Below are 54,346 nucleotides of genomic sequence, written 5' to 3' on the forward strand. Positions count from 1 at the left end.
ACCCCCAGGCCGGCGACGTACTGCGCCGCCTGACGGCTCCGTGCGACGGCGTCGGCTCCGGCGGTGGCGCGCCCGTCGGTGACCAGGACGAGCAGCGGCCGCAGCCGCGGATCGCGCAGGTGCTCGCGCTGGAGGACCCGGGCGGCCTCGAGGAGGCCTTCGGCGAGTGGCGTACGACCGCCGGCGGGAAGCTCGTCGAGGCGCGCAGCGGCGATCTCGACGGAGTGCGTCGGCGGGAGCGCGAGCTCGGCACTCTGGCCCCGGAACGTGATCAGTCCGACCTTGTCGCGGCGCCGGTAGGCGTCCATCAGCAGCGAGAGGACCGCGGTCTTGACCTGCGTCATCCGCTTGCGTGCCGCCATCGAGCCGGAGGCGTCGACGCAGAAGAGCACGAGGTTGGCCTCGCGGCCCTCACGGACCGCCACCCGCAGGTCCTCGCTCGCGAAGGCGACCCGGTCACCGGCCCGCTCGCGTACGCCCTGCTTCCCGGCGGCTGCGAGCAGCGTCTCCACCAGGTGAAGCGACCCGGTCGGCCCCTCGGGACGCCGCGCGCCCACCCGCCGCCCGGTGCTGGCGATCGCCCGGCTCCGACGCCCGGACTCCCCGGCCCCGAGGCCGTCGACCTTCAGCAGCCTGGGCCGGTACGGCGCCACGGCAGACGCGACAGTGGTCGAGGAAGACCCATCGGCGCCGTCGGTGGTCGAGTCAGGCGAGCTAGCGCCTGTATCGAGACCCCCCTCCCCATCACCGGTGGTCGAGGAAGACCCACCAGCGCCGTCGGTGGTCGAGTCAGGCGAGCTAGCGCCTGTATCGAGACCCCCCTCCCCGCCATCGGTGGTCGAGTAAGGCGCGCTAGCGCCTGTATCGAGACCCCCGTCGCCATCGTCCTCCCCACCCGTCGGCGGTTCGGGCGGCAGCTCCTCATCTCCCAGGATCCGGTCGAGCAGCTCCTCGTCTAGCCCCGGCGCGTCGAACGGGTTCCTCCGCCGGCGGTGCGGCAGCGCGAGCAGCGCGGCCCGCCGGATGTCGGCTCTGGTGACCGCCGTACGCCCCTCCCAGGCCGCATGCGCGACAGCGGTCCGCGCGGTGACGATGTCGGCGCGCAGGCCGTCGACCTCGAACGCGGCGCAGACCTCGGCGATCTTGAGCAGCGCGGCCTCGCCGAGCACGACGTCGGCGATCCGTACCCGCGCCTGGGCGACGCGCGTGCTGAGCTCGGTGTCGGCCGCCGAGAACCGCTCGACGAACGCACCGGGGTCGGCGTCGAAGGCCATCCGGCGGCGGACCACCTCCATCCGCGAGGCCGGGTCGCGGGGCGCGGCGACCTCGACGGCGAGCCCGAACCGGTCGAGCAACTGCGGTCGCAGCTCGCCCTCCTCCGGGTTCATCGTGCCGATCAGCACGAAGCGTGCGGCGTAGTCGACCGAGATGCCGTCGCGCTCGACGCTGACGCGGCCGGTGGCGGCGGCGTCGAGGAGCAGGTCGACGAGGTGGTCGTGCAGCAGGTTGACCTCATCGACGTAGAGCAGCCCGCGGTGGGCGCGGGCGAGCAGGCCGGGCTCGTACTCGACCTTGCCGTGCGAGAGCGCTCGCTCCAAGTGCAGCGAGCCGAGGACGCGGTCCTCGGTGGCTCCGACCGGCAGCTCGACGAGGCGTACGGGCCGCGTCTCGACGGCGGTCCCGGCGCCGAAGACCCCGTCCGGGGAGGCGGCCGCGTCATCGGCCGGATCGATGGAGAAGCGATCGCCCGCATACACGTCGACCGGCGGCAGCACGTTCGCCAGTGCCCGTACGGTCGTGGTCTTGGCCGTGCCCTTCTCGCCGCGGACGAGGACGCCGCCGATCTCGGGCGAGATCGCGGTCAGGATGAGGGCGAGGCCCATGTCGTGGAGGCCGTCCGGCGTGGCGAGATCGCAGCCGAGGACGGCGGAAAATGGGTAGTTCTGTGGCATCGGTGAGGCTCCCGCTCGGTTCGTCACGCGGACGGGCCTGTCCGCGTGATCTGGCGGGAGGCCGGTCTTCGGACTTACCTGGTCTCCGTCGTGCGTCGGAGCCGGGCTTACCGCAGCGGGCCTGTGCCGGAGTCTCACCGGCTTCCCAGATTCTCCCCGCCCGCCGTCGCCACCGTCTCCGATGGCTGGGCCGTTGGGGCACCTCTCGCCTTGCGCCAGTCACGATAGCGTCTGCTCGCGTGATCATCGTGGTGGGCATCGGTGCCGACGGCTGGGACGGGCTTCCGGACAGGATGCGTGAGGTCGTCGAGACGGCGCCGGTCGTGCTCGGCGCCCGGCGCCAGCTGGACCTGCTCCCGGAGTTCCGCGGCCAGCGCCGTGAGCTGTGGCCCTCGCCGCTGCGCGAGGCGCTGCCCGGTTTCCTGGCGTCATTGGGCGTACGGCAGCAGGTGGTGGCGCTGGCCTCGGGCGATCCGTACGTCTCGGGGATCGGGACGACGCTCACCGACCTGCTCGGGCCCGAGCAGGTCCAGGTGTTGCCGGCGGTCTCGTCGGTGGCGTTGGCGCGTGCCGAGATGGGCTGGTCGGCGGAGTCCTGCGCCGTGGTCACGCTGGTGGGGCGCTCCGTGGATCTCCTGCGGCGCGAGCTCGCGCCCGGTCGCCGGATCCTCGCACTCTCCTCGGACGAGGAGACGCCGCGTGCAGTCGCGGAGGTGCTCTACGAGCACGGGTACGGCGCCAGCGAGCTCGCCGTGCTCGGCAACCTCGGCGGCCCCGACCACACCACCCAGCGCTTCCCTCGCGCCGACACGATCACCCGGAGCGTCCTGCGGCACACGTTCCCGCGGCTCAACGTCGTGGCCATCGCGTGCGACGGCCCCACGCTCGGCGGCTGGGTCGCCGGCCTGCCCGACGACTGCTTCGAGCACGACGGCCAGCTCACCAAGCGCGACCTGCGCGCCTCGGCCCTGGCCCGCCTGGCCCCGAACCCCGGCGAGCACCTCTGGGACGTCGGCGCCGGCGCCGGCTCGGTGGGCATCGAGTGGATGCGGGCCCATCCCACCTGCGCCACCTCCGCGATCGAGTCCTCGCCCGAGCGCGCGGCGCGCATCGGCCGCAACGCCGCGCGCCTGGGCGTACCGGGGCTGACGGTCGTCGAGGGTCGCGCCCCCGACGCGCTGACCGGCCTGGCGGCCCCCGACGCGATCTTCGTCGGCGGCGGCGCCACCCGCGACGGCGTCATCGACGCCTGCCGGGACGCCCTGCGTCCCGGCGGGCGACTCGTGGTGCACGGCGTGACGCTGGAGACCGAGACGCTGCTGGCCCGGCTGTACCGGGAGCACGGCGGCGAGCTCACCCGCATCTCGGTCGAGACGACCGCCCCGGTCGGCACCTTCACCGGCTGGACCCCTGCCCGCGCCGTCACGCAGTGGGCGCTCACGCTCTGACCGATCCGCCCCGAGCATGAGGATCCGGCAGTCCGTCTCGCCGTGGCCCAGGCGGCCGCGAACCTCTGCCGGGTGACCCGCGCTGGGAGCGCACCGTCGAAGCACTGATCACGCTGTCCGCCGATGTCGACTCCACTGTGCGCGACTGGGCGTGCTTCGGGCTGGGACAGCTCGAAGCACGCTCGCCGGCCGTATGCGACGCGCTCGCTCTCCGGCTCGCCGATCCCGATGCGGACACTCGGTGCGAGGCACTGCGCGCCCTCGCTGAGTCCGGAGACGAGCGCATCCTTCTCGCGCTCACGGAACGTCTGAGAGACGACGACGGCGACCCGATCCACAAGTTGGAGCTGGAATCGGCGGCCGTCCTCGCCGACGCCGCCCTCCACCCGCTCCTGCAGCAGCTCGCGGCCACGTGGGAGGGCGACGAGGACGACCTCATGCCCGTCCTCGACCTCGCCCTGAGCCGCTGCGACCCCGGGCTCCGACCGAGGCCGCCGATGTCGAGCGGGCCCTCCTCGCCCGCGCCACCGAGCTCCTCGCCGCCAACCCACGCACCGCGGACCTGTCGTCGGCGCTCAGCGGCCGCTACCCGTGGACCAGACTCACCCTGACCAACGCGCCTACGCCCCAGGAACGTGCCTACGCCTTCGACATCTGGCAGGGGCCGTGGGCCGACACCTCCCCCGCCAACTACCCCGCGGAGCAAGCAGTCCAGACCGCGCTGCTGGCGTTGAAGAACAGCTGACGCTGCCGAACCGGTCGGGTCTGTTCGTGGCGGGTCACGTACGCGTCGACGCCACATTCCGCCGCTTCTGCTGCGATTCGCGAGCCCATGCCCAGGAGCGGGTGACGAGATTCGGGTCTTGATCGGCCCTAGACCATCGCGACTAAACCGTCCGTATCAGCACGCACTCGCGCAGGCGATGCAGGTGCGTGCGGCCGGTCGGGCCTCGAGTCTTCCATCGCCGATCACCGCGCCGCATCCTTCGCATGTTCCGTAGGTTCCGAGGTCCAACCTCGTCATCGCGGCGTCGATCTCCGCCAGGTGAAGTTGCGCTTGTCGGACGAGAGCTCCGATCTGGGAACGCTCGAACGCGATTGTTGCGCCTTCGGGATCGTGCTCATCGTCAGCGTTCGTGTCGCGCGAGGCCGCCACCACTCCGTCGTAGTCGTCCTTCAGGCTCGCCAGACGCCCGACTGCCTCGGCACGACCGACCTCAAGTCGACTCCGCGTTCGGTCCAGATCTCGATGGTGAACCACACACAAGTCTGTCACGTGCTGCGTAATGGCTACTCCAGCGAGAAGGAGCTGAGCGAGTCCATGATCCCGCCCCTGCTGATTGTCTCACCAGCCTGCATGGGGGATCGGACGTTCACGCCTGGGCCGCCCTTTCCCGGCCGCGATCCGCCCCCTGACGGAACTGCGTCATTGCGCCGCCATCGAGGGCACGGTGGCGTGACGCACCCGTCGCTCCACCGCGCGCAGGGCCCCGATCAGGTGCGCGAGCTCGTGCCATGGGGCTTCCGCATCCCACTCGTGACTGTTCCCCCGCGTTGCGATGTCGTCGCTCACGCCCATCGGAAGGCCGTCATCAAGGCCAGATGCCTTCAGCCACTCACGTTCGTTGGCTTCGACTCGGTCATGACGTCGCAACGCCCATGTAGCCGCGACGATCCCCGCCGCCACCAGCACACCACCGATCGCCATGCCCGCCACGCCGCCCTGGCGATGATGCAGCGCGTCGCCCGTGGCCGAGACTCCCGCAGCACCACCGAACAGAGCCGCGAACGCTCCGGCCGTCCCGATCAGGCGGAGGCGACGAAGGCGTCGGAACTGGCGTTTGCGCGGCACCCGCGGACTCTACGTCCATCTCGATCTGGCTCGACACCGTTGGGCAATCAGGGGCGCACAGATCTGCCGCAGACAGGGCACGATCGTTCCGCTTACATGTAGGCATGCCCGAGGACGACGTGGAGACGCTGCTCCTGCCGCTGTCGGGACTCCGTTACCAACGCCGGCACGACGGCTACTGGCGGTGCGTGTCGCCTGGCCAGTACGACGCCGAGCAGACCGGTGCCTTCGAGCCCGATCCCGACGAGTGGGTGCCGGGCGATCTACCCGTTGCGGACGGCGGTCGCGCCCAATGGGCCCCGGGCTCTCACGACGGAATGAGTTGGTGGCTGCTCTACGGGGACAACAGGACCGGGCGCGTGACTGTGACTCTTTCCGATGGTCAGCCCCAGCCCATCCGCATGTTCGGGCTACTGTGGATCTGTGAGTGGGTTAGCGAATGGCAGCCGGTCGTGGTGAGTATCGGAGACGAGTCACACAAGGCATTCCACCGCATCCCGGGCTACAGCCGGGCACGCGACAGGGACGACTGATCGGTGCCGCCAACGCACCGATCGGCGGCGACCTCCTTGGTCGGGAGATGCCTCACACCGTCGCCATCGGGTGATAGGCCCCCGGCGAGGGTCTGTACGCTACCGGCCACGGACGCCGAATGCGCTCAGCGGAACGTTGCTATGACACCGGCTCCCAAGAAGAGCGCACAAGCCCAGCTGCGCCAACGACCCAACCGATGCTCCAGGTCCATACCGCAGTTCGGCCGGCATAGCTGACCGCGCGTACGACTGGATGCCTGGACACGGCGACAGAATTGCACATCAGTGATCACACCGTCGCATAACGACCGAGACGGCTAGCTTCGGTTTCTGCGTGTGCGTGGCTTCAGGCCCGTCGCACCGAATCGAGCGTCTCACGCGGCTTCGGCTGAGCGCCGGGCCGAGTAGGCAGATCCGAGCACCGCCCAAGTCGCACGCGACCTCTCGTTCAGCTCGCCTCGCTCGCGCGTCTCACCAACGCGACGGCATCGATCAAACTGAGTGAGGGCACTCTTCGGCGCAGTTCTCGCACCGCCTCAACCTTCCGCGCAGGATCGAGTAGCTCTACGAAGGCGTCTTCGCTGAGGACCTGACGACCCTGGTCGATACCGTCAATATTGCTTCCAACGCTTCCGATGCGACCAAGCGTGCCCCACAGGGCGCGCACGACGTTGCTTCCTCGCGTTGCTACCACCCCACCATCGTTTCACGACGCACCGTTGGGAGGAGACCCAACGACGAACCCGATCGACACGGGCACCTCAGTTCACCATCGACATGCGTGTCACTGACACGATGTCTGCGTGTTCGGGCTAAGCAGGACGACCGATCTGGGCCCGTTGGTTAGATGCACGCTGACCTTCGTCGGCTTTGGCGAGTACCAGCTCCAACTCGGGTTCACCGGCGACGAAGACTGCTTCTTCTCCGTCGAAGGCGAATACTCCGTGGCGCGAAGCGGGCTCGCTCCAACGACATACCGCGAACCGGTGGCCGGCGCGCAGGCGCTGCTTCCGCTACTCGGCCACTAGATCGCCGCCGCCGCGGTCCCCAACGACGGAACAGTCCAACTCGCCTTCGACGACGGGTCAATGGTCGAAGTTCTCGATTCCGACTCCGAGCATGAGAGCTATTCAGTCCGCCTCGGCACGGTCCAACTGATCGTGTGAGCCAGCTGCACAGCGGCTCGGCCCGAGTGAACGGCTTGCCGCGAGGACGCTACGTACTCGGCAGAATTGCTGGGCGCAGCCGCAGGAATATCGCCGCCCGAGCACCTCGGCCGAACGACAACTGTCAGACCCCGCTGTTATGACTTTCCCGACCGCCGGATCTCGAGGAGGCACGTGCGACGTGAAGGGTCAACGCGCGAGGAGCAGGACGGGGCTTGCGTGCCCTACGCCTGACAAGAACAGATACCGATCACAGGAGAAGGCGGAACTCGCCGTCGACGAGTTGCAGGAGAAGTTCGGCAAGCAAGGCGTCAAGCGCCTCCACGCGTACCTCTGCGCCTGTGGTTACTGGCACTTGGGCCGGCGGCCGTACGCGTGGTGGGTACAGAAGGCCAAGAAGAGGCGAGACCTCACGCGGGCGTCAAAGTCAACACACCCCGCGGCTGCCTCTGACTGACCAGCAAGGTGGTCCTTACTGCCCGTGTTACGCCGCCGCCCAGCACGATGCTCGGCTCTCGCCGATAGGGCGAAGCCGCGCCAGCGAATGTCCAAACGACCGAGTCGTTGCCTTTCCCGCTTCCCGGTCCCGCTATCTGGAAGGATCGCCACCGTGACACGCCTCAGCGGACACTCTATGGTCCGTGCCCCACGGATCGCGGATGTTCCGGCCATCGCCCACGTCCACGTCGAAGGCTGGCGGCAGACCTACCGGGGCCTCATGAGCGACGAGATCCTCGACGACCCGACCTTCCACGGACGACGCGAGCGGATGTGGCAGGCGATCCTGGCCGATCCGCAGTACGCGGACCGGTCCGTCGCGGTCGCTGAGGTCGACGAGCGGATCGTCGGTGTCGCGATGGCGGGACCTCCGAGCGACGAAGATGCGACGTGGGAGCGCCAGTTGTACGTCCTCTACCTGCTCGACGATCACCACGGCAGCGGCGCCGGCATCGATCTCATGTCAGCCGCGATCCCCGAGGCGGCGTCCGCAGCTCTATGGGTCGCCGATCCGAATCCACGAGCGCAGGCCTTCTACCGCAAAGTCGGCTTCCTGCCCGACGGTGCAACCAAGGACGAGGACGGCGTCCGCGAGGTCCGCATGACCCGACGCAGCTCCTGAGCATCGCCGACTTCGGCCCCGGGTATGGAAGATGCCGATCGAGGACGGGCTCGGCCAGGCGTCGCTCAGCAGACGCGGATAGGTCTCACGAGCACGCTCACCGACGTCGTGTGAGTCCGCAACAGGGACTTCCAGTGCACCAGGAGCGAGCCGTCGTAGGTGACGGTCATGCCACTCCCCACCGTGTTCGCGGTGCACGACTGCGGCTTGTGCACGGTGAACAGCAGCCTGATGGTGCCGTTCGCGGGGATCGTTGCGGGGAACGAGCGCCAGGGAGTGGCGACTCCCGCGATGTTCCCGCCCGGGCGCAGGTGGTAGACGGACCACTGCACGTCGGACACGTTCGGCGGCGGTGTGATGGACGTGATCTGCACCGGATGCGATCCGCTGTTGGACAGCGAGGCGACAAGGGTGGCCGAGGCGCCCGGCGCCGACGCGAGGCGGTCGTAGGTCGTGCCCGAGACGAGCTCGTGGTCTGAGGCGGGTCGGCTGAAGGAGCCGCCGCCGATCGGTCCGTACCGGCCGTCGAGAGACCTCAACGTCATGCCGGCCGCCACGGCGACGACCACCAGGACCGCTGGCAGGACGACTGACAGGACCCTCATCGGGTGAACGCGTCTGCGCGCTGCACGCGGCGGCGTCTCGACCGACGGTCGTCGCCGAGCGGCGATCCGCGGCGACGGCCCGGCGACCACCTGACGCGGAGGACCTGGACGGTGGGAGGATCCCCAGCTCAACTTTTTCTCCAACCCAGCACGGGGCGGGCCCCAGCACGACCCGGGAAGCGTACGCGAAACCGGGCTCACCCGCCGACGTCGACCTGGCGACCGGTCCGAGCGCCCTCCCCCGTCGTCCCCCAGAATTGGGCATTTGCTGGCTGCGCACCGGTGTTGGCGTAGATATGGCCGAGCCCGCAGTCGCAGAATGAGGCGGCTATCGGAGGGACATGCCATGGCATTCGTACCGACTCACACCACCCACTGGACCGCTCCGCAGGCGGTAGCGTTCGTGAGGATCCTGGCGACCCAGCGAAGCGGCGACTGGCACCGCGCCTGCTTGAGCCTGTGCGCCCACGCGTACGGCTTCCTGGCCAGTGGGACACCCAACCTGGACGGCGACGAGTTCGTCGAGGCGCACGAGTACTGGGAGTCCTCCCAGCACCAGCACCCCGGCGACAAGCACCCGCCGGTGGGAGCGTTGGCCTGCTGGACCAAGGCTGGACGCGCCGGCCACATCGCCGTGGTCGTCCACAGCGACGACGGCGAGGTCAACATCGCCAGCAACGACATCGACGACGTCGTCGCGATCGTGCCCCTCGACTACATCGAGGCCCACTGGGGGCTCAGCTACCGGGGCTGGGCCGAGCCGGACTTCCCCCGGGGCGTCGGCAGGAATCCCGACCCACCGCCGCGCCCGGGCAAGCTGACCGACGTGTGGTGGCAGCGCCTCATCGTGGGCATGACCGACTCCGACAGCGTCCGAGCCCTGCAGAAGCGGCTCAATGTCACCGGGCACGCCGGCCTCACCGTGAGCGGCACGTACGACGAGGCGACCCGCGCCGCCGTGGCGGCCTTCCAACGCAGCCAGGGCTGGACCGGCGACAACGCCGACGGCCACATCTACGAGCCTGCCCGCGGCGACGGTGGCCGCCTGACCACCCGGATGCTGTTCCCCGAGACGCGCTTCGACATCCACTGGAGCAACCCCGGCCCGGCCGTGCCCGCCATCCCGCATCAGGGCACGTCGCCCGTCACCGAGCACTCCGGTAGTGGCACCGGCACCGCGGCTGGCGCCCACCCGCCCCAGCACCCCCGCAAGCGACCACGCACCCTGTCCGCGCCCGGCGCCCGGTTGATCGGCCAGTTCGAGGGGTTCCGCGCCCACCTCTACAACGATCCGGCCGGTCACGCCACGATCGGCTACGGCCACCTGGTCCACCGCGGCCCGATCAACGGCTCCGAGCCGGCCGAGTTCCGCCACGGCATCACCCAGGCCGCCGGCCGGCGGCTGTTGCGCGAGGACGCCCGCCCCGCCGGCGACGCGGTCAGCCTGCTCGTCACGGTGCCGCTGACGCAGCAGCAGTTCGACGCCTTGACCAGCTTCGTGTTCAACCTCGGATCAGCGAGCCTGGCCGGATCTCAGCTGCTCGCGCGGCTCAACGCTGGTGAGTACGCAGCGGTCCCCGACGAGATGGCCAAGTGGGTCCATGCCGGTGGCCAGGTGCTGCCGGGACTGGTCACGCGCCGCCACCTCGAAGGAGTCCTCTTCACCACCGGCGCCTACCCCTGGCAGGCCCAGCCGGTGTCCACCTGACGGCGCGCACGTACGTACGACGACCGACCAGCCGGGCCCAGAGGCCCACCGTGCTCTTCGCCGACCTGCGGTCCACCTACGGCCAGTAGGAACGAAGACGCTTTCTCTGCGCGCGCGTCGCGTCTTCCACGGGGTCGGATCGGGGTGGGCTGCGGCGTCATCGCCGCTCACGAGTCTGACGTTCATCGACCACCCGATCGCCGGTGCTGGGGCTAAGGTGACGACGCTGGTGCGACCACGGGCGGCGAGAGCCGCTCCGATCTCCCCCGAACACGAACGAGATGAGCAGATGGCGGACGAGACCCCTGCGACTCGCCCACGCGGCGTCACCCGGGTGGCGCTGCGGGCTGGGCGCGTGATCGGGTGGTCCTTCGTCACCTCCCTGCGCGTACTCTCCTCGATCTTCAGCACCGCAGGTGGTGGCGATGCTGCCACGCCGATGTCGACAGCCCTCTACACGAAGCGCGACGAGTACCGGCCCTAGGGCGACCAGCCGGGCCCACGCATGTGACACCAACACCGAAGGTGGCAGTTGCCGATGTACCGACTGACCGTGGTCTACGACGAGCCCGCCGACACGGAAGCGTTCGAGCGTCGCTACGCCGACGAGCACGTTCCGCTCGTCAAGGCCGTCCCCGGGCTGAGCCGTTTCCTGCTCAGTCACCCGCAGGGCGGCGCGCCGTACCTCGTCGCCGAGCTGTTCTGGTCCGACGAGGACGCCTTCAAGGCGTCGGCCGCGACACCGCAGATGGCCGAGGTCAGCAAGCACGCCGAGGGCAGCGGGACGACCTTCTCGGTCTACGCCGGAGACGTCGCCGAGGCCTGACCGTGGGCCGCGACGCACCCGTCGACCGAGCACGGGCTGCGCCGGATCTTCTCCGTCGAGGCGCGCCAGGATGACGGTCCGAGTTAAAACTCGACGAGTCTCGTCGGCTTTGTTCACTTCCTCGATCCGGATCCCGATAGTCCGATGTGCACGAGTTCGCCGCCCAGGACCGCGATGCCCTCGCGAGTGTTGCCGGCTGGATCGCCACCCGTCTCGGCGGTCCGCCCCAGGCACCGTCGCCGGGGCACGTCCACGGTGACACCGTGCTGCCCGATCTGACTCGTGAGGGCGTCGGAACGCTGGCTGCCTGGGCGAGCCTGCGCGACACGGTGCTCCCGACGTCGTTCCCCAGCGACCACCCCCGGTACCTGGCCTTCGTCGGCGGAGCACCGACCCCGACGGCCGTGCTCGCCGACGCAGCCCTCTCGGCTGCTTCGGTCTACGGCGGCAGCGAGCTCGAGGCCGGTGCCGTGGTCGCGGCCGAGCGGGCCGCGATCGCATGGCTGTGCCGCGTGCTGGGCTACCCCGAGGAGGCGCACGGCACCTTCGTCAGCGGTGGCTCGATGGCCAATCTCAGCGCCCTGGTCGTCGCGCGGCACGGTCGCTCCTCGAAGGACGGCCGGCCACCGAGCACGGTCGTGGTGGGTGCCTCGGCACACTCCTCGGTCTCCTCCGCGGCCGCCATCATGGGCTGCTCGGTCGTGGTCGCCGGTACGCCCGACGGCGTGCTGCGTGCCGCCGACCTCGAGGAGGTGCTCGTCGACCTCGACCCGGCGGACGTGGTCGCCGTCGTGGCCAGCGCCGGCGCCACCAACACCGGCGCCGTCGACGCGCTCGCCGAGATCAGCGAGTGCTGCGCCGCCCGCGGCATCTGGCTGCACGTGGATGCGGCCTACGGCGGGGCGGCGATGCTCGCCCCCGCCTACCGGGAGCTGTTCACCGGGATCGACCGGGCCGACTCGATCACCGTGGACCCCCACAAGTGGCTCTTCACGCCCTTCGACTGTGCCGCCGTCGTCTACCGCGATCCCGCCCGTGCCCGCGCCGCCCACCGCCAGCACGCCGCCTACCTCGACGCCGTCAACGACGACGAGGCGGACAACCCGGCCGACTACGCGGTCCACCTGACCCGTCGCGCCCGAGGCGTACCGCTGTGGACCTCCCTCCTCGCGCACGGCACCGACGCGTACGTCGATGCGGTCGAGCGCTGTCTCGCCCTGGCCGCCTACGCCGCCAAGCAGATCGGCGCCGACCCGGTGCTCGACCTCGCCCAGGAGCGCCAGCTGTCGGTGGTGCTGTTCCGGCGCATCGGCTGGGACGCCGCGGACTACGCCCGCTGGTCGCATCGGATCCGCCTGCGTGGCCTCGGGCTGGTCACGCCGTCGACCTTCGCCGGCGGTCCGGTCCTGCGGCTGTGCTTCGTCAACCCGCGTACGGCGCGCGCCGATGTCGACATACTGCTGGAGAGCCTCGCGGAAGGAGTCACCTGATCGTGATCGGAGCTGCGAACGCCACGGCAAGGACGCTCGGTCGGCTCCGTTCCTCCCCCTCAGCGCCGCTGCCCGGCTATGGTGCCGCTTCGGCACCGGCCATGGGTAAGGGGAACGCATGAGACGCAGTGGAGGCCGGCCCGGCGCCAAGTCCGGCGCCAGCGCCACCCCCGCCCGTCGGTTCTCAGACCCCGCGGTGCCCGCGCGCTCGCACACCTGGATCATCCAACGGGGCCTCGGGCGCCTGTCCTGGGCCGTCCTGCTCGGCGGCCTGGCCGCCAACCAGATCGCCGAGACCGGCTCGTACCGGACCGGGCAGGCGATCCTGCTGACCACCCTGACCGCCTTCTTCCCGCTGCTGGTGCTGCGCCTGGTGCTCGCGGCACGCATCTACCACCTGCGCCGGGTCCCCTTGCTGATCCTCGCGGGCACCGTCACGGTCTGGTCGCTCGGCTCGATGGTCGTCAACGCCGCCGGCCTGGAGGAGCAGCAGCACTTCCCCGCCCCGGGCGAGTGGCTGTTCCTCAGCTCGTACCTGGGCATGGTGGGCTATCTGGTCCTCGACGTGGACCGCCGACAGGAGCGGCCCGCGCGCAGCTGGCTCGACGTCGCCGTCATCTGCGGCGCCATGTCATGCCTGGCATCCCTGCTGCTGGTCACCCCGATCCGGCTGGCCTCGGGCGCCGTGGGCCTGCCCCTCCTCCTCGCGGTGATGTACCCCCTCGCCGACGTCGCGCTCGCCATGCTGGTGCTCGGACAGTCGCTGCTGCAGGCCCGCAGCGACCCCCGCAAGGCCTGGATGACCGGTGCCGCGTTCCTCCTGCTCGCCTGCGCCGACTCCAGCTTCGCACTGCAGGTCTCGACGCCGACGTACGACTTCGGCAACACCAGCAACGCGCTGTGGGGCGGAGCCTGGGCGCTGCTCGTCGCCGCGGCATGCCGGCCCGAGCAGCGGGTGATGCGGGCGATCCCGAAGGCGGCCGGCACCCGGCTGCTCGTCTCGGCCGGCATCGTCGCCCTCGCCGTGCTGACCGTACGGCCCGACAACACCCTGGCCCTCTACACGGTCCCGCCGGCCGTGGTCACCATGATCGCGGTGGGCGCGCGGATGGTGCTGGCGCTGCGCGACGCCAACCAGGCGACCGCCGCCTTCGCGCTCTCCCAGACCGACGATCTCACCAAGCTGCCCAACCGGCGTGCGGTACGGGCGCGGCTCAGCCAGTGCCTGACCGACGAACAGCCCCTCGCCCTCATGCTGCTCGACCTCGACGGCTTCAAGGAGATCAACGACGCCCTCGGCCACCACGCCGGTGACATCGTGCTCACCTTCGTCGCGGTCCGGATGCAGGAGGCCGTCGGCAACGGCGTCATGGTCGCCCGGCTCGGCGGCGACGAGTTCGCGATCCTGATCGAGTCCGTCGACGAGATCGAGTTGGTCGAGACCGCCAACCGGGTGCTCGACGAGCTCGCCGATCCGATCGTGGTCGACAACATCGAGATCTCGCCGTCCGGCTCGATCGGCATCACCGTCGTGACGGACACCGACACCGACAGCGGGGAGGTGCTGCGCCGGGCCGACGTGGCGATGTACCAGGCGAAGAGCTCACGCTCCGGCGCCGCGCTCTACGACGCCCACCTCGACGAGTTCTCCCGCTCGCGCCTGGAGCTGGCCGAGGACCTCCGCAAGGGCATCGCCGACCAGCAGATCGAGGTCTGGTACCAGCCGCAGGTGGACGCCTCGACGATGCGCATCCACGGCCTCGAGGCGCTGGTGCGCTGGCGGCACCCGACCCAGGGCCTGCTCAGCCCGATCGCGTTCCTACCGGCCGCGCGCCGGGTCGGCCTGATGGGTCTCCTGTCCGACACCATCGCCTGGAACGCGGTCCGGGACCTGGAGCGGTGGTTGAGCGCCGGCATCGATCTGCGCATCGCGATCAACTGCGCCCCGCCGGAGCTGTTGAGCCAGACGTTCCTCTCCCGGCTCTACACCTCGTTGGAGGAGTGGCAGGTGCCGGCCGACCGGCTGGTCCTGGAGGTCACCGAGGACTCCTTCCTGGCCGATCCCCAACGCGCACGCGACATCCTGCTCGAGGTGCGCGAACACGGGATCCAGGTCTCGATCGACGACTACGGCACCGGGTTCTCCTCGCTGACCTACCTGCGCAACCTGCCCGTCCAGGAGCTGAAGATCGACCGCTCGCTGGTGCGCGACGTCTCCAGCGACGAGCGCAGCCGGATGATCGTGGCCTCCACCATCCAGCTGGCCCACGCACTGGACATGCGGACCGTGGCGGAGGGCGTCGAGGACGCGGTCGACGTCGCCGAGCTCGTCGCCATGGGCATCGACAGCCTGCAGGGCTACCACGTCGGGAGGCCGATGCCGGGCTCCGAGGTCGAGCAGTGGGTCCGCGACTGGTCGCCCGTCGCCGCGAGCGCTGGCGAGGACGAGCCCCAGGACGACCGCCGCGACGGGCCCCCGGACAAGCCCCAGGACGAGCCCCGGGACGAGCCCCAGGACCAGCGCGGCGGCGGCATTCCTGATCACCGCGACGATTCGAGTAAATACTGAGGCTCGATCGACTAGTTTTGCGGAGCATCCATCCATGACGGGGGTTCTGATGAACGGCACGCCACTACGTTTCGTCCTCGACCCTGTTGGGGAGGAGCTGGACGCAGCCCTGGCCTGCGAGGCCGAGGTCTTCCTCGCCACGTACGGCAACACCGCCGAGGAGTTCGAGCTCGAGTACGGCCCCTATGCCGACCACACCGGCTTCATGACGGTGCTGGACGAGGACGGCGTCGCGCTGGCCACCACCCGCTTCATCGCCCCCGGTCCGGCCGGCCTCAAGACGCTCAACGACGTGGCCCGCGCACCGTGGCACGCCGACGGGATGCGCTCGGCGCGCGCCGCCGGCTTCGATCCCGAGCGCACCTGGGACGTCGCCACGATCGCCGTACGCCGCGCACCGGGTCGCGCCACGCTGTGCTCCGCGGCGCTCTACCACGGCATCGTCACCGCCGCCCAGGCCAACGGCATCGACTCGATCGTCATGATCATGGACGAGCGACCGCGCCGGCTGCTGTCGGCCTCCGGGCTGGTGCCCAACGTGCTCCCCGGCACCGGCGAGGGCGAGTACCTCGGCTCACCGAGCAGCATCCCGCTATGGGCCAACCTGCACCGGATGTTCGATCAGCAGCGACGGACGAACCCCGAGGCATACCGCCTGATCTACCAGGCCATCGGGCTCGACGGCATCACGCTGCCGACCGACTGGACCTGGCACCGGCGCTCCCTCCCGCCGGTCGTCCCCGCCCAGCGTGCGCCCCGTGCCGGGCGCGATGACTCCACGCCGCAGGTCCGGCTGCGCCCGATCGAGCGCTGAGCTGGTACGCCGACGCCGACGCCGGGCCGGTCAGGTGTCGCGGGTCAGGTGTCGCGGGGTCAGGTGTCGCGGGGCACGGCCTCGTGCCCTCGCCGACCGCGCGTGCGGCGCTCCTCCTTCATCTCCGCCTCGTAGAGATGACGCTTGCCGTCGGCCAGCCGGTCGCGCGCCACCTTCTCCAGCTGCTTGAACAGCGCGTAATAGGTGTCGTCGTAGGCCTCGACGATCTGGAAGGTCCAGTAGCCGGGGACGACGTTGTGCCCCACCAGCTCCGTGCCGATGCGCTCGGCGATCTCGTGGTGACCCGCCTCGCGCAGCATCCCCACCGCCTCTCCCAGCATCAGGTCGGCGGCCCCGGTGAGGCGGTGGAAGGCGTAGAGGTGACCCCGAGCGTCCTCCGCGGTCTCGAGCGCCTCGGACAGCTTGCCGAGGGCCTCCACCGTGGCATCGTCGAGCCCCTCGGGTCGACGGTGTGCCCTATCCGGCCCCCTGTCCGGCCCGTTCACTGCACGATCACGACCTTGATCATGGTGAGCGTTACCCCGGCGAGGGGTCCCGTACGCGTCGCCGGCGAGCCTACGGGTGGAGCACGATCTTCCCGGTGCGCCCGGGTGCGGCGTTGGCTCGGGCCGCATCGGCGATCTGTTCGAACGGGTAGACCGCCTCGACCGGGAGGGCGAGCGAGCCACTGGTGATGCGCTCGTACAGCTCGGTCATGAGCGCCGTCCTCTTCTCGGCGGCCATCTCGGCGCTGACCCGGCTCCCCCAGAAGCCCTTGATCCTCACGTCCTTGAAGATCACGTCGCCGGACGGGATCTGCATGGTCGGCGAGGCCATCGCACCGAAGACCACGAGCGTGCCCCGCTCCGCGAGCGCGGAGGACAGCTCGCCCGTCGCGCTGCCGCCGACGGAGTCCACGCCCACTCGTACGGGTGCGCCACCCGTGATCTCGCCAGCGCGTTCGCGCCAGTCCTCGGCGTCGGTCGCGACGACGTCGCCGATGCCCAGTGCCGCGAGCTCATCGACCCCGGCAGCCCGGCGGACGAGCCCGAGCACCTTGATGCCACGCGCCTGCGCCAGCTGAGCGACCAACCGGCCGACGGCGCCGTTCGCGGCGTTCTGGGCGAGCCAGTCCCCCGGCTGCAGGTCGAGGGTGTCGAGCAGGCTGATCGCGCTGAAGGGCATCGCCACCAGCTGCGCGGCCGTGTCGTCCGCGAGGCCGTCCGGCACCGGCATCAGCGCACCGGCCTTCGCCACGAAGTAGTCGGCCCAGACACCGAACGTCCCACCCGTCACCACTCGCTGGCCCACCGTGAGACCGGTGACGTCGTCGCCCAGTGCGTCGACCACACCGACGGCCTCGGTGCCGGCCCGGGCGGGCAGCTCCGGCTTGTAGCCGTAGCTGCCTCGGACCGTCCACAGGTCGTGGTTGTGGATCGGAGAGGCGAGCGTCCGGACCCGCACCTCGCGTGGCCCCGGCTCGGGGAGGGGGACGTCCTGGACGGCGAGGACCTCGGACGGGTCCCCGAACGACTCGTGCACGATGGCGCGCATCATCGGAGGCTCCTCACAGCCAGGGCGAGACGAGGTCGGTGAGCTTCGGTGTGAGCGCCATCATGAGCAGCGGCCCGAACGTGATGCGCTGGACACCGGCTGCCCGGAGCTCCTCGAGGGAGCCCGACATCGATCCGTCGATCGGGTGGGCGGTCACGTTGACGGGTCCGGAGAGCTCCTCGAGGACGGTGCGGAGCGAGGCGTTGTCCGGCACCCGCACCGGGTAGACGCAGCGGGCGCCGGCCTCCTCGCAGGCACGGAGCCGGCGTACGGCCTCGGCGAGCGGGTCCTCGAAGGTGACGTAGGTCCCCAGGTAGGCGTCGGTGCGGGCGTTGATGACCAGCTCGACGCCCGCTTCGTCGGCGGCAGCCCGGAGGGCTCCGATGTAGTCGGCGTGCTCCTGGACGTCGCGCAGGCGGCGCTGGCTGTGCACGGTGTCCTCGATGTTGATCCCGACGGCACCGGCCTCCAGCACGCGCTCCACCAGCTCGGCGGCGGGGGTGTCGTAGCCGGACTCCATGTCGGCGGTCACCGGGACGTCCACCGCGGCGGTGATGTGGCGGATGCCGTCGAGAGCGTCAGCGAGGGTCATCCCCTCGTTGTCCTCCTGCCCGCGGGACTCGGACAGCGGGTGGCTCCCGACGCTCAGTGCGGGGAAGCCCGCCTCGACCACGGTGCGGGCCGACCAGGCATCCCAGACCGTGGGAAGGACCAGCGTTCGGCCGGTGTGGTGAAGTCGCAGGAGCTCGCTCGCCTTGGCAGTCACATCGCTCATGTCACGAGCATGACACGCGCCCGATGGCCCGGCCCGTGCTGCTGAGCGCGATCGCCAGGCGGCCGCCGCCGTCGGCCGTACGCGCCGCACGGCATCATGGGAGCCTCATGACACCCACGCTGGTCTACCTCCACGGCATCGGCGCCGACCACGACGACGCGTGGCGCGACGTGCTGGCCGAGGCGTTGCGAGCCGCGGGCTTCCCGGGCCTGGACGGCGTCGCGTGTTGCGCCCCGAAGTACCCCAACACGTTGCGCTACCCCAGCGACGAGAACCACCCGCTGCCACCCCAGACCACGCCGCGCCTCACGCCCAGCGAACGCGACGAGCTGCGGTGGCGCGTCGAGCGGTCCACCGCGGACCTCGAACGCGCGCTCGGCCCGCATGCCGCGGGACGACCGACGCCCCTGGCGGCCGAGACGGTGCCGGCCGTGATGAGGGTCCTGCCGCAGGCGAGGCGCTACCTGGAGGACGACGCCACCCGTGCGAACACCCTCCACCGGGTGCTCGGCGCCCTTCCCGACTCCGGCCCGATCGTGCTCGTCGCCCACAGTCTCGGCAGCATCATCGCTGCCGACCTCATCACCCGGATCCCCGCAACGATCCAGGTGGTCGGCATGGTGACCATCGGCTCCCCGGCCGGCCACCTGGCGCTCCATCGCGGCAGCGATCGGCTCGACGTGCTCCGCGACCCGCCGGCCAATCTCGCCTGGTGGCTGAACGTCTGGGGCGGTGCGGATCCTGTCACCGGCATGCGCGGTATCTCGCACCGCTTCCCCTGGGTCCTCGACATCGCCCTGCCGGCGGCCCGGCACCCGATGGAGAACTACCTGGGCTCCACGATCGTGGCCGCGGCGGTCGGTCGCGCCCTCTTCGGCAGCCGCACCCGCGAGCTGGCCCCCGCCGAGGCGCTGCCAGAGTCTGCGATCGACGACGCCGAGCTGCACGCCTACCTCCTGCTCGCCTACGCCCACTTCCTGGCAGAGCATCTGCCCGAGAGCCAGCGGGAACGCTTCCGCGCCGCCCTGACCCGCACCCGCGCCGACCTCAGCGAGCGTCTCGGGCTGACCGACGAGCGCGAGCCTCCCGACCCGGCCCGGTTGCGTACCTTGTCGAAGTCGACGGCCCTGCTGCCGCTGTTGGCCCTGGCCACCACGAACCCGATCGCGCCGTACGAGGTCCGCATCCCCACCTCTGCTCGCCGACGGGCGCTGCACGACCTCGCGGTGTGGATCGGCCTCTACAGCGGGTACGGCGCCTCGCTGCAGCGCGCACTCGCCCGCGCGTCGATCGGTGTGGCTCCCACCTGGGCCGACCGTGCGTGGCTGCGACCACGCCGACCGAGGAACCCGACCCGGTTGGACCCCGTCGAGCTGAGCGCCATCCGACTCGTCGCGGCCGAGCTGGCGCGCCAGCGCGAGGGGCTCGACTCCGACCCCGAGGTCTTCCTCACCCTCACGCGCGTCGAGACCGAGGTGACGCGCCAGCACGCACGGCTAGCACCGTTCTCCGACCCCCGGGCGCCCGCGCTGCGGCTCCTGCTCCGCCAGCAGCACGCTCTCGTACGTGCGATCCGGATGTTGGAGAGGAGCCGGCTCGCGCCCGCCGGACCGGCCCCGGACGTCACCACGGCCGAAGGCGACGTCTGACCTCCGACGGACCGGACGTGCCTCGCCGACAGCACCGTCGGGCCCGCGACCTAGCATGGCCGGGTGCCGTTGCCTCCGTACACCTTCACGGCCGCCGTCGACTCCTGGACGTTCGATCCGGTGGTCGCCATCGGCATCGCCGTCCTCGCAGCGGTCTACCTCCTCGGGGCACGACGCGCCCGCCGCCACGGCGGCTGGCCGTGGTGGCGGGCGGCGAGCTTCCTCGTCCTCGGCCTCGGCGGGGTCGTCGTCTGCACGATGTCGTCGCTCGCCGTCTACAACCACACCCACCTCTGGGCCCTGGCCACGCAGCTCACCCTGCTGCTGGCCCTCGTGCCGGTGGCGTTGGCCCTCGGTGATCCGATCGGGCTCGCGCGCAGCTCGCTCGGCACGGGCGGCAGTCGGCGCCTGGACCGGGTCCTCGTCGGGCCGATGGTGCGGGTGCTGACCTTCCCCGTGGTCGCGGCCCTGATCGCGACGACCTTCATGGTGGTCGTGTTCTTCAGCGGCATCCTGCGGGCCGCGCTCCTGCACACCTCGATCATGGATGGCCTCTACCTGGCGGCCCTGGCCGTCGGATGCCTGGCGACGCTGCCGATGCTCGGCGCGGAGCTCCTGCCGGAGTGGTGCACCGAGCCCTTCCGGCTGCTCTTCGCCTTCGTCGACGGACTCTTCGACGCCCTTCCCGGAGTCCTGGTCATGACCACGGGCCATCGACTGGCCGGCGGCTGGTTCGCCGGACGCCCGGGCGACCCGAACTGGGACGTCCACACCGCCGGCGCGCTCATGCTCGCGCTGAGCGAGCTCGTCGCGCTGCCGCTCTTCTTCATCGTCTTCTTCCGCTGGGCGGCACGGGAGGGAGCCTTCGATCGTCGACCGGCCACAGCGCAGCCGCAGGCTCGATCGATCGGTCCCGACGTCGAGACTCCTGCCGCCGCGACCGCGGCCGAGCCCGAGCTGATGCGGCCGTGGTGGGAGACCGAGGGGTACGGCTCACGCAACCGGCCCTTCCGCAGCGAGTAGTCGCCCGCGCCGCGACCTACCGGGCCTCAGCGCTTGGCCTGCAGTGCTCGTACGACGAGGTAGACCAGACCCGCGACCGCGACGGTGATGAGTGTCCACAGCAGGGTCAGGAACCGGTCGTGCGGCTCCGCCTCGACGAGCGGCGCCACGCCGGCGACGATCACCGCGACCGAGACCACGAAGGCGAAGAACAGCCCGCGGGTGTCGCTGAGGACCTGTTGGGCCCGGTCCTCGAGCTGTCGCTCCTGCAGCGAGGCGATCCGCTCGAGCATGTCGAGCGTGTCGGAGGTCTGCTCGACCTCGAGCGCGAGGCTGTTCGGGGAGGCGCCGTCCCCATCGTCAGGCCCGTCGTCAGGCCCGTCGTCGTGCGTGGTCGAGACGGTGGGCGGTACGGGCGTGGTCGGCCCAGGCGAGCTCGGCACAGGCGCGGTCGGGCCGGGATCGCCGACCTTCTCCGGTTCGGGGGCTACGTCGGGCTCGAGCCCGGGCAGGCTCGCCCAGCCACGCTGCACCTGCTGGGCGAGACGCTCCTGCGTCCGGGCGTACGAACGTCGCATCTCCGGGTCGAGGTTGCCGGGACCACCGCGACGACTGCGCTCGATCGAGTTGCTGAGGACGGAGGCCGTCCCCCGGACGACCTCGCGCAGGGAAGCGTCGAACTGCGCCTGGTCGGCCGCGTCCAGGATCCCGTTGTCGGGCTTGGACAGGGCGCGAAGCGTGCGGAAGTCGAGGTGGCTGATCGCCTCGGGCGTGAGGTCCTCGGGAAGGTCGCCGCGCATCACGTGAGGATGCCGCGGGTGGTCGCGTGGAGGCATGAGGCCATCTTGCCGACATCGTCCGCCCCCGTCAGCGCGGAACCCGGGGCCCGAGCGCATCGACTCGCCGCGACCGCGTTGACCTGGACCATGGTCCAGCCCTGAGGCTGTCCGGCATGGACGAACACCTCCGCATCGGACAGCTGTCGGTCCCTCCGATGGCACTCGGGACCATGTACTTCGGGACCCGGGTCTCGGCCGGGGACGCGACCCGATGCCTGGATGTCGCCTTCGACAGCGGCGCACGGCTGTGGGACACGGCCAACAACTACGCGTTCTGGGCGGGCGGAACCGGCGACGAGTCCGAGCACACCATCGGGACATGGCTCGCTCGGCGCGGGGCGGGCGTACGGGACGACGTGGTCCTGGCGACGAAGGTCGGCGCTCGCCCGGCGTACGCGGATGGCGGACTGGATCGGGTCCAGGGCCTGTCCGCCGGCGCGATCCGGACCCAGGTCGAGGGCTCCCTGCGCCGCCTCGGCGTCGACAACCTGGACCTGCTCTACGCCCACATCGACGATCGGAGCGTGCCGATCTCGGAGACCCTCGGTGCCCTCGGCGCGCTCGTCGAGGAGGGCATCGTGCGAGAGATCGCGGCCAGCAACCTCACGCACGCCCGACTGCAGCAGGCGCTCGACACCGAGACGCCGCACCACTACCGGGCGCTCCAGCAGCGCTTCAGCTACCTGGTGCCGGCGCAGGACGCGGACCTGACGCCCCACGTACTGCTGGACGACGCGCTCGTCGCCCTGTGCCAGAGTCACGCCATGCCCACGCTCGGCTATTCCCCGCTGCTCTCCGGCGGCTACACCCGTCCCGACCGGTCCCTACCCGACGGCTATGGCGCGGCGCCGGCCACCACGACCGCGCTGTCCGCGTTGCGCCGGGTGGCCCACGACCACAGCCTGGACGCGGGTCAGACCGTCCTGGCCTGGATGGTCAACAGGCCGCAGCCGGTGATCCCCGTGGTCGGCGTGTCCCGCCCCGAGCACGTACACAGCGCCTGGTCCGCCGTCACCTCGACCCTCGCGCCACAGGCGGTCACGGAGCTGGAGACGGCACGCCGTGGCTGAGCCGACCCACGACGGCGAGTGGTCGATCGGACAGGTTGCCGAGCGCCTGGGCCTCGACCCTGACACGCTGCGGTACTACGAACGCCGCGGTGTGGTGCCCGGTCCACGCCGCGACACCGGCGGGCACCGGAGCTACCGGAGCTCCGACGTGCACCTCATCGAGGTCCTCATGCACCTGAAGGACACCGGGATGCCGCTCGCCCGGATCGCCGAGTTCACCCGCCTCGTGGCCACCGACCCCGACGGTGTGCCCGAGCGTCTCGCCCTGCTCGAGGACCACCGGCGCCACATCGAGCGGCAGCTCGATGCCTGGCGCACCTCGCTCCGCGTGATCGAGGGGAAGATCGACGACTACGCCCGCCGGAACGCTCAGTAGTCTCCACGGTGTGCAGATCAGCCGGCTCGAGACAGCGATCGCCCTGGCGAAGCACCGCACCGTCAACGCCACCGCGGCGGCCCTGGGGATCGCCCCGTCCTCGGTCTCGGACCGGATCCGACAGCTGGAGAGCGAGGTCGGCGTCGCGCTGTTCACCCGCTCGGCGCGAGGCACCCGCCCCACCCCGGGTGGTGCGCGGTTCCTGGCGCAGGTCGGACCGTTGATCGCATCGCTGCGTGCCGCGGTCGCCGAGCTGCGCGAAGCGACTCCGACGCTGGTGATCGGAGCGTTGCCGGCGCTGGCGACGGATGAGCTCGCCCCGCTGATGGCGACGTACGCCTCGCGGTTCCCCGACCGTTCCGTGGAGCTTCGCCCGAACGCCGATCGCGCGATCCTGCTCACGATGCTGAGCGAGGGAGAGGTCGACGCCGTGGTCCTCCTCGACACCGGCGACGCGCTCGGCGAGCTCGGCTTCGCGACGCCGCGCGACGACCTCGAGCACGTCGACCTCCGTGCGGTGCGGATGGTGACGGTCGCGGATCCGCAGAGCCCGCTTGCGCGCATGCGGGTGAGCATCGACACCCTCCGGAGCACGACCGTCCTCCTCGGCCAGGAACGGCGGTGCTCGTACTGGATGGCGACCCAGCACTGGCTCGGGGCTGACACGCCGCTCACCGCGGTCGGCGGCATCCCGCAGATCAAGGCGTGGGTCAAGGACGGGCGAGGTGTCGCCGTGCTGCCGGACTTCGCCGTCCACGAGGATCTCGCGACCGGCTCCCTGCGCGAGCTGAGCATCGCCACCCCGCCGCTCCAGATGCGTCTGGTGTGGCGACGCGGCGAGGACAGCCGTCGATCGCAGCTGCGCGACCTGCTGTACGCGATCTCGACGCGCTGACCTCACCGACCGCGCCGGCTCCACGCACCGATCGCGGCGAGGAGCGCGGTCGCCGCGGCCAGCAGCAACGCGGCCTCCGCGCCCCCTCCGGATGGCCGGGCAGCGAGGAGCGCCGCCGCGGCGGCAGCGCCGAGGGTGGCGCCCGCCTGCCGGGTGGCGTTGAGGAGCCCGGCGACCGCGCCGGCGGCGTCGACCGGAGCCTGCCCGACCACGTAGGCCACCAGAGCGGGCAGCGCCCACGAGATCCCGAGCCCGCACAGCAGGAGTCCGCATTCGAGCGCGGGGCTCACTCCCCCGCCGATCTCGACGGCGGTGACCGCGGCCCCCACGGCGAGGGAGAGCAGACCCATCCGGATCGGCAGCAACGGCCCCTTCGACGCGACGATCCGCCCGGTGAGCAGCGGGTTGAACGCGACCATCGCCGTCATCGGCAGCAGCACCAGGCCACATCCGACCGGGGTGGCATGGAGACTCAGCGGGATCGTGAAGATCAGGGTGGAGAGCGCGAGGTTGATCGCACCACCCCACGCGAACCCCAGCCACGCGCCACCGCTGCGGCGCAACGCCGACGGCACGATCGGGGCGGCCGACCGGCGTTCGCAACGCACCGTGCCTCCCCCGAGGAGCAGGGCCGCGACGGCCGCGATCGCGGCGAGCGTCAGCCGGCGCTGCCCGATCTCGGTCACTGCGACCGTCGCGAGGGCCAACGTGAGCGCCAGCATCAGGTGAGGCCGGGGATCGATCACCCGCCGCCGCACAGCGGTACCGATCGGCTGTCCACGCCGCAGGAACAGCACGACGAGCACGACCGGGAGATTGGCCGCGAAGACGGCACGCCACCCGAGGCCCATCACCAGGGCTCCCCCGACCAGCGGTCCGGCAGCCATGGCCGCTCCACTGATCGCGGCCCAGACCGCGATGGCGCGTGCCCTGCGCGCCGGTTCGCGATAGCCGCCGGCGATCAAGGCCATCGAGCTCGGGATGATGGCCGCGGCGCACAGGCCCAGCGCGCCGCGCGCGAGCACCAGGGCGAGGATGCTCGGGCTCGCGGCACACGCGAGGGACGTCGCACCGAAACCGACGACCCCCGCCACGAACATCGGCGTGGCACCGATCCGGTCCGCCAACGCACCGGCCAGGACCAGGAACGCCGCAAGGCAGATCGTGTAGCTCGTGGTGGCCCAGCCGACCCCGATCGCGTCCGTGTGCAGGCCGCGGATCAGGTCCGGCTCCACCACCGCGAGCACGGTGATGTCGAGCAGAACCATGAAGTAGGCCAGCGAGGTGGCCACCAGATCACGGGGGCCGAAGTGGCTCCTGGTGCTGGGCGGCGCGATGGTCGGGGCGGTCGACATCGGTGCCGACGAGCGTTCTTGGGTCACCTCGATCACGGTGCCGGACCTGCCGTACGGACGCGACCGCCGGCACCGGCGGCAGCATTCGGTCCGACCGAATGCTCGCCCTCGACCACCACCGCCCTCCCATGCGGGGTGAGCCGTTGTCGGCATGCGCGAGATCCGCGATCCTGGCTTCATGGTGACGGCACCGCCGTCGACCGCGAGCCCCTCCACCCCGAAGGAGACACGACATGGCGACCTTTCGCACCGTGCTGGAGCCGACCGGCGGCAACAACGTCGGCATCGTCGTACCGGAGGAGATGGTGCTGTCCTTCGACCGCGGCAAGCGCGTACCGGTCGTCGTCACGATCGACGGCGGCTACACGTACACGACGACGATCGGCGTGATGGGCGGTCGCTACCTCGTGTCGTTCAACGCGGAGACCCGCAAGCAGACCGGCCGCGCCGCGGGTGACGAGATCGAGGTCGAGCTCACCGCCGACCCGGAGCGCTGAGCCGGAGTGCTGGGCCGGAGTGCTGGGCCGTGGCGCCGCAGCGGCACGCGGACGTACGTTGTCGCCATGACGGATCGGGCCCATCCCGGCGTCGACGCCTACCTCGCCGCGCTGCCCACCTGGCAGCGCGAGCTCTGCACCGAGTTGCGTCACATCATCTGGGAGGCCGACCCCGCGATCGAGGAGACGATCAAGCGGACGGTGCAGCCGTACTTCGTGCTCCGGGGCAATGTCTGTGCGTTGCTCGCGACCCGCGACCACGTGAACCTGTTCCTGTACGACCCGACCGTGCCCGACCCGGGCGGCCTGATCAACCAGGGCCAGGGCAACGCGACGGCCCGCGCCATCCAGATCTACCGGGGCGACTCCGTCGACCACGACGCCCTCGTCACGTTGCTGCGCGCCATCGTGGCGAACAACCGCGCCGGCGGCTGGCGGCACCTGCGGTCCGCGGGCGAGTGACCCAGCCGCGTGACCCAGCTACCTGCAGCACGAAGCGGGGTGTGAGCCCTACTCCTTCCGCATCGAGCCGGCCTTGAAGCGGCGCACCTCCTGCGGCCAGCCGCACCCCTCGGCCACCCTCCCCGCCCACATGCGGGCGGACGCGTCGTCGGGAACGTCCACGATGGTGAGCCCGCCGAGCCACTCCTTGGTCTCCGCGAAGGGGCCGTCGGTGATGAGCACGTCACCGCTGGTGGCGTCGGCGCTCGCGGCCTCCTCGAGCTCCTCGACGAGGCCGCCGGCGTAGACCAGGACGCCCTGCTCCTGCATCTGCCGGATGACGGCTCGGGACGGTTCGACGCGGCCGTCGTACCAGGACTCGTCGTGCTCGCCGACCCACTGCTGGTTGAAGAAGATGAGGTACTCCGGCATCCCTGCTCCCTTCGTCGGGCACACCCGATGTCCGCCCCTACCTACGCTACGAACGGGAACGCCTCGATACGACACCCCGTGGTCAGGCAGCGGGGCGGGTACCTCGCCTGAGGAGGACACAGCACCCGGCTCAAGGAGGTCCCCATGACACCGGAGGAGATCGTGCGCGCCAACTTCGACGCGTACGTACGACAGGACCGCGCCGCGGCCGAGGCGCTGGTCGGCGAGAGCCTCATCTTCACCAGCCCGCAGGACGACCACATCGACCGCGCCGCTTTCTTCGAGCGATGCTTCCCCACCGCCGACCGCGTCGCCCGCCAGGAGCTGATCCACGTCACGCCGGCCGGCGGGGGCGACGTGTTCATCCTGTACGAGTACGACCTCAAGACCGGCGGCACCCATCGCAACACCGAGCTCATCACGGTGGTCGACGGACAGATCGTCGAGATCCAGGTCTTCTTCGGCGGGGCGGTGCGCTGACGGTCCACGACACACAGGATCGGAACAGCAGCGAAGATGGGCGCGTGCGTCGCTACCAGGTCCCCCTCCTCGCGCTGACGGTCGGCTTCGTCCTCGCCGACTCGGCGATCGTGACTCTCGCGCTGCCCGCGATCCTGCAGCGGCTGCACGGGACGGTGCAGGGGATCGCGTGGGTGCTGATCTCGTACAACCTCGTGCTGGCGCTGTGTGCGGTGCCGGCCGCGAAGATCTGTGAGCGGATCGACCAGCGCTGGTGCTGCGCGGCCGGGATCAGCCTGTTCGCGCTGGCGTCGGCGGCGTGCGCGCTGGCCGGGTCGATGGAGGTGCTGATCACCGCTCGCTCGGTGCAGGCCGTGGGTGGCGCCTTCGCGCTGGTCGGCTCCCTCGAGCTGTTGGTGAGCGCACGGGGCGAGCAGCGTGGCGTCGGGTGGTGGATAGCCGCGGGGGTGGTCGGCACCGCGGCCGGTCCCGTGGTCGGCGGCCTCCTCACCCAGGCGATCTCGTGGCAGTCGATCTTCGTGGTGCAGGTGCCGGTGGCCCTGATGGCCGTACCCGCCGCCCTGAGCATCCCTCCGATCCGGGCCACGACACCCGAGCGGCACCGTCCACGGCTCGCACCCAATCTCGCGCTCGCGCTCCTCTCCGCCGCGCTGACGGCGGCGCTGTTCCTCCTGGTCCTGCTGCTGGTCGAGGGGTGGCGCCGCTCCCCCGCCACCGCGGCCCTCACCGTGACGGTGATCCCGATCGCGGCGGCTGCGGCCCGGCCGCTGGTACGCGGCGTCGGGGCGAGTCCGCGGATGGAGGCGATCACCGGCAGCATCCTCGTCGCCGGCGGGCTGGTCGGACTGGCGCTGCTGCCCTCCGCCAACCTCGCCTGGACCATCGCCCCGCAGGCGCTCGTCGGTCTCGGGCTGGGCATGACGGTGGACCGGTTGACCGCCGCGGCGCTGCGCGATCGGCTGCCCCGAGCGGTGCATGGAGGCTGGACCATCGCCGCGCGGCACCTCGGCGTGGTCGCCGGGCTGCTCGTCCTGACCCCGGTGTTCACCGCGAGCCTCAACACCGCCCGGGGACCCGCGCAGGACGCGATCACCGCCTTGGTCCTCGATGCGCCGATGCCGACCAGCGACAAGGTCGCGATCGCCCAGGCGCTCTCCGCCCAGCTCGACGGCGAGACCGACCAGGTCCCGGACCTCCGTCCGGCCTTCCGCTCGCTCCCGATCGCGTCCTCCGACCGCGCAGCCGCCGACGAACTGGAACACGCCCTGATCGACCAGGTGCAGCGCGCCGCGACCCGTGCCTTCCGCGACTCGTTCCTGATCGCCGCGGCCCTCGCCCTGTTGGCGCTGGTGCCGCTCGCCGTCCGCCGGAGGGCGGCATGAGCGCGATGGCGCGCGTACGCCTCGTCGCGCTTCCGCTCGGCGCACTCGCCCTGGTGGCGGTCGTGTTGGCCGTGCAGGTCGCGAGCGGCGGCGGACAATACGCGCCGACAGCGCTGGCCGACCCCTGCGCCGCGCACTCCGCACCGACGAGCCCGCCGACCACGCTCGACGACCTCGGTCAGGATCTGGTCCTGCTCGGGCTCGACGGCGCGGCTTGCCGCCTCGGCACCTCACGGGAAGCGCTGGTCCTCGACCTCGCCCAGGGTCACACCGCCCCCACGGACGCCCAGGTCGACGCCCTCCGTGCCGGACTGCTCGACGCCGTCGAGCGGATGAAGCAGGACGGAACCCTGCCACCCGCAGCAGACCTGGTCGACCAGGCGCTGGACGCCTCCGACCTCAATGCCCTGGTCAAGCTCGCGATCAGAGCGCTCCCCGACACCCTGGTCAATCAGGCCCTGCCCACCGACGAGGTCATGCGGCAGGCGATCACCGACCTCGACGTCCGCGCGCTGCTCACGAATCTCGACGACACCGACCAGCTCAGCACCCTCGTGACCGAAGCGGTCACCCGGGCCGTCGAGCAGACGCTCTCCGAGCGGCTTCGCTCGCTCGTCTGAGGCCGCGACACCTGACGCTCGCGACTGCGCACCCGGGCGAGATCGCCTACCATCGTCGCGTGGACCCGAGCCACGAGACGCCCGAGGGCCGCGCACACGCCAGAGCTCACGCGATCCGCGAAGCCTCGGATCTCGTGGGACGCGATGCGCGCGGGCGCGACGTGCCCGAAGTGATGGAACGACTCAGTGCTTCGCTCGCCGAGCGCCATGTCTTCCTTCCTCCCAGCTTCGTCGAGATGCACGCCCGGGCGCTCGTTCGGCGTCGTTGGGACTTCCTGCACCCGCTTCGAGTCATGCGGGAGTTCAATGTTCTTCCGACTCCGGGCATCGACGACGAGTGGAATGCCGGGGAACGCGCCCTCGTGCGCGAACAGCGCGCCGCCATGGAGCGTCTCGATCACGTGATCCGCGGACCGAACGGACTCCGGGAGTGCTCAGTGGCCACGTCACGCACGGTGACCGGGCTGAGCTTCACCGTGAAGATCCGCCCGTACGACGAGGCGACGGCTCGAACAGTCGTCGAGGCGCTTGCCCCGGTACCGAGCACCGTGGGACCCATCACTCCGTGAGACATCAGCGGCCTGCTGCTCCCGCGCCGCACCGGCCTCCGCCAGGCAGATCGGCGAGGAACCGCGCCAGCGAGGCGGCGACCGCGGTCGGGCCGTCCTCGCCGGTGTAGAGCGTGTGGTCGGACGCGAGCGTCATGACCGGGGACCCGATCCACTCGGAGATGAGGTCGCGGCCCGGACGGCGATACGTGTCGTCGCCCCGGGCGGACACACGGGCGCGCACCACCGCGCACGAGACCGCAGGATCGGGGTCCGGCAGGAGGCGCACGACGGGACGCGGATCGGCGCGCAACGTGGCCACGATCCGCTCCGACGCCTCGGCGCCCGCCGCATGAGCATGTCCGGCACCGAGCGCGATCACGCCCGTCGGATGCTCCGAGAGCACCGCTGCCAGGTAGTCGGCCAGCAGGATCTCGTACTCGAGATAGGCCCGCTGCCGCCCGACCTCGCCGACCCGTTGCGAGAACGTGTCGCTCCCCCACCCGAGCCCCAGCAGCCAGGACGCCTGCTCGCGGTCGGCATCGTCGAAGCTCCACCCGTGCGTCTGCGCTACGAGGACTCCGGTCTCGGTCTTGCCGACGCAGGGTGGCCCACACAGCACGAGGCCCCTCGGACCCGCAGCCATCACGCCGCCACCGCGACGATGCCTCGGGCGCTCACGGGGCGTTCGGACCCGGCGATTCGGCGTCGGCTGATCCACTGATCTCGTCGGCCCACGCGCCGTGCTCGGCCCGTGCCCAGCGCGCCGAGACCCGGCCCGTACGCATCCCTCGGCGAGCCTCCGGGTCACGGAAGGCGAAGCCCAGGTGGCCGAGGGCCAACAGCCCGAGTGCGAGGGCTGACCAGTCGTGCACGAACGTCGCCCCGGAGCGCCACGAGAGCCGCACGAGCCCGGTCCAGTACATGAGCACCCCGGTGCCGAGCAGGACACCGGTGGCGCCGGCGACCAGCCACGCGTTGATCTTCTGGCCGGCGTTGAACTTCCCGACGGCGATGGTGCCGTCGCGACGATCCGAGCTGCGCAGCCAGCGCCAGTCCGACGGGGTGAACCGGTTCAGGTGGCGCAGGTCGAGGCGGTACGCCGCGGATGCGAGTCCGGCGAGCATCGGGACCGGCAGGGCGATGCCGCACCACACATGGATGGTCTCGACGAGGTGGCGGTGGCCGACGGCCAGCATGAGGGAGCCGTTGTAGAGGATCGCCGCGGTGACCAGGCAGGTGCCCAACAGCAGCGCGACCAGCCGGTGCACGACGCGTTCGACGCGCACGAACCGGTGGAGGTCCGGGGCGTCACTCACCGATGATCCCGTCCAACGGGTAGCCGCGAGCCTCCCAGTAGCCCGGCCGGTCGTCCGGGGTCACCTCGACCGTGGAGAGCCACTTCGTGCTCTTGTAGCCGTACATCGAGCCCGAGTAGATCCGCACGGGCCCGCCGTGGTCGTGGGTGACCGGCTTGCCGTACATCGTCAACGCGACGATGACGTCGTCGCGCCGGGCCTGCTCGAGGGTCATGTTGACGGAGTAGGTGCCGTCGAAGGAGCCGAAGCGGACGCCGACGGCGTCAGCGGTGGGCGCTGCCACGTCGAGCAGGTCCGCCACCCGGACGCCGGTCCACGGGACGTCGGGCACGCGCCAGCCGGTGACGCATTGGAACGTGTCGGTGAACGCGGTCTGCGGCAGCGCCCGGAGATCCGCCAGCGAGTAGCTCCCCGGGTGGGCGACGAGTCCCGATACCGCCAGCGAGTACGACGCGGCGTCGCGCGAGGCGACCGGCCCGGTGACGGAGTAGTAGCGCCAGGTGTCCCCCAGCGGAACCAGCCCCGAGATGCCGGTCGGGTCGTGCAGCTGCACGGGCGCCAGCGCATCGCTCAGCCAGGTCTGGATCCTGCTGCCGGTGACCACGCCGACCGCGCCCAGACCGAGGAGACCGAGCACGACGCGGCGGCCCACCGGCGCGCCCTCAGGGGTTCCGGCCACCGCGCCCCACCACCACGACGATCGACGGCTCTTCGGCCATGCGTCCATCGAACCACGCCGATGGTGGACACTGGCCCGGATGACCTTCACCACGGACGACGCCGACCCACAGACTCCGCGACGCGTGCGTGGGCCGTGGCCGGAGGGCGCCGGGAGGACGGACGTCGTGCTCGCCGGGTTCCTCGGCCTCTACGTCGTCTACTCGCTGGCGATGTGGCCGCTCGTACCGGCGCTGATCGGCGCGCACCCGCTGCTGCTGGAGATCATCGGTGGCTCGACCCTGGCCGAGGTGACGGTCGGGGCGCACAGCCGGCTCGGCGAGCTGCCGCTGTGGTTCGCGGTGGCGGCGGCCGTGCCGGGCTCGATGATGTTCGACTGGGTCTTCTGGTGGGCAGGACGGCGTTGGGGCGATCGTGCGCTGCACCTGGTGATGGGTCGCGCTCCGACGCAACGCGGCATGGCCAAGGGCGAAGCCAGGATCGCGCGCCTCGAGCGGATCGCCCGGCGGTTCGGCCCCGCAGCCGTCGTGCTCGCCTACTACCTGCCGGTGCCCGCCCTGATGATCTACGTGACGGCCGGGCTCTCCGGGATGCGCCTGCGGACCTTCCTGGCCCTGGACCTGGTCGCGACACTGCTGTGGGTCGGCCCGATGGTCGGGCTCGGGTACGCGATCGGCAAGCCGGCCGTCGACGTGGTCGACCAGGTCGAGCACTACTCGACGTATCTGGCGTTCGTGGTCGTCGTGCTCGTGCTCTTCGTGCAGACCCGGCGGCGTCGGGCGCTAGGCTGATCGCGTTCTGCACCAGAGCCACGGAGGAGCACAGCATGGGCGTGATCGTCGTCGGAGTCGACGGAAGCGAGCCGGCCGCACAGGCCGCCCTGGCCGCGGCGCGTCTGGCCGTTGCCCTCGACGCCGAGCTGCGGGTGGTGTGCGCGTACGGCAACTACGAGGTCGAGCGGGTCCAGGACGACCGCGACCTGGTGTTCACCACCGTCGAGCCGGCCACCGAGGTGGCCGAGCAGACGATCGGCCGGCTGCGCAACGTCTACCCGAACCTGTCCGTGCGCGCGCAGGCCGCCGGCGGCAAGCCTGCCGAAGCCCTCCTCGAGGTCGCCCAGAGCACGGACGCGGACATGATCGTGGTCGGCAACAAGCGGGTGCAGGGCGCCGCCCGCATCCTCGGCAGCATCGCCAGCGAGGTCGCCCGCAAGGCGCAGTGCGACCTGCACATCGTCTACACCCACGCTCGCGGCTGACCCAGCACTCCGCGCCTGAGAGCAAAGTCTTCGGCCGACACCCATCCGTTCCCGGACACCGCTCCGAACCTCCACTGATCGAACCATTCGGTACGACGGAGGAGAAGGCAATGAGCAAGTTCGGAAGTGGCAAGACCCGACTCGCGGCAGCTGCCGCGGTGATGGCTCTCGCCGGTGGCGTCGGAGCTGCGGTCGCAGCGTCGAGCCCGGCGATGGCGATGGGGCCGGGCCACGGCACCAACGAGTTCGGCATGACCAAGGCGTTCTACGACGGCAAGGCCTTGAGCTTCACCTACAGCAAGGGATTCTTCTGCGACACCTCGGTGTCGTCCTCGGCGAGCACCGGCTGTGAAGCCGGGGCGAAGTGGCACACGGCTCCCGCGAAGCACCACGACCCGCTCTTCATCACGGTCCCGCTCGGCTTCAAGGTCAAGATGGCCGCGATGGACTGCCCCGACGGCCTGGTCTGCGTCGACCACCCCGCCACGATCGACCTCACCCGGCTCGAGCCGGCACTGAAGCCGCTCTACCCGCAGCTGAGCGACGCCCAGCTGACCGACGCGCTGAAGAACTCGGCGACGCCCGGCCACAGCCACTTCATCACCGACCGCAACCACGGCAAGCCGGAGTGGTGGGACGTGAAGGTCGTCGGGGTGACCAGCAAGGCCGAGTACAAGAAGATCAACGCCCACCGCTCGGCCGCCTTCCTCAAGAAGGAGATCAAGGCCGGCAAGACCACGGCTGCGATCCCGACCAACCTGTTCCTGTACTTCTCCGTCAAGTGAGGTGCGCCTGGGGTGGGCGCGTGGCGGCGCGTCCACCCCAGCACCACCGGAGGTGAGCGTCATGAAGCAACACGCCCTGCACAGCCCCGATCGCGCGGCCGCGGTCCTCGGGCTCCTCGTCACCGCTGGCACGCACGTGCCCCTCGTCCGCGAGCACCTCGAGGAGGCGCCGTACGTCGGGTGGCTCTTCATCGCCCTGTCTGTGGCGGCGATCGTCCTGGCGCTCGCGCTGCTGGTCGCCGACACGCCCCTCGTCTGGGCGGTCACCGGCGTGGTCGCACTGGCCGCGGTGATCGCGTTCGTGCTCTCGCGCACGGTCGGACTGCCGCAGATCGGCGACGACGTGGGCAACTGGACCGAGCCGCTCGGCTTCCCTGCGTTGGCGGCGGAGGCGGTCGTCACCGTCGTGTCGGCGCTGACACTGCTCCGGCTGCGGCACCCGGCCGCGCTCGGCTCGCCGGCGCACTGAGCTGCTAGGCGATGCGGGGGCTGAGCCTGATCACCCGGGCCCCGGCGACCCAGGCCTGGTGGAGGTCGTCCGGGTCGGGCTCGCCGTTCGCGCCGAGCGTGATGTCGTTGAACTTCGCGAAGGTGGGGTTGGCGCGCGCCATCAGCGCATAGCCGGCCACCACCTCGGACTCGTCGGTGGAGACCTGGACGTCGGCGCTGCGGATCCTGCCCTTGAGCCGCACCTGGATCGGCTCGCCGGAGCGCAGGTTGCGGCCCCAGGCGAACGGGGTGCCGATCACGAGGTCGCCACCGTCGGCGAGGTAGGCGACCGGGATCGAGTAGCGGCGCTGCGACTTCCTGCCCACGACGTACAGCGTGACGAGCTTCGCGCCGACGACCCGCGACAGGCCGGGCGTACGCAGGAGGGTGCGGACGACGGCGTTCGCGAACCGCTGACCCGGCAGGGTGTGGGCGCGCTCGGCTGGTGCAGGGGACATGACAACTCCTACGTTGGTCGGACCAATGTTGGCGTGACCAATCTATCTGAGTGTTGGTGCGACCCACAAGCGGCTAGGGTGACGCCCATGCGCTCAGTCCCCCGTGACGACCCGTCCCCGTCCCGCGTCGCCCAGCGTGCGACCTGGATGGTGAACCGGCTGCACGCGCGCTCGTTCGGCATGCTCAACGCCGGGTTCGAGGCACACGACGGCGGCCTGCGCGGCTATCACTACCGGCTGCTCGCCGCCCTCGACGAGGGGGGACCGACCAGCCAGGCCGACCTGGGCCGCAGGACCGGGATCGACCGCAGCGACGTCACCAATGCGCTGAACGAGCTCGAGTCGCGCGGCCTGGTCGAGCGCACCGTCGATCCGGCGCACAAGCGGCGCAACATCGTGACGATGACGAGCGACGGACGCGCGACGCTCGCCGACCTCGACCGGGTCGTCGACGAGGTCCAGCACGACTTCCTGGCGCCCCTCACCGCCGCCGAGCAGGAGCAGCTGATGGCGCTGATGGCCCGCCTGCTCGCGTGAGTGCCTTCCGCCGTTCCGCGGCGGGAGCGGCGGAAGGCACCACGGGTCGTACGAAAGGCTCGCTCAGAGGCCGCCGAGCCCGGTGCTCGTCAGCAGATGACGCAGCGAGCCGAGCCGGTCACCGCGGCTCGACCCGACGGACGGAGCCAGACCGGAGGCCGTCGTGGCCGGTGTCGCGGCGGGCGGCGGGACGGGCGGGCACTGGACGTCGGAGCGGTTGTTGCCCGGCTTGCGCGGATCGAGCGTGCCGTGCAGCAGGTAGGCCGCGATCCGGTCATCGGTGCAGGAGACGCCCGACAGGGAACCGGCGTGCGTCGTGCCGCCGACCCCTTCGATCAGCCGTGCGCCGGGGAAGCGCTTGCGGACCTCGATGGCTCCGGGCCACGGGGTGGCCGCATCGTTGGTCTCCTCGATCAGCAGGATCGGCGGCACCTTCTTGCCGTCGACGCTCACCGGCGTGCTCGCCTTCGCCGGCCAGGTGTTGCACGGCGCGTTGAACCAGGTGTTGCCCCAGGTGAGGAACGGGGCGAACGACGCAATCCGATAGGCGTCGCTCTCCTGGGTCCGCCACGAGGGCCACGGTGCGTCCGTGCACGAGACGGCGAGATAGGAGGCGTACTCGTTGTCCGCGCCGGGGCCGGTCGGGTCGTCGTACCACGCCTTCGCGGGACCGAGGTCGCCGTGCGCGGCCGAGACGAGGATGTGCGCCAGGTCGTCCCAGTCGTAGACGTAGTAGGCGGCGTCCTGGAACGTGTCGGCCCAGTCGGCTGCCCCGAAGTTGGGGTCGCGATCCTCGCCCAGGCGGTCGAGCACCCGGTAGTACAGCGCCCGTACGGCGCGGCCGCTGGTGCCCAGCCCGTACGACGCGTTGTTGTCGGCGACCCAGTCGAAGTAGGTGTCGATGTTGCGGTCGAACTGCACGTTCTGGGCGAGGTTGGCCTTGTACCAGACGTCGCGCGGGTCGACGACGCCGTCGAAGACGAACCGACGGACTCGGTCGGGGTGCAGGGTCGCGTAGACCTGACCCAGGTAGGTGCCGTAGGAGAAGCCGTAGTAGTTGATCTTCTGCACGCCGAGGGCCTTGCGGATGCTCTCCATGTCGGCCACCCAGTCGGTGGTGTGGTCGTGCTGCAGCAGTGCCGCCGCGTCGGACTGCTTGCAGTCGTGGGAGTAGGCCGCCGTCTTGGCGAGCCAGTACCACTTGGTCCCGAACTCGGGCTCGTAGGCGGGCCGGCCGGGTGCGTTGTAGTCGCCGTCGCAGGTCAGCGACGGCACGCTGTCCCCGACGCCGCGCGGGTCGAAGCCGATCCAGTCGTACGGATCGCCGCCGCCGTCAGGAACAGCCGGGCCGAGTCGGGAGTACTCCAACCCCGATCCCCCGGGACCACCCGGGTTGACCAGCATCACGCCCTGGGCGTCCGCGTCGCTCGTCTTGTGCAGGACGCGCGAGACGGCGAGCTGGATCTTGGTGCCGTTCGGACGCGCGTAGTCGAGCGGGACGGTGACCATGCCGCACGATGCGCCCGCCTTCTGCAGGCTCGCGCTCGTGCATGGACCCCACTGGATCGGCGGCGGGGCGTAGCCGTGGGAGTGGGCGACCCTCGCGGCGTGCTGGTGGCTGCTGGGATGAGCGGGCGCGGCTTGCGCACCGGTTGTCGTGAAGCCGGCCCCGACCAAGGTCGCGACCGCGATGAGTCCTACGGATCTCCGCATCGAATACTCCCGAGTGGTGAAGTGGCCGATCGGCCTCTCCACACTCAACGCCTGAGTGGAAGCTGGCAGAATCCCCCGAATCGGGTACCCGCTCCGTCGACGCCCTCTACTCGTAGATCACCTGGCTGGACTTCAGCGTCTCGATCACCAGCGACGTCTCCATGCTCTGCACCTGGCCGGCCCAGGCGGAGGTCGTCATCAGATGCTGCAGCGCATCCAGGGTGGGGACGGCGACCTCGACGAGCAGCTGGAACTCCCCCAGCAGACCGCAGACGTAGCGCACGTACGGGGAACGGGCGAGCGCCTCACCCACCTCGGCCGTCCGCGCGGGCGGCGTGCGCAACCAGAGCAGGGCGTGGACCGGTAGCCCGAGGACCGCGGGGTCGACGACCGCTCGGATGTAGATGCGGCCGGAGGCGCGCAGCGCCTCCACCCGGCGACGGGTGGTGGTCTCCGAGACGCGGCTGGCGCGGGCGAGCTCGTCGAAGGTGAGCCGGCCGTCCTCGGCGAGTGCGCGCAGCAGCGCCTGGTCGGAGGCGTTGAGCGGTGCCTGCTCCTTGCCGACCGGGGTGGCCGGGAGACTGTGTGGGCGCAACGCGGTGACCTCGTCGGGAGACAGCAGATCGGGCTGCCAGTCGTGCACGGTCTTGTAGTAGTGCACGATCGGCGAGGCCGTGCACCACGTGACGCCCGGCGTGCCCGGCAGCTCGTCGACGACGAGGGTGTGCAGCCGCGTGGGCGGGCAGTGGATCTCGGCGACCGCGCCGGCGCCCCCGGTGAGCAGGTAGACGAACGTCGAGTCGGTCCGCGACGCCCAGGCCTGGGTGCCGACGCGGAGCATGCCCGGCGCGCTCTGCGCGCGGGCGATCACGCCGCTGCCCCGGACGAACGTCCCCACCACCCGCACGATCCGCTCCTCGATCAGGCGGTTCCCGCGCCGGGTGACGGTGCGCTCCGGCTCGCCGAGCGCCTCGGCGATGAGACGCCACGAGGCGCGCCCGTCGACCTGCAACGCGCCCACGATGCGCCGGTCGAGTCCGTCGAGCGGCGCCTGCGTGCGGCCGGAGTGAGCGAGCGTCGTCATGGGTGCGAGCGTACGTGATCTGCGCCACGTCGGTGGCGATATCCGCCACTTGTGTCGTGCTTCTTGTCGGGATCCGGCGTAGCGCCACAGGATGCCTCATCGATCCACCCTGGTCCGTTCCCTCCCGAGGAGACCCGATGAGCCCGTCCCGTCGTCACGGCGCACCGCGCGTGGCACTCCTGCTGATCCTGCCCGTCGTGGCGCTGCTGGGCAGCGTCTACCTACCGTTCGTGAACAGCCCCGGCCTGGTGCTGGGCCTGCCGCGACTCTTCCTGTGGACCTCGGCCTGGGTCATCGCGATCACGCCGCTGCTCCTGCTCGTCGAGCGCAGCGAGACCGACGCCGAGGACGACGCGGTGACGACGGAGGCGGTCCGATGATCCTCGCCGTCACCCTCTTCGGCTGCCTGCTCATCGCGCTGTGCGGCCTGATCGCCCGACGTCGTCCATCCGCCACGCTGGCCGAGTGGACCGTCGGCGGGCGCAGCTTCGGCGCCTACACCATGTGGTTCCTCCAGGCCGGCGAGGTCTTCACGACCTTCACCTTCCTCGCGGTGGCCGCCTACGCGTTCGGCGGCGGCGTCGCGGCCACGTACGCGATCCCGTACCTGCCCATCGCGTTCATCAGCAACTACTTCCTGGTGCCCCGCGCATGGGCACTCGGCAAGAGGCACGGCTACCTCACCCAGTCCGACTTCTTCGCCCACCGCTACCGCTCGAAGAGCTTCGGACGGTTCACCGCGATCGTGGCGGTCATCTTCCTGCTGCCCTACCTGCAGGTGCAGATCGCCGGACTCGGTTTCATCGTCGAGCTGGTCACCGGCAGCCACAGCGGCAGCGTGTGGAGCATGATCCTGGCCGGCGTCCTCATCGTGACCTTCGTGGTCTGGTCGGGCATTCGCGGCATCGCCAACACGGCCTACTTCAAGGACGTGCTGATGGTGGTGGCCATGATCGTGCTGGTCGTCTCCGTGCCGGCGCACTACGCGGGCGGGATCGGCCCGATGTTCCACCAGATCTCACAGTCGCACCCCGAGCTGCTCTCGGTGCCCGACAAGGGCGTGTTCACCCAGCTGTGGTGGGTCGCCGGCGTGCTCAGCAGCGCGATCGCGGTCGGCGGCCTGACCTCCGCCCACCAGTGGCCGGCCTACCTCGCCGCGGGCAGTCGCCGGTCCGCACGGCGCAACTACATCTGGATGCCGATCTACCAGGTCGTCATCATCCTGCCGGTCATCATCGGCTTCACCGGCGTCACCGCCGGCATCGACCCGGGACAGGGCGGCGGTAACAAGGTCCTGCTGATGCTGGCCGACGGCTCCCTGCCGGACTGGCTCACCGGCGTCATCGCGGTGGCGGCCGCGGCCTCCGCCATGGTCCCGGCCGGCGTGCTCTGCATGGCCATGTCCAGCCTGCTCGCCAACAACATCGTCGAGATCCGCAGCGAGCGCACCCGGCTCGCGGTCAACCACGCCGTCGTCGTCCTGGCCACCGCGGCGGCGCTCTACCTCGCGATCGAGAAGCCGACCCTGCTGGGCAACATGCTGCTGCTCACCTTCGCCGGCCTGACCCAGCTGGCCCCGGCCGTGCTGGCCGCCATCGGACGACGACGGCTGCTGTCGCTGGCCTCGGTGTGGACCGGCCTGCTGGTCGGGATCGTGGCCCTGGTGGTCCTCACCCAGCAGCAGCCCGACGTGCTCGGCACAGTGGGCGGGACCACCGCCGTCTCCATCTACGGATTGATCGCGCTGCTGCTCAACGTCGCTGTCACGCTCACCCTCGAGCTCGCCCTGCGCGCCGCCGGCCGTGTCGTCGCCGATACCGACGAGGACGGCATCGCGCGCGAGGTCGGCGTCGCCAGCACGCGCCCGGCCGTCGCCGAGGGGGTGGCGCGATGACCTCGCCCGCCGACCTGACCGCGACCGAGCAGGCCACCCTCCTGCGTACCGGAGGCCTGTCCGCCCGCGAGCTGCTGGCGGCCTGCCTGGAGCGCATCGCCGCGACCAACCCCGAGGTCAACGCGATCGTGACCCTCGACGTCGAGGGTGCCGAGAAGGCCGCCGCCGCGGCCGACGAGGCCCAGGCCACCGGTGCGTCCCTCGGTGCGCTGCACGGGCTGACCCTCGGGGTGAAGGACCTGCACGCCACCGCCGGGCTGCGTACGACCCACGGCTCGCCCGCCCACGCCGACGACGTCCCGGACGCCGACGAGCTGATCGTCGAGCGGATGCGCGCCGCCGGCGCGGTGATCGTCGGCAAGACCAATGTGCCCGAGTTCGGGGCCGGTTCGCACACCTTCAACCCGGTCTTCGGGCTCACCCGCAACCCGTACGACACCACCCGCTCGGCCGGCGGCTCCAGCGGCGGCTCCGCCGCGGCGCTCGCCGCCGGCATGGTGTCCCTGGCCGACGGGAGCGACATGGGCGGCTCGCTGCGCAACCCGGCGTCGTTCTGCAACGTCGTCGGGCACCGCCCCTCGCCCGGGCGGGTGCCGACCTGGCCCAACCGGGACCCGTGGGGCACCCTCGGCGTCCAGGGCCCGATGGGACGTACGGTCGCCGACACCGCCCTGCTGCTCTCCGCCCAGGCGGGTCCCGACCGGCGGTTGCCGATGTGTCTGCCCGATGCCGGTGGCGCCTTCGTCGTCCACCTGCGGCAACGCCTCGACGGACGCCGCATCGCCGTCTCCCCCGACCTCGGCGGAGCCGTCGCCGTCGACCCCGAGGTCGCGGCGATGGTGGAGGCGCAGGCCGAGACGCTGCGCAGCCTCGGCGCCCGGGTCGAGCACACCTCGCTCGACTTCACCGGTGCCGAGGAGGTCTTCCGCACCCTACGGGCGCTGAACTTCCTCACCGGCCTGGGCGAGCTCGTCGAGCGCTCGCCCGAGCTGGTCAAGCAGACCATCCACGGCAACGTCGCGGCGGGACGCGCCCTCACCGGTGAGGACGTCGCCCGGGCTTCGCGCCTGCGCGCCGCGCTCTTCGTGCGTGCCCAGGCGTTCTTCGAGGAGTACGACGCCCTGGTCCTCCCGGCCAGCCAGGCACTGCCGTTCGACGCGGCGCTGGAGTATCCCGCCTCCGTCGCCGGGGTGTCGATGCCCGACTACCTCGGCTGGATGCAGGCAGCCTGCATGGTCACCGCGACCGAGTGCCCCGCGACCGCGGTACCGGTCGGCTTCTCCACCGACGGCCTGCCGATCGGGGTGCAGGTCGTCACCGGGCACCACGACGACCTGGGCGCGCTCCAGATCGCCCATGCGCTGGAGCAGGTCACCCGTGCCTTCGAGCGCCGACCCTCCGTCGTCACCACCATCGAGCAGGGAGCAGCATGAGCACCGCAGCACCGATCCAGGGGCCCCTGTCCGGGCTCGTCGTCGTCGACCTCTCCCGCGCCCTCGCCGGGCCGCACGCCACCATGATGCTCGGCGACCTCGGCGCGCGGGTCATCAAGATCGAGGCGCCCGCCCGTGGCGACGACACCCGCGGCTGGGGACCGCCGTTCGTGGACCCGGTCGAGGGGGCGCGCGAGTCGACGTACTTCCTCTCGGCCAACCGGAACAAGGAGTCCGTCGCCCTCGACCTGAAGGACGACACCGACCGCGCGGTCCTGCTCGCGGCGATCGAGCGCGCCGACGTGCTCGTCGAGAACTTCCGCACCGGCGTGCTCGAGCGCCTCGGCCTCGGCATCGAGCGGCTCCAGGAGCTCAACCCCCGCCTGGTCGTGCTGTCCATCACCGGGTTCGGTCACGACGGCCCCGAGGGCGGCCGCTCGGGCTACGACCAGATCGCGCAGGGCGAGGCCGGACTGATGAGCATCACCGGCTCCGGCCCCGAGGACCCGCAACGGGTCGGCACGCCGATCGCGGACATCCTGGCCGGGATGTACGGCGCGTACGGCGTACTCGCGGCGCTGCACGAGCGCGAGCGCACAGGCCGTGGGACGGTCGTACGGACCTCGTTGCTCAGCGCTGTCGTCGGCGTGCACGGCTTCCAGGGCACCCGCTGGACGATCGCCGGCGAGGTCGGCCGGGCACAGGGCAACCACCACCCCTCGATCTCGCCGTACGGCCTGTTCCGCTGCGCCGACGGCGCCGTCCAGATCGCCGTCGGCAGCGAGGGTCTGTGGCGGCGGTTCTGCGCCGCCTTCGACGTCGATCCCGCGACCGAGGGCATGGCCACCAACCCCGAGCGGGCCGCACGCCGCGACGAGGTCCGTGCCCTGGTCGAGGACCGCTTCTCCACCTGGAAGGCCGAGGAGCTGCTCGCCCGCCTCGACGAGGCCGGCGTCCCCGCCGGGAAGGTGCGCACCCTCGACGAGGTCTACGCCTGGGAGCAGACCGCCAGCCAGGGGCTGCTCGTCGACGTCGAGCACGTCAGCCTCGGCACGCTGACGCTGCCCGGACCGCCACTGCGGTTCTTCGCCGCGGACGGCAGCGAGCGGACGCCGCGCGGCCACCGTGCGCCACCCACCTTGGACCAGCACGCCGCCGACGTCCGCTCCTGGCTGGAGCAGCCGTGACGACGAGTGCCCACGACGTGATCGAGGCGGTGCTCGACCCCGGCTCCTTCCAGAGCTGGGACGAGCCGCCGCAGCACGGGGGCGCCGATGCCGCGTACGCGCAGGCCCTGACCCGGGCGGCCGAGCGCTCCGGCGCCGACGAGGCGGTCATCACCGGCCGCGGCCGGGTGGGTGGGCGCGACGTGGTGGTGCTGGTCAGCGAGTTCGGCTTCCTCGGCGGCTCGATCGGCGAAGCGACGGCGGCCCGGATCGTCACCGCCGTACGACGCGCGAGCGCCGAGCGGCTGCCGATCCTGGCCGCGCCCGCGTCCGGGGGCACGCGCATGCAGGAGGGCACCGCCGCGTTCGTGAGGATGGCCGAGATCGCCCGGGTGCTGATGGCGCACCGGGCCGAGGGACTGCCCTACCTGGCGTACCTGCGTCATCCCACCACCGGCGGCGTCTTCGCCTCGTGGGGCTCGCTGGCCCAGCTGACCATCGCCGAGCCTGGAGCGCTGATCGGCTTCCTCGGGCCGAAGGTCTACCGGGCGCTCGCCGGTGGGGACTTCCCCGCGGGCGTGCAGAGCGCCGAGAACCTCGCCGAGCGCGGGGTCATCGACGCCGTCGTGCCGCTCGCGGCGCTGCGCGACCTCGTGGACCGCACCCTCACCGTGCTGCTGGACCCGCCGGTGGCACCGCGACTCGACGTGCGTCCCGACAGCGCTGTCACATCGGATCTGGACGCCTGGGAGGCCGTCACCCGTACGCGCGGGGCAGGCCGGGTGGGCGTGCGCGACCTCCTGCGCCGGGCCGCGACCCACACGGTGCGCCTGCACGGCACCGTCGAGGGCGAGCGGCACAGCGCCGTGCTGGTCGCGCTGACCCGGCTCGACGGGGTCCCGTGCATCCTGGTCGGGCAGGACCGCGACCGCCAGGGACCGGGTGCCGAGCTCGGCCCCGCCGCGCTGCGTCAGGCGCGCCGCGGCATGCGGCTGGCCGAGGAGCTCGGCCTGCCGCTGGTGACCGTCGTCGACACCGCAGGCGCCGAGCTCTCCGCCGACGCCGAGGAGGGCGCCCTGGCAGGCGAGATCGCGCGCTGCATCGCCACCCTGACGAGCCTGACCGTCCCGTCCGTGTCGGTCCTGCTCGGTCAGGGCTGCGGTGGCGGGGCGCTCGCGCTCTTCCCGGCCCGACGCCGGCTCGCCGCGATCGACGCCTGGCTCTCGCCGCTTCCGCCGGAGGGCGCCAGCGTGATCCTGCACGGCGACACCGACCACGCCGCCACGATGGCACGACAGCAGCGGATCGGCGCGCCGGCCCTGTACGCGGACGGGCTGGTGGATCGGATCGTCACCGAGGTCGGCGATGACACCGGGGAGACGTTGGCCGATGTCGTCGTGAGCGCCGTCGTCGAGGAGCTGGCCGCCGCCCGAGGTCGGGTCCACGAGCCCCTCGGACGGTGACGCACACGAGCGCCCCGCGACACGAGGTCGCCGGGGCGCTCGGCGTGTGGTGCCACGTGCGTAACGGGCAATCCCGCAGTTCCCACGGCGCCTTGCGGGCAAACCTGCGCGCGCCGCCTCGGTCCTCGGGGACCGAATCGGTAACGTCCGCGGGTGCCCAGTCCACGCCGCTCCCGTGCTCGCCCACGTCGCGCCTCAGCACGCGGGAGCGCGGCGCGCCGGCCGCTGCCGGTGGCCGGACCCGGCGAGCGGCTGTGGGTGCTCGACGTGCCGTACGGCACCCAGGTCGACGGCGCCACCTGGCACCCGGCCGTCAAGACCCACCTGTACGTCGGCCGGGCGCTTCCGTCGCACCTGGCGCCGTACTCCCCCGGTCCGTACACGCTCGGGCGGTTCATCGAGAACACCCTCAATCCCGCCAGCCCCATGCCCACCCCTGCGCCGAGTGACACGCTCGAGCCCCGCCGGATCCAGTTCGAGGCGGCCGACGCGATCGCCGCGCGCGCCGAGGCGGGGGGACGGCAGTTCCTGCTCGCCGACGAGCCCGGTGTCGGCAAGACGATCTCGGCCGTCCTCGGGGCGACGGCCGTGGGCGACCTCCGTGGCGCCCGGCGCGTCCTGGTGGTCGCCGACCGGCCCGCAGCGATCACCATCGGCCACTGGTGTCGCACCATCTCGGCGCTGGGCGACGGCGGCCTGGAGTGGGTCGTGATCACCTGGGACCGACTCGAGAAGGTCACGGACCACACCTGGGACGTGATCATCGCCGACGAGGCCCACGCCCTGCGTCGTACGACGACGAAGCGCTGGAAGCTCTGGGCGCGGATCTCGGGACACGCGAAGCCGCACGACAAGGCGCCGTTCGTCATCGCAACCACCGCGACCCCGGGCCACACGCCGCTCGAGCTGCCGTACCTCGCTCCTGCCTACGCCCAGGCGCTCGGCGAGCCGATGAAGGACTGGACGTCGGCGACGCAGCCAGGCGCCGCCTTCGCCACCGCCCTCGAGCGCCACGGCGTCGGCGTCGACCCGGGTCGCTACGGCGCCACCTGGACCACCGATCCGGCCCGGCGCGCCGCGGACCTCAAGCTGGTGCGCGGCTGGCTCGACGAGGAGCGACCTCCGGCGATGCTGCACCGCGCCGCGCCGTGGGGTCCGGTGCCGATCTCCGGGATGCCGGTCGCGCTCACTCCGTCCGAGCGGAGCGCGTACGAGGCCGAATGGGGCGAGTTCTGCCGGGAGATGGACATCGCCCGCCGCGGCCGCAACGTCGCCAAGGGCCGGGCGGCACTGCTGCGCTTCCGGCAGAAGGCCGGGCTCATCCGGGTCGACTCGACGGTCGACTGGATCGCCCAGCAGGTGCAGGCCGAGCGCCAGGTCGCGTGCTCGGTCGAGTTCGTCGCGACCGCCGCGGACCCGATCGCCGACCGGCTGCGCGACGCCGGTCTCGAGGTCGCCACGATCTACGGCCGCGACCGGTTCGACGCCGAGGCCGAGCGGCTCCGGTTCCAGACCGGGCAGGCGAAGGTCTGCGTCTTCACCACCGTCGCGTCGATCAGCCTGCACGCCGGCGAGCGCCTCGCCGACGGTCGCCAGGCGAGCACCGAGCCGCGGGTCGGCGTCTTCCACCAGGCCCGCTTCTCCGGCATCGCCGGGCGCCAGGTGACCGGGCGCACCCACCGCGACCACCAGGTCTCGCCGTGGCACATCGCATACGCGGAAGCCACCGTCGAGGAGCAGGTCGGCAAGGTGATGGTCGAGCGGATCGCCGCTGCCTCCGACACGGTCGGGAGCGACACCACCGGGCTCGCCGACCTCGCCCAGCTCCTCGGCGCGGACTGGCTCCCGGCCGCCTCACTGACCGAGGACGGCTCCTGACGGCGGGGCCGACCACCCGCGACGGCCGAGGAAACCAGGTTGACGGCCAGGACTGCCGGACGAGGCGGCCCGAGGTCCCTCTCTCAGTGCCGGGCGCGGCCGACCGGTGACTCGAGGTCCTCCAGGCCGGCGGCCGCGAGCATGCCCTCCTCGACCTCGAACGCCTCGAGGTCCGGCGACGCCGGTGCCGAGGGCTGCCGGCCGGGCAGCAGCCACGCCACCAGGGCGGTCGCGACGCCCAGGGCGGCGGCGACCAGCGCGGTGTCCCGGTAGGAGCCGAGGGTCGGGACGCCGTCCGTGCCGAAGGCACGCAGGAGCGTCACCGCCAGGCCGCTGCCGATGGCGAAGCCGACATAGCGCGAGACCTGGTAGAAGCCCATCGCGCTGCTGGTCTCCTCGCTGGGGACCGCGCCGACGATGAGACCGGGCATCGCCGCGAAGGTGTAGCCCAGGCCGATGCCGAGCAACCCGGCGCTGACGAAGATCTGCCACAGGTGGGAGTGGCCGAAGGCGAAGAACACCGAGGCCGCCGCCACCATCAGCGAGCCGAACGGGATGACCAGCCGCAGCCCCACCCGAGCGGTCACCCACGGCAGGGTCCGGCTGACCGACGCGCTGAGCACCGACAGCGGCAGGAGCGTCAGGCCGGCGACGAAGATCGACTCGTCCAGGCCGAAGCCGGGCAGCTGCACGAACTCGGTGATGCCCACCATCGAGACGTACATGACCACGCCGAGCAGGAGACCGCTGACGTTGGCCGTCAGCACCGGGCGGCGGCGGACGAGACGCAGGTCCACCAGCGGGTGCGTGGCGCGGAGCTCGTAGAGCGCCCACAGACCGAGCAGCACCAGGCCGACGACGAGCATCACGATCACACGGGTCGAGCCCCACCCCCAGTCCGCGGCCTTGTCGAGAGCGACCAGCAGCGAGAGCAGGCCGGCGCCGACGAGCACCGCACCGGGCAGGTCGATCGGGCCACTGCCACCGGTCTGAGCGGGCGCCGGCACGACCAGCCACGCGAGCACGAGCGCCAGCGCGGTGACGGCCGTGCCCACCCAGTAGGCGAGCTCGACACCGCCGTGGTCGGCGAGCAGCCCGGTGATCGGGTAGCCCAGCCCCACCCCGGCAGCGGCCACCACCGAGAGCGCAGCGATCGCGCGGGCCGCTCGCTCGACGGGAAGGTTCTCCCGAGCCGCTGCCATCGCCAGCGGCATGATGGCCAGGCCCAGCCCCTGGAAGGCACGCCCGACGATCAGCGCCGCGAGGGTGGTGGCCACGGCCGCCAGTGCGCCGCCGGCCACGACGAAGGCGAGGCACACGAGCATCACCCGCTTGCGGTGGCGACCGTCGCCGAGTCGGCCGACGACCGGCGAGGAGACCGCCGCGACCAGGACCGTGGCTGTCAACGCCCACTGGGCGTTCCCGACGCTGGTGTGCAGGCGCTCGGCCAGCCGCGGGATCAGCGGCGCTCCGAGGCTGCTGACCACGGAGACCACCCCGCCGACGAAGATCAGGACGGGGACGAGGGCGCGTTCGCGGAAGCCGGTCACATTGCCGGACTATACAGATGATCTGCACAGATGATCTGTACGAGTCGGTGTAGTCTCCGTCCGTGGACGACACGAAGGCATCGGCGACGAGCTCCGCCGTGATCGCCGAGGACCTTCGGGCAGCGGTGGCTCTGCTCGTACGACGGATGCGGGCCAACCCGGCCTGCCCACCCCACCAGTTCGGGGTGCTCCGAGCCATCGATCGCGTCGGTCCGCAGACGGCCAGTCAGCTCGCCGCCCTCGAGCACGTGCGCCCCCAGTCGATGGCCCACACCCTGCAGCAGCTCGACGCGGCCGGCTTCATCACCCGGCACGCCGATCCGACCGACGGCCGGCAGACGCTGAATGCCCTCAGCGACGCCGGTCGCGACGCCCTGGCCGAGCAGCGTCGCGAGATCACCGGATGGCTCTCCGCGGAGATCGACGAGCAGCTCGACGCGGCCGAGCGCGAGACCCTGGCCCGAGCGGTCGGCCTGCTGGGTCGGCTGGTGAAGGCCGACCTGCCCACCTCCGTGTGAGAGTGGAGACGATGCCTGGGCGCAAGCGCTTCACCATCAGCGACGTACCGCGGTCGCAGCAGGACCGCCTGCGGCGGCGACGGCGGTGGTACATCGCCCTGATGGGCACCTGCGTGGTGCTGATCGTGCTGGCCTGGAATGTGGTCCGACTGTGGTCGACGACCGCAGCCGTCCTGATGTCCGTCGTCGCCGCGGTGCTCCCGCCGATCGCCGCCATCGTCGCCAACCGCGGCGAGGACCGCTGACGGCTCGCCTCTCCCCTACGATCCCGGTGTGGAATCCGATCTCCGAACCGCAGCGTCGACGGGGTGGCATCTCGCGACCACCGCGGAGGACGTCATCGACGAACCCGCGCGGGTGCAGTTCGAGGTCTTCCTCGACGAGCACCGGGCCGCTCTTCACGCGTGCCTCGATGGACTGACCGAGGAACAGGCCCGCCGATCGATGGTGCCCTCCAAGACCACGCTGCTCGGCCTGGTGAAGCACGCGACCTTCGTCGAGAAGGTCTGGTTCGACGAAGCGGTCACCTGCCGCAGCCGCGACGAGCTGGGCATCCAGGCCGACCCCGACGAGTCGTTCGACCTGCACGAGGACGACACCATCGGGACGGTCCGACAGGCCCACCTCGAGGCCTGCGAGGCATCACGCCGGGCCGTCGCCGACATGGCCCTGACCGACCTCCTCCACGGGAACCGTCGGGGCCCGCTGCCGCTGCGGTGGGTCTACCTGCACGTGTTGCGCGAGCTCTCCCAGCACTGCGGCCATGCGGACATCCTGCGCGAGCAGATCGTGGCCGACGGATCGCACCCGCATACGTCCCGTTGAAGCCGACGCACACCCGCGCGCTGCCTCCTGCCAGGACATGCAGATGAGACTCCGTCGGAGACGCCGCATGAAGCACCGTCTGGGGCAGCACGTGATGCGCTGGTTCACGCACGAGTGGCACGACAGCGAGCTCAGCGAGACGCAGATCGATGCCGCCATCAAGGACTACGCGACCCACCTCGCAGATCTGACGCCTCACCTTCCCGCCGACGTCCGTACGCTCGCAGCGCTGTACCTGCACGACGCTCAGGTGCAGGAGTGGACGTCTGACGAGACGTCCTTCTCCTGGCGGCTGCTGATCGGCGATCTCCAGCGCGACTACGAGTTCGCGGCGATCACCTATCACGATGCGGAGCTGATCGGGGCGGGCGCCGCTGGGCTGCGAGACGCGAGACTGACCGACGACCCCGTCGAGCTCCTCTCCGACGAGATCGACATCACGGCAGACGGCACCTACGAGCACCGATTCCACCTCTACCCCGGCCATGAGTTCGGCGTCCGGTTCGCCTCGGTGACGGTGCACCTCAGCCCAGCGTCCGGGGGCGACCGGCGGTAACCGGTCAGCGGGATTCACCTACCGTTGCTGCGCCAGCAGATCGGCTGACCTGCACCGCTTCCCGGCGACCGGAACTGTGCCGGACGGTGCTTCTGCGCAGGCGCCCGCCTGACCCGCCTGGCACGATGACCGCCATGACGTTCAGCGGCTATCCAAGTCGACACTTCTCGCTCGCCAACAAGCTCGGCGGCAAACACGAGAACGACCTCCCGCACCTGCTGCGTCGCGTCGCCACGCATATCGAAGACTTGAAGATCGCCCCCATGGACATCCTCGATGTCACGATCCATCACGAGATCACCGAGAACGGTCCCCGGTGGGACGTCACGGTCCACTGGAGTCCTGACGCCCCCGAGGAGTGATCCGCGCGCCCGTGCTGCTCTCGAGCCCGAGCGCCCATAGGTCGGGACGAGGACCCTGCCAGCGGATACGTGACTGCCGAGAGCCATCGCGCGAGACTGGGGCGTCAAGCGCCGCCGGCGGGCTCACTCGTCGCGTCGAGGACGGTCCGGATAGCAGCCTCGTCATCGTCGTCATCGTCCGGCTCGATCAGATCCCGGGGCGTGCGTCCGTTCGCATCGACGGCACGGCGGTCAGCGCCGGCTCGGCACAGACTCTCAACGCCACCCACGTTCCGTCGGGCGACGGCCTCGTGGAGGGGCGTTGTGCCGTCTGCGGCAACAACGTTCGGATCGGCACCGGCATCTAGGAGCAAGTCCACCGCAGTGCGGTTGGCGCCCGCAGCGTAGTGCAGTGCCGTACGGCCCTCGCCGTCCCGTCGATGTACGTCACAGGGCAAGCATCCACCAGCGGCTGTTCAACCTCCGCAAGGCGCCTGTTGGCGCGGCGATGCGCGACACCAACATCCGCATCTCTCGATGTGTCCTGGCATCCACCCCGTCGCGTCTGAGGACACCGGTGACCGAACGACGTCCTTGGCAGTGACACGTCCCGCCGCGCAGATGGAACCGCGGGGCGGCGGACCGCGTCGTCATGAGCAGGGAGTTCCGAATCGGAGGACGCGATGCAGGGTAAGCATCTTGCCGTTGTCGCGATCTGCCTTGTCGCGCTCACCGCTTGTGGATCCTCGGACGGCGCGGCGCCGTCGTCGAGACTCGGCTCCTTCGACAGCACTGATCACGCCCTCGCGCTGCGGATCGCCCGTGAGCAGCAAAGCAAGGTCACGGGCACTTTCGTCGGCGCCACAGTGTTCCCGTCGACTGGCGGACCGTTCGATCCCCAAGGCCAGTGCGATCACGGCAAGAGCTACCTCAACATCCGACTGGTCTGGGACGCAGACGCGAGCTTCATCCACGGCGGCGTGCCTGGTGGCCCACCGGACGGCCCTCGCAAGGCGCTGATCATCACCGTCGAGCGCGGAACCGGCGCGGTGTGCGAGATCGGTGCGACGTACCGCGACGTCGGCGCGAACCCCGGAGAGACGCTCCTGTACGGCACCTGGCCGAACAGAGCAGACGGATGACTGGGGACGTCGCGTGGTCGCGTCACGGGCGGGATAAGTGGCCGCGAACCTGCTGTCAGTGCGCCGCACCGGCAGCAGCCTGACCCAGCTCTAGGCTCGCCTCGTGCCAGCCCTCGAGACAGTCCGCGTCTTCGTCGACGGTGAGTACCGTTTTGGCAACCTCCTTGCGGTGGCCACGGACAGCGCCGAGTTGGGCGACGATGACTGCACCCGCGTCGCGCGCCGGGCCGGCACGAGTGAGACCGTCTTCATCGACGACCCCGACACTGGCCGTGTTCGGATCTTCACGCCGGCCGGCCTCATCCCCTTCGCCGGCTACCCACTGCTCGGTGCGGGATGGTTCCTTCAACAGCGCGGGAACCTAGTGACAAGGCTCTCGACCGAAGCCATCACCGTGACGGCCCACGTGGCAGGCAACCAGTGCAGCATCGACGCGCCCGCAGGACGAGGGGTGCCCTGGAACCTCATCGAACTCACCGATCCCGCCGACGTGCTCGCAGCCGACATCGGTGGCCCGGATCGGCATGACTACGTCTGGGCGTGGGAGGACCAAGGGCGCGGAGGCGTTCGAGCCCGAGCCTTCACCTCCGTCTCGGGCACGCCCGAGGACGAAGCCACGGGCTCTGCGGCCATCGAGCTCTGCCATGCTCTGGGTCGCGCTCTGACCATCACGCAAGGGAAAGGCTCGGTCATCCTGGTCAGCCCACAAGGAAGCGACATCAGGCTGTCAGGGCTCGTCGTCAACAGCGCCTGACTCTCCCGCACGGACCTCGCATGGACGTCGGGATCTATCGAGACCGACCGCGTTCATCGCATCGTCACACGGCGGCGACGAGCAGAGCCGACGTCGCAACCGACAGCAGGGCGAAGACCACGGCGCCCTGGACATGAGGGTCGCCGACGCGGACGTGGGTGAGGATCGCGCCGATGAAGTACAGGACCAGCCCGACGGCAGCCGCGATCGCGAACGGCGCATACCAGAGCCCGGCGACGAGACCCACCGTCGCTGCGAGCTGAAGGATCCCCAGCGCCGTGAGCTGAGGCGGAGTGAGATGGACCGACGCGGCGAACTTCATGATGTGGGGCGCGCGGACGAGCTTGAAGACGCCCGAGAGCAGCATGCCCACGGCGAGGACGAGGGACACGACGGTGGTTGCGAGGTTCATGGCAACGACGCTAGGGATCCGATAGGTACCGATGGGTTCCTATCGGTACCGTGCAGGCATGGTCGACACCGCCGGGAACCTCTTCCTCGCCGACTGCCCGGCCCGCACCGCGCTCGAGGCGATCGCGAACAAGTGGTCGGTGGTCCTGCTGTTCGCCCTCAAGGACGGCCCGATGCGCCACGGCGACCTCGTCGCGCTCTCGGGTGGGATCTCTCGCAAGGTGCTCACCCAGACGCTGCGCCGGCTGCAGGCCCACGGGCTCGTCGAGCGAACCGCGTACGCCGAGGCACCGCCTCGCGTCGAGTACAGCCTGACCGAGCTCGGCCGCACCCTGCAGGAGCCCATCGCGAGCTTGGCGCAGTGGGCCCGAACCCACGGTGAGGCGCTCGCCGACTTCCTCGAATCACAGGCCTGAAGCTCGTTCGACCGTGACGACCGCGTGTCTTCCGCTCCGTGCGCCTCGGTCCGCGTCGGCTCCGATCTGGCTGGCCCCGCGGTCCTAGGACGGCAGCTCGTCGGCCCGTTCCTCGATCAACGCATCGGGGGCGGTCAAGCGCCACGCCTCGAAGGTGAGCTCGGCGAGCTCGTCGCGTTGAACACCTTCGAGGTGGATGACGACCCAGCCGAAGCCCCCGGAGGTGAACTGCACCTCGAAGACGTCCGGACGCTCGGCCACCAGGGAGAGCTGCTCGACGATCGTCTGCTTCAACCCGATCGTTCGCGTTGCGGGCCAGAGGTAGCCGAAGGTGCGGCCCTCGACGTCGTACCGCAGCCACTTGTCCCGGTCAGAGCGGCTGACACCGGGAAGCTGGGAAACCAGGTCGAGGAAGTCCGGGATCTCGCAGGGCACGGGGCCATCCTGCCGCGAACTGCGCACCTGCACGTCGCGTCGCATCGCTGCGAGTCAGTTCACTCCAAGAGGACAGGATCTGCCGATGAGCGATCAGGTTCGAGGCACGTTCTCGCCCGACGCGGCATGGTGCGATGGCAGCCTGGCCTCGAGGAGCGCAACCAGCTCGCTCGCGCCGAGTTCGAGCGGCAGCATTCGAATGCTGAAGTCCCCTCGGGCCCAGGAAAGCAGCCGGCCGCTCGAAGACATCGCTGTCTGCAGTTCGATGACGTCGGTCGCGACAGAGACCCGCCGCTCCGGAGTGCCGCGGTACAGAGGAACGAGTCGCGTCACCTCCACCCACTGCACAGACCTCGCCGGCCACCGTCGACGTTCGATGCCCTCAGGGGTGAGCCACAGCCTCGTTCCAGTGCCGAGACACATGAACATCGACGCCGGACCGATGCCCATGACCAGGCCGAACCCAAGACCGTATCTCCACCCCACACCTGTCTCGGTCAGACCCGTGGCCACCAAGACGACGGCAACGCCGGCGAAGAAAGCCGCACCCAAGAGCAGGTGATCGGCCGGCTCCAACCCGATGTCCTGCCCATCACGGAAGGCACCCATCGGAAGCCCGTCATCGAGACCAGAAGCCTTCAGCCACTCACGATCGTTGACTTCGACTCGGTCACGGCGCCGCAACGCCCACGTAGCCGCGACGATCCCGGCCGCCACCAGCACAGCGCCGATCGCCACACCCACCACGCCGCCCTGGCGATGATGCAGCGCATCGCCGATGGCCGAGACTCCCGAAGCACCACCGAACAGAGCCGCGAACGCTCCGGCCGTCCCGATCAGGCGCAGGCGACGAAGGCGTCGGAACTGGCGTTTGCGCGGCACCCGCGGACTCTACGTCCCATCCCGATCTGGCTCGACACCGTTGGCAACCAGGAGCGCACCGAACTACCGCGACTCGCGTGCTCGCGGGTGCCTCACTCCGCGGTTGAGCTGTCTGTGCCGTCGGATCCGCTTCGTTCGGGTGGCGAAGCACGCTGCCCACGACGAGCCCCGGGGTCCCAGACTGGCTCTGCCGGGGTCAGCGTGTCGCTTCCCGTCGCAACGACCTTTCCTACCCACGTGGTTGGTGGGCAGCCGGGGCCGTTGATCTCCGTCTTGCGCGCTGTCACCTCGGTCTGCCCGTGAAAGAGTCGGCCGCCTGCGAAGTCGGAGATGGTGACCTGGACCGCCTGCGGTTCTCCGTCA

At 70.9% G+C, this 54,346-nt stretch carries 62 protein-coding genes, 1 pseudogene and 1 riboswitch (2 of these 64 cut by a window edge); of the genes and pseudogenes, 41 read left to right on the top strand and 22 right to left on the bottom strand.

Going from position 1 to position 54,346, the window contains the following annotated elements:
- A protein-coding gene (locus ACZ5L9_RS17310; protein ID WP_464530003.1) for a VWA domain-containing protein crosses the window boundary here: on the bottom strand, positions 1-1,952 show its 5' portion. Its footprint begins 166 nt before the window's first position; 1,952 of the gene's 2,118 nt are visible here — the first part of the coding sequence; the start codon lies at positions 1,950-1,952; its stop codon lies off the left edge, out of view.
- A 42-nt stretch (positions 1,953-1,994) separates the two neighbouring features.
- Positions 1,995-2,131, bottom strand: a riboswitch (cobalamin riboswitch).
- A 60-nt stretch (positions 2,132-2,191) separates the two neighbouring features.
- Between ACZ5L9_RS17310 and cbiE the strand changes: the two genes are divergently transcribed.
- The 3 genes and pseudogenes from cbiE to ACZ5L9_RS17325 all read left to right on the top strand — a co-directional run bounded on the left by cbiE (position 2,192) and on the right by ACZ5L9_RS17325 (position 4,145).
- The gene (cbiE, locus tag ACZ5L9_RS17315) at positions 2,192-3,400 is read left to right on the top strand and encodes a precorrin-6y C5,15-methyltransferase (decarboxylating) subunit CbiE (RefSeq protein ID WP_464530005.1); all 1,209 of its coding nucleotides are present in this window, start codon (positions 2,192-2,194) and stop codon (positions 3,398-3,400) included.
- 107 nt (positions 3,401-3,507) lie between these two features.
- Positions 3,508-3,720 (top strand): annotated as a pseudogene (locus ACZ5L9_RS17320) (HEAT repeat domain-containing protein); the annotation flags it as partial.
- A gap of 92 nt (positions 3,721-3,812) precedes the next feature.
- Positions 3,813-4,145, top strand: coding sequence for a hypothetical protein (locus ACZ5L9_RS17325; protein ID WP_464530009.1), 333 nt, complete (start codon positions 3,813-3,815; stop codon positions 4,143-4,145).
- 156 nt (positions 4,146-4,301) lie between these two features.
- Here ACZ5L9_RS17325 and ACZ5L9_RS17330 read toward each other — a convergent pair whose 3' ends face one another.
- Both ACZ5L9_RS17330 and ACZ5L9_RS17335 read right to left on the bottom strand, forming a co-directional pair.
- Positions 4,302-4,424, bottom strand: a complete 123-nt coding sequence (locus ACZ5L9_RS17330) for a TraR/DksA family transcriptional regulator (protein WP_464536906.1) — start codon at positions 4,422-4,424, stop codon at positions 4,302-4,304.
- Positions 4,425-4,826: 402 nt separating this feature from the next.
- Positions 4,827-5,252, bottom strand: coding sequence for a hypothetical protein (locus tag ACZ5L9_RS17335; RefSeq protein WP_464530011.1), 426 nt, complete (start codon positions 5,250-5,252; stop codon positions 4,827-4,829).
- 104 nt (positions 5,253-5,356) lie between these two features.
- Between ACZ5L9_RS17335 and ACZ5L9_RS17340 the strand changes: the two genes are divergently transcribed.
- Together ACZ5L9_RS17340 and ACZ5L9_RS17345 are read left to right on the top strand one after the other, a co-directional pair.
- The gene (locus tag ACZ5L9_RS17340; protein WP_464530014.1) at positions 5,357-5,785 is read left to right on the top strand and encodes a hypothetical protein; all 429 of its coding nucleotides are present in this window, start codon (positions 5,357-5,359) and stop codon (positions 5,783-5,785) included.
- A gap of 1,776 nt (positions 5,786-7,561) precedes the next feature.
- A complete protein-coding gene (locus tag ACZ5L9_RS17345) occupies positions 7,562-8,071 on the top strand; it encodes an N-acetyltransferase family protein (protein WP_464530018.1) in 510 nt (169 codons plus the stop codon).
- A 65-nt stretch (positions 8,072-8,136) separates the two neighbouring features.
- Here ACZ5L9_RS17345 and ACZ5L9_RS17350 read toward each other — a convergent pair whose 3' ends face one another.
- Positions 8,137-8,676: a hypothetical protein gene (locus tag ACZ5L9_RS17350; protein ID WP_464530020.1), complete on the bottom strand. Its 540-nt coding sequence runs from the start codon at positions 8,674-8,676 to the stop codon at positions 8,137-8,139.
- Positions 8,677-9,022: 346 nt separating this feature from the next.
- Here ACZ5L9_RS17350 and ACZ5L9_RS17355 point away from each other — a divergent pair, with 346 nt between their 5' ends.
- The 6 genes from ACZ5L9_RS17355 to ACZ5L9_RS17380 all read left to right on the top strand — a co-directional run bounded on the left by ACZ5L9_RS17355 (position 9,023) and on the right by ACZ5L9_RS17380 (position 16,083).
- The gene (locus ACZ5L9_RS17355; protein ID WP_464530022.1) at positions 9,023-10,384 is read left to right on the top strand and encodes a glycoside hydrolase family protein; all 1,362 of its coding nucleotides are present in this window, start codon (positions 9,023-9,025) and stop codon (positions 10,382-10,384) included.
- 289 nt (positions 10,385-10,673) lie between these two features.
- Positions 10,674-10,868, top strand: coding sequence for a hypothetical protein (locus ACZ5L9_RS17360; protein WP_464530026.1), 195 nt, complete (start codon positions 10,674-10,676; stop codon positions 10,866-10,868).
- Positions 10,869-10,922: 54 nt separating this feature from the next.
- The gene (locus ACZ5L9_RS17365; protein ID WP_464530030.1) at positions 10,923-11,210 is read left to right on the top strand and encodes an EthD family reductase; all 288 of its coding nucleotides are present in this window, start codon (positions 10,923-10,925) and stop codon (positions 11,208-11,210) included.
- A gap of 146 nt (positions 11,211-11,356) precedes the next feature.
- Positions 11,357-12,700 (top strand): pyridoxal phosphate-dependent decarboxylase family protein, encoded by a 1,344-nt coding sequence (locus ACZ5L9_RS17370; protein WP_464530034.1) that lies wholly within the window; start codon positions 11,357-11,359, stop codon positions 12,698-12,700.
- A gap of 118 nt (positions 12,701-12,818) precedes the next feature.
- On the top strand, positions 12,819-15,269 hold the full coding sequence (locus tag ACZ5L9_RS17375) for a putative bifunctional diguanylate cyclase/phosphodiesterase (RefSeq protein ID WP_464530037.1): 2,451 nt from the start codon (positions 12,819-12,821) through the stop codon (positions 15,267-15,269).
- Between the two features lie 34 nt (positions 15,270-15,303).
- The gene (locus tag ACZ5L9_RS17380; RefSeq protein ID WP_464530041.1) at positions 15,304-16,083 is read left to right on the top strand and encodes a hypothetical protein; all 780 of its coding nucleotides are present in this window, start codon (positions 15,304-15,306) and stop codon (positions 16,081-16,083) included.
- Between the two features lie 59 nt (positions 16,084-16,142).
- On the opposite strand, the gene ACZ5L9_RS17385 is transcribed toward ACZ5L9_RS17380, so the two are convergent.
- The 3 genes from ACZ5L9_RS17385 to ACZ5L9_RS17395 form a co-directional block, all read right to left on the bottom strand.
- Positions 16,143-16,523 (bottom strand): hypothetical protein, encoded by a 381-nt coding sequence (locus tag ACZ5L9_RS17385; protein ID WP_464530044.1) that lies wholly within the window; start codon positions 16,521-16,523, stop codon positions 16,143-16,145.
- Positions 16,524-16,659: 136 nt separating this feature from the next.
- Entirely contained in the window at positions 16,660-17,640 is a 981-nt protein-coding gene (locus ACZ5L9_RS17390) for a zinc-binding dehydrogenase (RefSeq protein ID WP_464530047.1), read from the bottom strand.
- 10 nt (positions 17,641-17,650) lie between these two features.
- The gene (locus tag ACZ5L9_RS17395) at positions 17,651-18,412 is read right to left on the bottom strand and encodes an isocitrate lyase/PEP mutase family protein (protein WP_464530049.1); all 762 of its coding nucleotides are present in this window, start codon (positions 18,410-18,412) and stop codon (positions 17,651-17,653) included.
- A gap of 107 nt (positions 18,413-18,519) precedes the next feature.
- Here ACZ5L9_RS17395 and ACZ5L9_RS17400 point away from each other — a divergent pair, with 107 nt between their 5' ends.
- Entirely contained in the window at positions 18,520-20,061 is a 1,542-nt protein-coding gene (locus tag ACZ5L9_RS17400; protein ID WP_464530052.1) for an alpha/beta fold hydrolase, read from the top strand.
- Positions 20,062-20,124: 63 nt separating this feature from the next.
- Positions 20,125-21,084 carry a cytochrome c oxidase assembly protein gene (locus ACZ5L9_RS17405; protein WP_464530054.1) on the top strand — a complete coding sequence of 320 codons (960 nt, stop codon included), beginning with the start codon at positions 20,125-20,127 and terminating at the stop codon, positions 21,082-21,084.
- Between the two features lie 26 nt (positions 21,085-21,110).
- On the opposite strand, the gene ACZ5L9_RS17410 is transcribed toward ACZ5L9_RS17405, so the two are convergent.
- The gene (locus tag ACZ5L9_RS17410; RefSeq protein ID WP_464530056.1) at positions 21,111-21,863 is read right to left on the bottom strand and encodes a hypothetical protein; all 753 of its coding nucleotides are present in this window, start codon (positions 21,861-21,863) and stop codon (positions 21,111-21,113) included.
- Positions 21,864-22,015: 152 nt separating this feature from the next.
- Between ACZ5L9_RS17410 and ACZ5L9_RS17415 the strand changes: the two genes are divergently transcribed.
- Genes ACZ5L9_RS17415 through ACZ5L9_RS17425 form a run of 3 tightly spaced genes read left to right on the top strand, consistent with a single transcriptional unit; the run spans position 22,016 to position 24,243 of the window.
- Positions 22,016-22,972, top strand: coding sequence for an aldo/keto reductase (locus ACZ5L9_RS17415; RefSeq protein ID WP_464530058.1), 957 nt, complete (start codon positions 22,016-22,018; stop codon positions 22,970-22,972).
- Positions 22,965-23,348, top strand: coding sequence for a MerR family transcriptional regulator (locus tag ACZ5L9_RS17420; RefSeq protein WP_464530061.1), 384 nt, complete (start codon positions 22,965-22,967; stop codon positions 23,346-23,348). Before ACZ5L9_RS17415 ends, ACZ5L9_RS17420 begins: the two co-directional genes overlap by 8 nt.
- A 10-nt stretch (positions 23,349-23,358) precedes the next feature.
- A complete protein-coding gene (locus tag ACZ5L9_RS17425) occupies positions 23,359-24,243 on the top strand; it encodes a LysR family transcriptional regulator (RefSeq protein WP_464530064.1) in 885 nt (294 codons plus the stop codon).
- A gap of 2 nt (positions 24,244-24,245) precedes the next feature.
- On the opposite strand, the gene ACZ5L9_RS17430 is transcribed toward ACZ5L9_RS17425, so the two are convergent.
- Positions 24,246-25,625: an MFS transporter gene (locus tag ACZ5L9_RS17430; RefSeq protein WP_464530068.1), complete on the bottom strand. Its 1,380-nt coding sequence runs from the start codon at positions 25,623-25,625 to the stop codon at positions 24,246-24,248.
- A 206-nt stretch (positions 25,626-25,831) separates the two neighbouring features.
- Here ACZ5L9_RS17430 and ACZ5L9_RS17435 point away from each other — a divergent pair, with 206 nt between their 5' ends.
- Positions 25,832-26,095, top strand: coding sequence for a DUF1905 domain-containing protein (locus ACZ5L9_RS17435; RefSeq protein WP_464530072.1), 264 nt, complete (start codon positions 25,832-25,834; stop codon positions 26,093-26,095).
- Positions 26,096-26,161: 66 nt separating this feature from the next.
- A complete protein-coding gene (locus ACZ5L9_RS17440; protein ID WP_464530075.1) occupies positions 26,162-26,557 on the top strand; it encodes a DUF1801 domain-containing protein in 396 nt (131 codons plus the stop codon).
- Positions 26,558-26,605: 48 nt separating this feature from the next.
- Here the strand turns inward: ACZ5L9_RS17440 and ACZ5L9_RS17445 are convergent, their stop codons facing one another.
- A complete protein-coding gene (locus ACZ5L9_RS17445) occupies positions 26,606-26,968 on the bottom strand; it encodes a YciI family protein (protein ID WP_464530077.1) in 363 nt (120 codons plus the stop codon).
- A 144-nt stretch (positions 26,969-27,112) separates the two neighbouring features.
- Here ACZ5L9_RS17445 and ACZ5L9_RS17450 point away from each other — a divergent pair, with 144 nt between their 5' ends.
- From ACZ5L9_RS17450 to ACZ5L9_RS17465, 4 genes are read left to right on the top strand one after another with little or no spacing between them, the layout of a single operon-like run.
- Positions 27,113-27,448: a nuclear transport factor 2 family protein gene (locus ACZ5L9_RS17450; RefSeq protein ID WP_464530079.1), complete on the top strand. Its 336-nt coding sequence runs from the start codon at positions 27,113-27,115 to the stop codon at positions 27,446-27,448.
- A 44-nt stretch (positions 27,449-27,492) separates the two neighbouring features.
- Entirely contained in the window at positions 27,493-28,830 is a 1,338-nt protein-coding gene (locus ACZ5L9_RS17455) for an MFS transporter (protein WP_464530081.1), read from the top strand.
- The gene (locus ACZ5L9_RS17460; RefSeq protein ID WP_464530085.1) at positions 28,827-29,450 is read left to right on the top strand and encodes a hypothetical protein; all 624 of its coding nucleotides are present in this window, start codon (positions 28,827-28,829) and stop codon (positions 29,448-29,450) included. The genes ACZ5L9_RS17455 and ACZ5L9_RS17460 overlap by 4 nt, the downstream gene beginning before the upstream one ends.
- A gap of 59 nt (positions 29,451-29,509) precedes the next feature.
- Positions 29,510-30,019, top strand: coding sequence for a hypothetical protein (locus tag ACZ5L9_RS17465; RefSeq protein ID WP_464530087.1), 510 nt, complete (start codon positions 29,510-29,512; stop codon positions 30,017-30,019).
- A 4-nt stretch (positions 30,020-30,023) separates the two neighbouring features.
- Here ACZ5L9_RS17465 and ACZ5L9_RS17470 read toward each other — a convergent pair whose 3' ends face one another.
- The 3 genes from ACZ5L9_RS17470 to ACZ5L9_RS17480 are packed head-to-tail and all read right to left on the bottom strand — an operon-like array spanning position 30,024 to position 31,996.
- The gene (locus tag ACZ5L9_RS17470; protein WP_464530089.1) at positions 30,024-30,644 is read right to left on the bottom strand and encodes a hypothetical protein; all 621 of its coding nucleotides are present in this window, start codon (positions 30,642-30,644) and stop codon (positions 30,024-30,026) included.
- A 31-nt stretch (positions 30,645-30,675) separates the two neighbouring features.
- Entirely contained in the window at positions 30,676-31,317 is a 642-nt protein-coding gene (locus ACZ5L9_RS17475; RefSeq protein WP_464530092.1) for a cytochrome b/b6 domain-containing protein, read from the bottom strand.
- Positions 31,310-31,996, bottom strand: a complete 687-nt coding sequence (locus ACZ5L9_RS17480) for a molybdopterin-dependent oxidoreductase (RefSeq protein ID WP_464530095.1) — start codon at positions 31,994-31,996, stop codon at positions 31,310-31,312. Before ACZ5L9_RS17480 ends, ACZ5L9_RS17475 begins: the two co-directional genes overlap by 8 nt.
- A 79-nt stretch (positions 31,997-32,075) precedes the next feature.
- On the opposite strand from ACZ5L9_RS17480, the gene ACZ5L9_RS17485 reads away from it, so the two are divergent.
- The 4 genes from ACZ5L9_RS17485 (at position 32,076) to ACZ5L9_RS17500 (ending at position 34,507) form a co-directional block, all read left to right on the top strand.
- Positions 32,076-32,786, top strand: coding sequence for a DedA family protein (locus ACZ5L9_RS17485; protein WP_464530099.1), 711 nt, complete (start codon positions 32,076-32,078; stop codon positions 32,784-32,786).
- Between the two features lie 35 nt (positions 32,787-32,821).
- Positions 32,822-33,253, top strand: coding sequence for a universal stress protein (locus tag ACZ5L9_RS17490; protein WP_464530102.1), 432 nt, complete (start codon positions 32,822-32,824; stop codon positions 33,251-33,253).
- A gap of 110 nt (positions 33,254-33,363) precedes the next feature.
- Positions 33,364-34,038 carry a hypothetical protein gene (locus tag ACZ5L9_RS17495; protein WP_464530104.1) on the top strand — a complete coding sequence of 225 codons (675 nt, stop codon included), beginning with the start codon at positions 33,364-33,366 and terminating at the stop codon, positions 34,036-34,038.
- Positions 34,039-34,099: 61 nt separating this feature from the next.
- On the top strand, positions 34,100-34,507 hold the full coding sequence (locus ACZ5L9_RS17500; protein WP_464530106.1) for a hypothetical protein: 408 nt from the start codon (positions 34,100-34,102) through the stop codon (positions 34,505-34,507).
- Between the two features lie 4 nt (positions 34,508-34,511).
- Here the strand turns inward: ACZ5L9_RS17500 and ACZ5L9_RS17505 are convergent, their stop codons facing one another.
- Positions 34,512-34,985: a PNPOx family protein gene (locus tag ACZ5L9_RS17505; RefSeq protein ID WP_464530108.1), complete on the bottom strand. Its 474-nt coding sequence runs from the start codon at positions 34,983-34,985 to the stop codon at positions 34,512-34,514.
- Between the two features lie 87 nt (positions 34,986-35,072).
- Here ACZ5L9_RS17505 and ACZ5L9_RS17510 point away from each other — a divergent pair, with 87 nt between their 5' ends.
- Positions 35,073-35,522 (top strand): MarR family winged helix-turn-helix transcriptional regulator, encoded by a 450-nt coding sequence (locus ACZ5L9_RS17510; RefSeq protein ID WP_464530111.1) that lies wholly within the window; start codon positions 35,073-35,075, stop codon positions 35,520-35,522.
- Between the two features lie 63 nt (positions 35,523-35,585).
- Here the strand turns inward: ACZ5L9_RS17510 and ACZ5L9_RS17515 are convergent, their stop codons facing one another.
- Both ACZ5L9_RS17515 and ACZ5L9_RS17520 read right to left on the bottom strand, forming a co-directional pair.
- Positions 35,586-37,235: an alpha/beta fold hydrolase gene (locus tag ACZ5L9_RS17515; protein ID WP_464530114.1), complete on the bottom strand. Its 1,650-nt coding sequence runs from the start codon at positions 37,233-37,235 to the stop codon at positions 35,586-35,588.
- Between the two features lie 106 nt (positions 37,236-37,341).
- Entirely contained in the window at positions 37,342-38,319 is a 978-nt protein-coding gene (locus ACZ5L9_RS17520) for an Lrp/AsnC family transcriptional regulator (protein ID WP_464530116.1), read from the bottom strand.
- Positions 38,320-38,456: 137 nt separating this feature from the next.
- On the opposite strand from ACZ5L9_RS17520, the gene ACZ5L9_RS17525 reads away from it, so the two are divergent.
- From ACZ5L9_RS17525 to ACZ5L9_RS17550, 6 genes are all read left to right on the top strand, one after another.
- Positions 38,457-38,699: a hypothetical protein gene (locus tag ACZ5L9_RS17525; protein WP_464530118.1), complete on the top strand. Its 243-nt coding sequence runs from the start codon at positions 38,457-38,459 to the stop codon at positions 38,697-38,699.
- Complete coding sequence (locus ACZ5L9_RS17530) at positions 38,696-40,213, top strand: sodium:solute symporter family protein (protein ID WP_464530121.1); 1,518 nt, start codon at positions 38,696-38,698, stop codon at positions 40,211-40,213. The genes ACZ5L9_RS17525 and ACZ5L9_RS17530 overlap by 4 nt, the downstream gene beginning before the upstream one ends.
- Positions 40,210-41,646 (top strand): amidase, encoded by a 1,437-nt coding sequence (locus ACZ5L9_RS17535; protein ID WP_464530125.1) that lies wholly within the window; start codon positions 40,210-40,212, stop codon positions 41,644-41,646. The genes ACZ5L9_RS17530 and ACZ5L9_RS17535 overlap by 4 nt, the downstream gene beginning before the upstream one ends.
- Positions 41,643-42,833 carry a CaiB/BaiF CoA transferase family protein gene (locus tag ACZ5L9_RS17540; RefSeq protein WP_464530129.1) on the top strand — a complete coding sequence of 397 codons (1,191 nt, stop codon included), beginning with the start codon at positions 41,643-41,645 and terminating at the stop codon, positions 42,831-42,833. Before ACZ5L9_RS17535 ends, ACZ5L9_RS17540 begins: the two co-directional genes overlap by 4 nt.
- Entirely contained in the window at positions 42,830-44,275 is a 1,446-nt protein-coding gene (locus tag ACZ5L9_RS17545; protein WP_464530131.1) for a carboxyl transferase domain-containing protein, read from the top strand. The genes ACZ5L9_RS17540 and ACZ5L9_RS17545 overlap by 4 nt, the downstream gene beginning before the upstream one ends.
- Before the next feature lie 153 nt (positions 44,276-44,428).
- On the top strand, positions 44,429-46,153 hold the full coding sequence (locus tag ACZ5L9_RS17550) for a DEAD/DEAH box helicase (protein ID WP_464530133.1): 1,725 nt from the start codon (positions 44,429-44,431) through the stop codon (positions 46,151-46,153).
- Between the two features lie 83 nt (positions 46,154-46,236).
- Here ACZ5L9_RS17550 and ACZ5L9_RS17555 read toward each other — a convergent pair whose 3' ends face one another.
- A complete protein-coding gene (locus ACZ5L9_RS17555) occupies positions 46,237-47,703 on the bottom strand; it encodes an MFS transporter (protein ID WP_464530137.1) in 1,467 nt (488 codons plus the stop codon).
- 62 nt (positions 47,704-47,765) lie between these two features.
- Here ACZ5L9_RS17555 and ACZ5L9_RS17560 point away from each other — a divergent pair, with 62 nt between their 5' ends.
- The 5 genes from ACZ5L9_RS17560 (at position 47,766) to ACZ5L9_RS17580 (ending at position 49,964) form a co-directional block, all read left to right on the top strand.
- Positions 47,766-48,221: a MarR family winged helix-turn-helix transcriptional regulator gene (locus ACZ5L9_RS17560; protein ID WP_464530141.1), complete on the top strand. Its 456-nt coding sequence runs from the start codon at positions 47,766-47,768 to the stop codon at positions 48,219-48,221.
- A gap of 11 nt (positions 48,222-48,232) precedes the next feature.
- The gene (locus ACZ5L9_RS17565) at positions 48,233-48,466 is read left to right on the top strand and encodes a DUF3099 domain-containing protein (protein WP_464530144.1); all 234 of its coding nucleotides are present in this window, start codon (positions 48,233-48,235) and stop codon (positions 48,464-48,466) included.
- A gap of 28 nt (positions 48,467-48,494) precedes the next feature.
- Entirely contained in the window at positions 48,495-49,046 is a 552-nt protein-coding gene (locus ACZ5L9_RS17570; RefSeq protein WP_464530147.1) for a DinB family protein, read from the top strand.
- Positions 49,047-49,113: 67 nt separating this feature from the next.
- A complete protein-coding gene (locus ACZ5L9_RS17575) occupies positions 49,114-49,602 on the top strand; it encodes a hypothetical protein (protein ID WP_464530151.1) in 489 nt (162 codons plus the stop codon).
- Positions 49,603-49,736: 134 nt separating this feature from the next.
- A complete protein-coding gene (locus ACZ5L9_RS17580) occupies positions 49,737-49,964 on the top strand; it encodes a hypothetical protein (RefSeq protein ID WP_464530153.1) in 228 nt (75 codons plus the stop codon).
- 104 nt (positions 49,965-50,068) lie between these two features.
- On the opposite strand, the gene ACZ5L9_RS17585 is transcribed toward ACZ5L9_RS17580, so the two are convergent.
- Complete coding sequence (locus tag ACZ5L9_RS17585) at positions 50,069-50,401, bottom strand: ankyrin repeat domain-containing protein (protein WP_464530155.1); 333 nt, start codon at positions 50,399-50,401, stop codon at positions 50,069-50,071.
- A 225-nt stretch (positions 50,402-50,626) separates the two neighbouring features.
- Between ACZ5L9_RS17585 and ACZ5L9_RS17590 the strand changes: the two genes are divergently transcribed.
- Positions 50,627-51,085 carry a hypothetical protein gene (locus ACZ5L9_RS17590; RefSeq protein ID WP_464530158.1) on the top strand — a complete coding sequence of 153 codons (459 nt, stop codon included), beginning with the start codon at positions 50,627-50,629 and terminating at the stop codon, positions 51,083-51,085.
- Between the two features lie 103 nt (positions 51,086-51,188).
- Positions 51,189-51,839 (top strand): PhzF family phenazine biosynthesis protein, encoded by a 651-nt coding sequence (locus ACZ5L9_RS17595; RefSeq protein ID WP_464530161.1) that lies wholly within the window; start codon positions 51,189-51,191, stop codon positions 51,837-51,839.
- 64 nt (positions 51,840-51,903) lie between these two features.
- On the opposite strand, the gene ACZ5L9_RS17600 is transcribed toward ACZ5L9_RS17595, so the two are convergent.
- Positions 51,904-52,251: a DoxX family protein gene (locus ACZ5L9_RS17600; RefSeq protein ID WP_464530164.1), complete on the bottom strand. Its 348-nt coding sequence runs from the start codon at positions 52,249-52,251 to the stop codon at positions 51,904-51,906.
- A 58-nt stretch (positions 52,252-52,309) separates the two neighbouring features.
- Here ACZ5L9_RS17600 and ACZ5L9_RS17605 point away from each other — a divergent pair, with 58 nt between their 5' ends.
- A complete protein-coding gene (locus tag ACZ5L9_RS17605) occupies positions 52,310-52,666 on the top strand; it encodes a winged helix-turn-helix transcriptional regulator (RefSeq protein ID WP_464530168.1) in 357 nt (118 codons plus the stop codon).
- A gap of 84 nt (positions 52,667-52,750) precedes the next feature.
- Here ACZ5L9_RS17605 and ACZ5L9_RS17610 read toward each other — a convergent pair whose 3' ends face one another.
- The 3 genes from ACZ5L9_RS17610 to ACZ5L9_RS17620 form a co-directional block, all read right to left on the bottom strand.
- A complete protein-coding gene (locus ACZ5L9_RS17610) occupies positions 52,751-53,101 on the bottom strand; it encodes an MmcQ/YjbR family DNA-binding protein (RefSeq protein WP_464530171.1) in 351 nt (116 codons plus the stop codon).
- A gap of 93 nt (positions 53,102-53,194) precedes the next feature.
- The gene (locus tag ACZ5L9_RS17615) at positions 53,195-53,983 is read right to left on the bottom strand and encodes a hypothetical protein (protein WP_464530173.1); all 789 of its coding nucleotides are present in this window, start codon (positions 53,981-53,983) and stop codon (positions 53,195-53,197) included.
- A gap of 92 nt (positions 53,984-54,075) precedes the next feature.
- Positions 54,076-54,346: the 3' portion of a hypothetical protein gene (locus ACZ5L9_RS17620; RefSeq protein ID WP_464530177.1), read on the bottom strand. 263 nt of this gene lie beyond the right edge of the window; the window shows 271 of its 534 coding nt (coding positions 264-534); its start codon lies off the right edge, out of view; it ends in the stop codon at positions 54,076-54,078.

The organism is Nocardioides sp. JCM 18998, assembly GCF_055391535.1.

Coding starts and splice junctions, on each gene's coding strand:
- ACZ5L9_RS17330 (WP_464536906.1), bottom strand. CDS start 4,424: ATGACGAGGTTGGACCTCGGAACCTACGGAACATGCGAAGGATGCGGC.
- ACZ5L9_RS17340 (WP_464530014.1), top strand. CDS start 5,357: ATGCCCGAGGACGACGTGGAGACGCTGCTCCTGCCGCTGTCGGGACTC.
- ACZ5L9_RS17350 (WP_464530020.1), bottom strand. CDS start 8,676: ATGAGGGTCCTGTCAGTCGTCCTGCCAGCGGTCCTGGTGGTCGTCGCC.
- ACZ5L9_RS17355 (WP_464530022.1), top strand. CDS start 9,023: ATGGCATTCGTACCGACTCACACCACCCACTGGACCGCTCCGCAGGCG.
- ACZ5L9_RS17360 (WP_464530026.1), top strand. CDS start 10,674: ATGGCGGACGAGACCCCTGCGACTCGCCCACGCGGCGTCACCCGGGTG.
- ACZ5L9_RS17365 (WP_464530030.1), top strand. CDS start 10,923: ATGTACCGACTGACCGTGGTCTACGACGAGCCCGCCGACACGGAAGCG.
- ACZ5L9_RS17375 (WP_464530037.1), top strand. CDS start 12,819: ATGAGACGCAGTGGAGGCCGGCCCGGCGCCAAGTCCGGCGCCAGCGCC.
- ACZ5L9_RS17380 (WP_464530041.1), top strand. CDS start 15,304: ATGACGGGGGTTCTGATGAACGGCACGCCACTACGTTTCGTCCTCGAC.
- ACZ5L9_RS17390 (WP_464530047.1), bottom strand. CDS start 17,640: ATGATGCGCGCCATCGTGCACGAGTCGTTCGGGGACCCGTCCGAGGTC.
- ACZ5L9_RS17395 (WP_464530049.1), bottom strand. CDS start 18,412: ATGAGCGATGTGACTGCCAAGGCGAGCGAGCTCCTGCGACTTCACCAC.
- ACZ5L9_RS17400 (WP_464530052.1), top strand. CDS start 18,520: ATGACACCCACGCTGGTCTACCTCCACGGCATCGGCGCCGACCACGAC.
- ACZ5L9_RS17410 (WP_464530056.1), bottom strand. CDS start 21,863: ATGCGCGGCGACCTTCCCGAGGACCTCACGCCCGAGGCGATCAGCCAC.
- ACZ5L9_RS17415 (WP_464530058.1), top strand. CDS start 22,016: ATGGACGAACACCTCCGCATCGGACAGCTGTCGGTCCCTCCGATGGCA.
- ACZ5L9_RS17435 (WP_464530072.1), top strand. CDS start 25,832: ATGGCGACCTTTCGCACCGTGCTGGAGCCGACCGGCGGCAACAACGTC.
- ACZ5L9_RS17440 (WP_464530075.1), top strand. CDS start 26,162: ATGACGGATCGGGCCCATCCCGGCGTCGACGCCTACCTCGCCGCGCTG.
- ACZ5L9_RS17445 (WP_464530077.1), bottom strand. CDS start 26,968: ATGCCGGAGTACCTCATCTTCTTCAACCAGCAGTGGGTCGGCGAGCAC.
- ACZ5L9_RS17450 (WP_464530079.1), top strand. CDS start 27,113: ATGACACCGGAGGAGATCGTGCGCGCCAACTTCGACGCGTACGTACGA.
- ACZ5L9_RS17460 (WP_464530085.1), top strand. CDS start 28,827: ATGAGCGCGATGGCGCGCGTACGCCTCGTCGCGCTTCCGCTCGGCGCA.
- ACZ5L9_RS17470 (WP_464530089.1), bottom strand. CDS start 30,644: ATGGCTGCGGGTCCGAGGGGCCTCGTGCTGTGTGGGCCACCCTGCGTC.
- ACZ5L9_RS17485 (WP_464530099.1), top strand. CDS start 32,076: ATGACCTTCACCACGGACGACGCCGACCCACAGACTCCGCGACGCGTG.
- ACZ5L9_RS17490 (WP_464530102.1), top strand. CDS start 32,822: ATGGGCGTGATCGTCGTCGGAGTCGACGGAAGCGAGCCGGCCGCACAG.
- ACZ5L9_RS17495 (WP_464530104.1), top strand. CDS start 33,364: ATGAGCAAGTTCGGAAGTGGCAAGACCCGACTCGCGGCAGCTGCCGCG.
- ACZ5L9_RS17500 (WP_464530106.1), top strand. CDS start 34,100: ATGAAGCAACACGCCCTGCACAGCCCCGATCGCGCGGCCGCGGTCCTC.
- ACZ5L9_RS17505 (WP_464530108.1), bottom strand. CDS start 34,985: ATGTCCCCTGCACCAGCCGAGCGCGCCCACACCCTGCCGGGTCAGCGG.
- ACZ5L9_RS17510 (WP_464530111.1), top strand. CDS start 35,073: ATGCGCTCAGTCCCCCGTGACGACCCGTCCCCGTCCCGCGTCGCCCAG.
- ACZ5L9_RS17515 (WP_464530114.1), bottom strand. CDS start 37,235: ATGCGGAGATCCGTAGGACTCATCGCGGTCGCGACCTTGGTCGGGGCC.
- ACZ5L9_RS17520 (WP_464530116.1), bottom strand. CDS start 38,319: ATGACGACGCTCGCTCACTCCGGCCGCACGCAGGCGCCGCTCGACGGA.
- ACZ5L9_RS17525 (WP_464530118.1), top strand. CDS start 38,457: ATGAGCCCGTCCCGTCGTCACGGCGCACCGCGCGTGGCACTCCTGCTG.
- ACZ5L9_RS17530 (WP_464530121.1), top strand. CDS start 38,696: ATGATCCTCGCCGTCACCCTCTTCGGCTGCCTGCTCATCGCGCTGTGC.
- ACZ5L9_RS17535 (WP_464530125.1), top strand. CDS start 40,210: ATGACCTCGCCCGCCGACCTGACCGCGACCGAGCAGGCCACCCTCCTG.
- ACZ5L9_RS17540 (WP_464530129.1), top strand. CDS start 41,643: ATGAGCACCGCAGCACCGATCCAGGGGCCCCTGTCCGGGCTCGTCGTC.
- ACZ5L9_RS17565 (WP_464530144.1), top strand. CDS start 48,233: ATGCCTGGGCGCAAGCGCTTCACCATCAGCGACGTACCGCGGTCGCAG.
- ACZ5L9_RS17575 (WP_464530151.1), top strand. CDS start 49,114: ATGAAGCACCGTCTGGGGCAGCACGTGATGCGCTGGTTCACGCACGAG.
- ACZ5L9_RS17580 (WP_464530153.1), top strand. CDS start 49,737: ATGACGTTCAGCGGCTATCCAAGTCGACACTTCTCGCTCGCCAACAAG.
- ACZ5L9_RS17590 (WP_464530158.1), top strand. CDS start 50,627: ATGCAGGGTAAGCATCTTGCCGTTGTCGCGATCTGCCTTGTCGCGCTC.
- ACZ5L9_RS17600 (WP_464530164.1), bottom strand. CDS start 52,251: ATGAACCTCGCAACCACCGTCGTGTCCCTCGTCCTCGCCGTGGGCATG.
- ACZ5L9_RS17605 (WP_464530168.1), top strand. CDS start 52,310: ATGGTCGACACCGCCGGGAACCTCTTCCTCGCCGACTGCCCGGCCCGC.